Origin of the sequence: Acinetobacter nematophilus (assembly GCF_026344175.1) — a bacterium.
Classification (GTDB): Bacteria; Pseudomonadota; Gammaproteobacteria; order Pseudomonadales; family Moraxellaceae; genus Acinetobacter; species Acinetobacter nematophilus.
In genome coordinates, this window is sequence record NZ_JAPKMY010000013.1 from 1 (window position 1) to 57671 (window position 57671).

Annotated in this window: 58 protein-coding genes (1 of these 58 running past the window's edge); 24 read left to right on the forward strand and 34 right to left on the reverse strand. The window is 38.7% G+C overall.

Going from position 1 to position 57671, the window contains the following annotated elements; genetic code table 11:
* Positions 1–305 precede the first annotated feature (305 nt).
* Positions 306–932, reverse strand: a complete 627-nt coding sequence (locus OSH00_RS18285) for a TetR/AcrR family transcriptional regulator (protein WP_266131614.1) — start codon at positions 930–932, stop codon at positions 306–308.
* Between the two features lie 86 nt (positions 933–1018).
* On the opposite strand from OSH00_RS18285, the gene OSH00_RS18290 reads away from it, so the two are divergent.
* A complete protein-coding gene (locus OSH00_RS18290) occupies positions 1019–2227 on the forward strand; it encodes an oxygenase MpaB family protein (protein ID WP_266131615.1) in 1209 nt (402 codons plus the stop codon).
* 20 nt (positions 2228–2247) lie between these two features.
* Here OSH00_RS18290 and OSH00_RS18295 read toward each other — a convergent pair whose 3' ends face one another.
* From OSH00_RS18295 to def, 5 genes are all read right to left on the reverse strand, one after another.
* Positions 2248–3423 carry a hypothetical protein gene (locus tag OSH00_RS18295; protein ID WP_266131616.1) on the reverse strand — a complete coding sequence of 392 codons (1176 nt, stop codon included), beginning with the start codon at positions 3421–3423 and terminating at the stop codon, positions 2248–2250.
* Positions 3424–3519: 96 nt separating this feature from the next.
* Entirely contained in the window at positions 3520–3762 is a 243-nt protein-coding gene (locus tag OSH00_RS18300; protein WP_196074670.1) for a DUF4199 domain-containing protein, read from the reverse strand.
* Positions 3763–3787: 25 nt separating this feature from the next.
* Positions 3788–5878, reverse strand: a complete 2091-nt coding sequence (locus tag OSH00_RS18305) for a TonB-dependent copper receptor (RefSeq protein ID WP_266131617.1) — start codon at positions 5876–5878, stop codon at positions 3788–3790.
* Positions 5879–5962: 84 nt separating this feature from the next.
* Positions 5963–6463: a DUF2946 family protein gene (locus tag OSH00_RS18310; RefSeq protein ID WP_420909549.1), complete on the reverse strand. Its 501-nt coding sequence runs from the start codon at positions 6461–6463 to the stop codon at positions 5963–5965.
* 68 nt (positions 6464–6531) lie between these two features.
* Entirely contained in the window at positions 6532–7062 is a 531-nt protein-coding gene (def, locus tag OSH00_RS18315; protein WP_266131619.1) for a peptide deformylase, read from the reverse strand.
* A 123-nt stretch (positions 7063–7185) separates the two neighbouring features.
* Here def and OSH00_RS18320 point away from each other — a divergent pair, with 123 nt between their 5' ends.
* From OSH00_RS18320 to tsaC, 3 genes are read left to right on the forward strand one after another with little or no spacing between them, the layout of a single operon-like run.
* Positions 7186–8337, forward strand: coding sequence for a LysM peptidoglycan-binding domain-containing protein (locus OSH00_RS18320; RefSeq protein ID WP_266131620.1), 1152 nt, complete (start codon positions 7186–7188; stop codon positions 8335–8337).
* A gap of 23 nt (positions 8338–8360) precedes the next feature.
* Positions 8361–9488 (forward strand): DNA-processing protein DprA, encoded by a 1128-nt coding sequence (gene dprA / locus OSH00_RS18325; RefSeq protein WP_266131621.1) that lies wholly within the window; start codon positions 8361–8363, stop codon positions 9486–9488.
* A 46-nt stretch (positions 9489–9534) separates the two neighbouring features.
* The gene (tsaC, locus tag OSH00_RS18330; RefSeq protein WP_266131622.1) at positions 9535–10104 is read left to right on the forward strand and encodes an L-threonylcarbamoyladenylate synthase type 1 TsaC; all 570 of its coding nucleotides are present in this window, start codon (positions 9535–9537) and stop codon (positions 10102–10104) included.
* Positions 10105–10536: 432 nt separating this feature from the next.
* Here tsaC and OSH00_RS18335 read toward each other — a convergent pair whose 3' ends face one another.
* Both OSH00_RS18335 and OSH00_RS18340 read right to left on the reverse strand, forming a co-directional pair.
* Complete coding sequence (locus tag OSH00_RS18335; protein WP_266131665.1) at positions 10537–11436, reverse strand: DMT family transporter; 900 nt, start codon at positions 11434–11436, stop codon at positions 10537–10539.
* A 156-nt stretch (positions 11437–11592) separates the two neighbouring features.
* On the reverse strand, positions 11593–12237 hold the full coding sequence (locus tag OSH00_RS18340; RefSeq protein WP_266131623.1) for a TetR/AcrR family transcriptional regulator: 645 nt from the start codon (positions 12235–12237) through the stop codon (positions 11593–11595).
* Between the two features lie 146 nt (positions 12238–12383).
* Here OSH00_RS18340 and OSH00_RS18345 point away from each other — a divergent pair, with 146 nt between their 5' ends.
* The 5 genes from OSH00_RS18345 (at position 12384) to OSH00_RS18365 (ending at position 16631) form a co-directional block, all read left to right on the forward strand.
* Complete coding sequence (locus tag OSH00_RS18345) at positions 12384–13631, forward strand: MFS transporter (RefSeq protein ID WP_420909551.1); 1248 nt, start codon at positions 12384–12386, stop codon at positions 13629–13631.
* A 2-nt stretch (positions 13632–13633) separates the two neighbouring features.
* Positions 13634–14380, forward strand: coding sequence for a helix-turn-helix domain-containing protein (locus OSH00_RS18350; RefSeq protein WP_266131625.1), 747 nt, complete (start codon positions 13634–13636; stop codon positions 14378–14380).
* A gap of 182 nt (positions 14381–14562) precedes the next feature.
* Positions 14563–15087 (forward strand): hypothetical protein, encoded by a 525-nt coding sequence (locus OSH00_RS18355; RefSeq protein ID WP_266131626.1) that lies wholly within the window; start codon positions 14563–14565, stop codon positions 15085–15087.
* A gap of 153 nt (positions 15088–15240) precedes the next feature.
* Entirely contained in the window at positions 15241–15786 is a 546-nt protein-coding gene (locus OSH00_RS18360; protein WP_266131627.1) for a glutathione peroxidase, read from the forward strand.
* Between the two features lie 245 nt (positions 15787–16031).
* On the forward strand, positions 16032–16631 hold the full coding sequence (locus tag OSH00_RS18365; protein ID WP_266131628.1) for a hypothetical protein: 600 nt from the start codon (positions 16032–16034) through the stop codon (positions 16629–16631).
* Between the two features lie 21 nt (positions 16632–16652).
* Here OSH00_RS18365 and OSH00_RS18370 read toward each other — a convergent pair whose 3' ends face one another.
* Complete coding sequence (locus OSH00_RS18370) at positions 16653–17117, reverse strand: hypothetical protein (RefSeq protein ID WP_266131629.1); 465 nt, start codon at positions 17115–17117, stop codon at positions 16653–16655.
* A gap of 93 nt (positions 17118–17210) precedes the next feature.
* On the opposite strand from OSH00_RS18370, the gene OSH00_RS18375 reads away from it, so the two are divergent.
* Positions 17211–17654: an ATP-binding protein gene (locus OSH00_RS18375; RefSeq protein WP_196074685.1), complete on the forward strand. Its 444-nt coding sequence runs from the start codon at positions 17211–17213 to the stop codon at positions 17652–17654.
* A 4-nt stretch (positions 17655–17658) separates the two neighbouring features.
* Here OSH00_RS18375 and OSH00_RS18380 read toward each other — a convergent pair whose 3' ends face one another.
* Entirely contained in the window at positions 17659–17958 is a 300-nt protein-coding gene (locus tag OSH00_RS18380) for a hypothetical protein (protein ID WP_266131666.1), read from the reverse strand.
* Between the two features lie 96 nt (positions 17959–18054).
* On the opposite strand from OSH00_RS18380, the gene OSH00_RS18385 reads away from it, so the two are divergent.
* Positions 18055–18831, forward strand: coding sequence for a tRNA(His) guanylyltransferase Thg1 family protein (locus OSH00_RS18385; RefSeq protein WP_266131630.1), 777 nt, complete (start codon positions 18055–18057; stop codon positions 18829–18831).
* A 186-nt stretch (positions 18832–19017) separates the two neighbouring features.
* Here OSH00_RS18385 and OSH00_RS18390 read toward each other — a convergent pair whose 3' ends face one another.
* From OSH00_RS18390 to OSH00_RS18435, 10 genes are all read right to left on the reverse strand, one after another.
* Complete coding sequence (locus tag OSH00_RS18390; protein WP_266131631.1) at positions 19018–19437, reverse strand: F0F1 ATP synthase subunit epsilon; 420 nt, start codon at positions 19435–19437, stop codon at positions 19018–19020.
* A 27-nt stretch (positions 19438–19464) separates the two neighbouring features.
* A complete protein-coding gene (gene atpD / locus OSH00_RS18395; protein ID WP_004831984.1) occupies positions 19465–20859 on the reverse strand; it encodes a F0F1 ATP synthase subunit beta in 1395 nt (464 codons plus the stop codon).
* Between the two features lie 26 nt (positions 20860–20885).
* Complete coding sequence (gene atpG, locus OSH00_RS18400) at positions 20886–21755, reverse strand: F0F1 ATP synthase subunit gamma (RefSeq protein ID WP_196074688.1); 870 nt, start codon at positions 21753–21755, stop codon at positions 20886–20888.
* 88 nt (positions 21756–21843) lie between these two features.
* Positions 21844–23388, reverse strand: a complete 1545-nt coding sequence (atpA, locus tag OSH00_RS18405) for a F0F1 ATP synthase subunit alpha (RefSeq protein ID WP_004831988.1) — start codon at positions 23386–23388, stop codon at positions 21844–21846.
* Positions 23389–23446: 58 nt separating this feature from the next.
* Positions 23447–23983: a F0F1 ATP synthase subunit delta gene (locus OSH00_RS18410; RefSeq protein ID WP_266131632.1), complete on the reverse strand. Its 537-nt coding sequence runs from the start codon at positions 23981–23983 to the stop codon at positions 23447–23449.
* 11 nt (positions 23984–23994) lie between these two features.
* Positions 23995–24465, reverse strand: coding sequence for a F0F1 ATP synthase subunit B (locus OSH00_RS18415; protein ID WP_004831990.1), 471 nt, complete (start codon positions 24463–24465; stop codon positions 23995–23997).
* A 39-nt stretch (positions 24466–24504) separates the two neighbouring features.
* Entirely contained in the window at positions 24505–24750 is a 246-nt protein-coding gene (atpE, locus tag OSH00_RS18420; RefSeq protein ID WP_000424060.1) for a F0F1 ATP synthase subunit C, read from the reverse strand.
* An 83-nt stretch (positions 24751–24833) separates the two neighbouring features.
* Complete coding sequence (gene atpB / locus OSH00_RS18425; RefSeq protein ID WP_004831991.1) at positions 24834–25709, reverse strand: F0F1 ATP synthase subunit A; 876 nt, start codon at positions 25707–25709, stop codon at positions 24834–24836.
* A 103-nt stretch (positions 25710–25812) separates the two neighbouring features.
* The gene (locus OSH00_RS18430; RefSeq protein WP_005034576.1) at positions 25813–26211 is read right to left on the reverse strand and encodes an ATP synthase subunit I; all 399 of its coding nucleotides are present in this window, start codon (positions 26209–26211) and stop codon (positions 25813–25815) included.
* A 171-nt stretch (positions 26212–26382) separates the two neighbouring features.
* A complete protein-coding gene (locus tag OSH00_RS18435; RefSeq protein WP_266131633.1) occupies positions 26383–27225 on the reverse strand; it encodes a metal ABC transporter substrate-binding protein in 843 nt (280 codons plus the stop codon).
* 137 nt (positions 27226–27362) lie between these two features.
* Between OSH00_RS18435 and OSH00_RS18440 the strand changes: the two genes are divergently transcribed.
* Genes OSH00_RS18440 through znuB form a run of 3 tightly spaced genes read left to right on the forward strand, consistent with a single transcriptional unit; the run spans position 27363 to position 29443 of the window.
* Positions 27363–27860, forward strand: coding sequence for a transcriptional repressor (locus tag OSH00_RS18440; protein WP_004831994.1), 498 nt, complete (start codon positions 27363–27365; stop codon positions 27858–27860).
* Complete coding sequence (gene znuC, locus OSH00_RS18445) at positions 27833–28633, forward strand: zinc ABC transporter ATP-binding protein ZnuC (RefSeq protein WP_266131634.1); 801 nt, start codon at positions 27833–27835, stop codon at positions 28631–28633. Before OSH00_RS18440 ends, znuC begins: the two co-directional genes overlap by 28 nt.
* A 3-nt stretch (positions 28634–28636) precedes the next feature.
* Entirely contained in the window at positions 28637–29443 is an 807-nt protein-coding gene (gene znuB / locus OSH00_RS18450; RefSeq protein WP_196074692.1) for a zinc ABC transporter permease subunit ZnuB, read from the forward strand.
* Between the two features lie 37 nt (positions 29444–29480).
* Here znuB and OSH00_RS18455 read toward each other — a convergent pair whose 3' ends face one another.
* Positions 29481–30101 carry a LysE family translocator gene (locus OSH00_RS18455; protein ID WP_266131635.1) on the reverse strand — a complete coding sequence of 207 codons (621 nt, stop codon included), beginning with the start codon at positions 30099–30101 and terminating at the stop codon, positions 29481–29483.
* Positions 30102–30169: 68 nt separating this feature from the next.
* On the reverse strand, positions 30170–30790 hold the full coding sequence (locus OSH00_RS18460) for a LysE family transporter (protein ID WP_266131636.1): 621 nt from the start codon (positions 30788–30790) through the stop codon (positions 30170–30172).
* A gap of 161 nt (positions 30791–30951) precedes the next feature.
* Between OSH00_RS18460 and OSH00_RS18465 the strand changes: the two genes are divergently transcribed.
* Entirely contained in the window at positions 30952–31872 is a 921-nt protein-coding gene (locus OSH00_RS18465) for a Dyp-type peroxidase (RefSeq protein WP_266131637.1), read from the forward strand.
* Between the two features lie 279 nt (positions 31873–32151).
* On the opposite strand, the gene OSH00_RS18470 is transcribed toward OSH00_RS18465, so the two are convergent.
* The 5 genes from OSH00_RS18470 to OSH00_RS18490 all read right to left on the reverse strand — a co-directional run bounded on the left by OSH00_RS18470 (position 32152) and on the right by OSH00_RS18490 (position 40988).
* A complete protein-coding gene (locus tag OSH00_RS18470) occupies positions 32152–32790 on the reverse strand; it encodes a hypothetical protein (protein ID WP_266131638.1) in 639 nt (212 codons plus the stop codon).
* Positions 32791–32799: 9 nt separating this feature from the next.
* Entirely contained in the window at positions 32800–35184 is a 2385-nt protein-coding gene (locus OSH00_RS18475; RefSeq protein ID WP_266131639.1) for a hypothetical protein, read from the reverse strand.
* Complete coding sequence (locus OSH00_RS18480) at positions 35181–35666, reverse strand: hypothetical protein (RefSeq protein WP_266131640.1); 486 nt, start codon at positions 35664–35666, stop codon at positions 35181–35183. Before OSH00_RS18480 ends, OSH00_RS18475 begins: the two co-directional genes overlap by 4 nt.
* Positions 35667–35675: 9 nt before the next feature.
* Positions 35676–39065: a type VI secretion system Vgr family protein gene (locus OSH00_RS18485; RefSeq protein ID WP_266131641.1), complete on the reverse strand. Its 3390-nt coding sequence runs from the start codon at positions 39063–39065 to the stop codon at positions 35676–35678.
* A gap of 225 nt (positions 39066–39290) precedes the next feature.
* Positions 39291–40988 carry an NAD-dependent malic enzyme gene (locus tag OSH00_RS18490; protein ID WP_266131642.1) on the reverse strand — a complete coding sequence of 566 codons (1698 nt, stop codon included), beginning with the start codon at positions 40986–40988 and terminating at the stop codon, positions 39291–39293.
* 325 nt (positions 40989–41313) lie between these two features.
* Here OSH00_RS18490 and OSH00_RS18495 point away from each other — a divergent pair, with 325 nt between their 5' ends.
* Positions 41314–41907, forward strand: a complete 594-nt coding sequence (locus OSH00_RS18495; protein ID WP_196075086.1) for a hypothetical protein — start codon at positions 41314–41316, stop codon at positions 41905–41907.
* Between the two features lie 12 nt (positions 41908–41919).
* Here the strand turns inward: OSH00_RS18495 and OSH00_RS18500 are convergent, their stop codons facing one another.
* A complete protein-coding gene (locus tag OSH00_RS18500) occupies positions 41920–42189 on the reverse strand; it encodes a DUF2798 domain-containing protein (RefSeq protein WP_266131643.1) in 270 nt (89 codons plus the stop codon).
* Positions 42190–42246: 57 nt separating this feature from the next.
* Complete coding sequence (locus OSH00_RS18505) at positions 42247–42666, reverse strand: hypothetical protein (RefSeq protein ID WP_266131644.1); 420 nt, start codon at positions 42664–42666, stop codon at positions 42247–42249.
* A gap of 195 nt (positions 42667–42861) precedes the next feature.
* On the opposite strand from OSH00_RS18505, the gene argS reads away from it, so the two are divergent.
* The 7 genes from argS to OSH00_RS18540 all read left to right on the forward strand — a co-directional run bounded on the left by argS (position 42862) and on the right by OSH00_RS18540 (position 50204).
* A complete protein-coding gene (gene argS / locus OSH00_RS18510; RefSeq protein ID WP_266131645.1) occupies positions 42862–44652 on the forward strand; it encodes an arginine--tRNA ligase in 1791 nt (596 codons plus the stop codon).
* A gap of 88 nt (positions 44653–44740) precedes the next feature.
* Positions 44741–45340, forward strand: coding sequence for an SPOR domain-containing protein (locus tag OSH00_RS18515; protein WP_004832014.1), 600 nt, complete (start codon positions 44741–44743; stop codon positions 45338–45340).
* Positions 45341–45789: 449 nt separating this feature from the next.
* Positions 45790–46503, forward strand: coding sequence for a two-component system response regulator CreB (gene creB / locus OSH00_RS18520; protein ID WP_266131646.1), 714 nt, complete (start codon positions 45790–45792; stop codon positions 46501–46503).
* Between the two features lie 9 nt (positions 46504–46512).
* Positions 46513–47973, forward strand: coding sequence for a two-component system sensor histidine kinase CreC (creC, locus tag OSH00_RS18525; protein WP_266131647.1), 1461 nt, complete (start codon positions 46513–46515; stop codon positions 47971–47973).
* 118 nt (positions 47974–48091) lie between these two features.
* Positions 48092–49504, forward strand: a complete 1413-nt coding sequence (gene creD / locus OSH00_RS18530; RefSeq protein WP_266131648.1) for a cell envelope integrity protein CreD — start codon at positions 48092–48094, stop codon at positions 49502–49504.
* Between the two features lie 65 nt (positions 49505–49569).
* Entirely contained in the window at positions 49570–49779 is a 210-nt protein-coding gene (locus OSH00_RS18535) for a hypothetical protein (RefSeq protein ID WP_266131649.1), read from the forward strand.
* A 68-nt stretch (positions 49780–49847) separates the two neighbouring features.
* Positions 49848–50204: a RidA family protein gene (locus OSH00_RS18540; protein ID WP_266131650.1), complete on the forward strand. Its 357-nt coding sequence runs from the start codon at positions 49848–49850 to the stop codon at positions 50202–50204.
* 54 nt (positions 50205–50258) lie between these two features.
* Here OSH00_RS18540 and OSH00_RS18545 read toward each other — a convergent pair whose 3' ends face one another.
* The 5 genes from OSH00_RS18545 to OSH00_RS18565 all read right to left on the reverse strand — a co-directional run bounded on the left by OSH00_RS18545 (position 50259) and on the right by OSH00_RS18565 (position 57283).
* On the reverse strand, positions 50259–50783 hold the full coding sequence (locus OSH00_RS18545) for a DUF2726 domain-containing protein (protein WP_266131651.1): 525 nt from the start codon (positions 50781–50783) through the stop codon (positions 50259–50261).
* 410 nt (positions 50784–51193) lie between these two features.
* Positions 51194–52423 carry a hypothetical protein gene (locus OSH00_RS18550; protein WP_266131652.1) on the reverse strand — a complete coding sequence of 410 codons (1230 nt, stop codon included), beginning with the start codon at positions 52421–52423 and terminating at the stop codon, positions 51194–51196.
* 118 nt (positions 52424–52541) lie between these two features.
* Positions 52542–54941 carry a YgiQ family radical SAM protein gene (locus OSH00_RS18555; protein WP_266131667.1) on the reverse strand — a complete coding sequence of 800 codons (2400 nt, stop codon included), beginning with the start codon at positions 54939–54941 and terminating at the stop codon, positions 52542–52544.
* Positions 54942–55160: 219 nt separating this feature from the next.
* Positions 55161–56399: an MFS transporter gene (locus OSH00_RS18560; RefSeq protein ID WP_266131653.1), complete on the reverse strand. Its 1239-nt coding sequence runs from the start codon at positions 56397–56399 to the stop codon at positions 55161–55163.
* 230 nt (positions 56400–56629) lie between these two features.
* A complete protein-coding gene (locus tag OSH00_RS18565) occupies positions 56630–57283 on the reverse strand; it encodes a response regulator (RefSeq protein WP_004832028.1) in 654 nt (217 codons plus the stop codon).
* A gap of 378 nt (positions 57284–57661) precedes the next feature.
* On the opposite strand from OSH00_RS18565, the gene msuE reads away from it, so the two are divergent.
* A protein-coding gene (msuE, locus tag OSH00_RS18570; protein WP_266131654.1) for an FMN reductase crosses the window boundary here: on the forward strand, positions 57662–57671 show its start. The gene runs 728 nt beyond the window's last position; only the first 10 of its 738 coding nucleotides appear in the window; its start codon is at positions 57662–57664; its stop codon lies beyond the right edge, outside the window.

The following is a 57671-nucleotide window of genomic DNA, read 5'->3' on the forward strand; positions in this document are numbered from 1 at the left end:
CTTGAATTCATCTTGTTTGCTCATTTAATCCACTAAATATGGCTTTTTTTATGGGAAAAAAGCTTTTTTGGCTTAAAATACACACAGTGAATAGGGTTTTAATGCATTATTCTCTTTACATACTCGTCTTAAACATTATACCTCATACTCAAATTTTGATCGTGATATTCAGTTATCCCTGTTCTGTAGCAGCCAAAAAGCAAGATTAAAAGAATGTGCTGAGTGCTTATCCTTACTTATACATCAGGGATAGCAATAACCAAACCATCAGTTCCTCCAGATATACAGATGCTTTGACATTGATTTTAGTTTTGGCTTTGATACTGCACGATGCCCGTATCTTGCTCCAAATACGCCAAAATCATTAAGGTCAGTTCTTTTTTAAGCTGTTGCTCTGAAATTAGAAAGTTGTTATGACTCACATAGCGCATCATGGTAAAAAGTGTGCTGTTGATAATCACAAAAGATTTATTCTTGAGTACTTCAAAACTCCAATCTTTAAAAAAACGACTAAATACATATAAGCCCACTTCGTAGAAATGTTTTTCTAAAACTTTTGCAGCTTCTGAATTGTTATAGCCATGCCAATGTTTTAAGACTTCTATAAAGAAACCTCCATCCGCTTTCATCGTGTCAAAACCGAATTGAATACTAAGCGGTATGATTTCATTTAAGCTTAAACCTTCTTGACTGATGGCAATTTGCTTAAGTGAAAGTCCGAGCTGTTCGCTTTTACGGCGTAGTAACTCCTGAATGATGTCTTCTTTATTGCCAAAATACTGATATATCGACCCAACGCTGACACCTGATTTTTCAGAGATCTTAGGTGTAGTAACATTCACTAAACCCTGCTCCGCAATACACAATTGTGTTGCTTCTAAGATGCTGTCGACAATATTTCGAGCACGCTGTTGTTGGGGTTGTTTTCTCATTGGCATATTCATCCCGAAATGCGAATTGAATACGAATAATTATTCATATTAGAGTTTGACTAAACAATAACCAGGTCAAATATAAAATGCAAACCTCAGTTAAACCACAAAGGCTCGCACCGTATGAAAAAATGTCACAAACAAATTTCAAGACCAGAATTTTTCATTATTTTACAGACCAATCGCTACAGCCCAGTTATGCCGAGTATTTATCTTTAAACAATGCGCTACAAACGGGTGATGTTGCAATGGATCAAGTCATGGATTGGGTCATGACCAACCCCAGACAAAATCGTAAGCTTTTTGAAACGGCGTTGTACCAAGGTTTAGATAAACTCCCCCATGATATTCCAGTGCTCACTGATTTTTTTAAAATAATCGAGCATGCGCCGAGTTGGCTGGATTCAGCCAAAATTGAAACAGCAATCAAATTTACACATCGTTTAGGTACCAATGGAACATTCATCCTACGCGACCTGGCTTTAATGACGGGTTATCAATACCCGGGCTTTAATCAACCACTCATTCAGACAGGGGCTTTGCATAAGTACGCAGGGAAACGTTTAGCAGAAACACACAAGTGGTGGTTAGATGTGAATCAACTGAATAGCTTCTCACGTTTTAACGATGGTTTTACCTCTACAATTTATGTTCGATTCATTCACTCTCTTGTACGTTATCAGTTAAACAAGTCAAAAGATTGGGATCACGAGATGTGGGGTGTACCCATTAATCAATATGATCAAGCCATGACCAATATTGCCTTTAGTGCGGTGCTTCTGATTGGTGTTAGAGCCATTGGCATTTTTCCAAGCAAAGCTGAATCCGATGCCCTGATGCATTTTTGGAAGTATGCAGGTTGGTTAATGGGGATAGATGAAAAGTGGTTGGTCAATAAGGAGTCTGAAGCGTGGAAACTATTACAGTGGATGAATTATGCACACCCAAAAGTAGATGAAAGCAGTAAAGCTTTAGCCATCAGTTTATCTAAAGAACCTTTTGAACGGCATTATAAATACTTCAATAGATTCTTACAGAAAAAAGCGTATCAAAACCATTTAGACATCACCCAGTTTTTTATCGGGTCACGTAAAATGAAAAATCTGGGACTCAAACCGCGTACTCTGGCATGGTATCCGTTTTATTTAATTGCAAAAAACACTTTGGTTTACCGTGGAGCAAAACATATCCCTAAACTAGAGCAATATTTGCAACAAAGTGGTCGTGCAGAACAAGAGTATGCCCTAAGCCTGTATCAAAATGCAGGAAAACAACTCGCGACTATGCATCGGTAGTAAATTGAAAAGTTAAGGTATTAAACCTTAACTTTGTTCTCCAACCGGTGTTTATAGATATTGAGTACAACATCACTAAACTCATTCAGCACATAACGTGTCCACAAATCCGCATACCAATTTACTTCTGTTGATAAACGATAATCGATCGTTAATACCATTTTCGTTTGCTGTGGACCAATGGCTTCCAGCTGATAGTCTGTTGTCAACAAATTGAAATATGCTCCGCCAATTTTCAAATGATCATCCAAAGACCCTTTGGGAAAGGATTCCTGATCAAAAACATAGGTCCAAGCCAACTTCGTTGGTGAATGAGACTGAGTGATTTTTTCTTGGAAATGAATACCGCGTTGCCAATAAATTTGACGGATCAAACCATTCTCTGTTTGCTCAGTCATTCCAGAAATTGGTTTTGGAAAACCCATTAAAAAAATTGGACTAAATATTATTTCGCTAGACTGAATCTGCTGGATATTATTAATCGATGCAAAAACATCTTGAATAGGTGCATTCACAATAATTTCTTGGCGTGTTACACCATTATGATACTGAGAGAAATCAGGTAATAGTAACAAGCCCAGCAAAGGTAAAAGTACAATAGAGTAAACTTTATTATATGGCTTCCATAAACGTCGACATAAAAAATGCATGCAGGTCGCACCTAAAGTCGAACAGAGGAAAAATATCGGCGCTGCCATGATCAGACAAATGCCACCCTCTCTTAAAATAACTACACCAACAACAATGATCCCGAATAAAATATAAATTTGTTGAAGAAATGTTTGTTTTAAAGAATTTGGAGATTTTAAAGATTTCACATACTCCATGATCGCACCCAGACTAAAAGGTAAGAATAGTAGAAATGCCACTGTCAACATTTTTTCTGAACTTAAAGCAATCAGTGAGATGATTAAAAAATAACAAAGCACAATACAAAGCAAAGGTAACCAACGAATAAATGCTGTTCTTTCAGGATACTCCTGAAGAATTTTCATACTGGGTTGATGAAATACTCTACAAATTAATTTTCGATCAGGTTGTACAATGGTCTGATAAACACGAATTTCCTCAATTCCTTCAGCTTTTAGTCGTTCTCTGAATATTTGTTCAAACGCTGTTGTCCACGCTTCATCTGCAATGGAAACTTCCCCATATTGTTTAAAAATATTAAGATAAGCTTCTATTTTTTCATTCATTTTTAATTATCTTTACTGTTTGACCCTATTTTAAATATCTGTAATCAAAAAGGAAGTCCTCAGACCTCCTTTTTATTTTAAGATTTTTTTAAATCATCAATGACTATGCATGGGCTCAGAAGCTGAATGCTCCATATTTTGCATATCTTCGTGACTCATCTTCGACATATCATGCTGTTCAGTAGCCTTCTGTTTTTGGCTCGGCATATAGTCAGGTTCATTGGTAATCGCCAAATAGAAGATTCCCATGAAGATACAGCTTAAAATAATTGCGATAACTAGCAATTTCCATCCCCAAAATGATTTTTCTGGAGATAACTTATTACTGTCATTACTCATATGACATCCTCATATTTCGGTAAAATTAAAATTTCATGCTCACGCGCGCCCAATAGTTACGCCCAGTATTGTTAAATTGCTGTGTACCAACTTGACCATCAGCACCCACACCCAACTTATTCAAATGTTCTGTATAGGTTTTATCGAATACATTATCGACACCAACAGACAAATTCAGATTTTTTTGAATGTTGTAAGATGCATTGAGTGCCAAAGTCGTAAAACCTTTGCTTTCACCTGTATCATAGCCCACGATATTACCTTGGTTTAGACTAATGCGATCCTGTTTTGCCACGGCACGCCATAACAGCCCAAAAGAATATTGATCTTGCACATAACGCAAGTTTAAACGCCCTTCCAATGGTGCAATCTGTGGTAATGCTTGATGTGTGTCAGTGTTTTCACCCCATGCATACATTGCACTAAGATCAGCTTGAATGGCATCAGTAAATTGGTAACCTACCCCAGCTTCTGCACCTGCAATAGTTGCATCGACATTTTTTGCACCCGCACTAAATGAAGAGCCGTGATCATGCCCACCCATTCCAGCTTTTGGATGGTTATGGTAGCTCAATAAAATAAAGTCATTAATCAACCCAGCATATGCAGATGTCCAGAAACTTAATGGTCCCTGTTGATATTGATAACCAAGATCCAACTGTAAAGTTTTTTCAGTATCTAAGCCATTAAAAGCATTAGGTGTACCAGGATTACCATGAACTGAACTAAAAAGCTCCCAATAATCTGGAACACGTTCCACATAACCCAATCCAATATAAGACTTGGCATTATGTTCAGGATGCTGACCTTCTAAACGTATAAAGGCACTTGGTAATGTTTTATCTAACTCAAGATTAAACCCTTTTACTTTTGATTCTGCTCTTAAGTCCTTTACATTCACTTGATCTAAACGAGCACCTGTCACCAGTTTGTAGGCATCATTAAATTGATAGCCTAACTCGCCAAATGCACCGTAAGATTGAAACCGCATATCTTCTCTAAAAGCAACATTCATTGATGGCATCGTTGGCGATGACATACTGCCACCATGCTTGTTTAATTGAGAGTCTATTCCTGTAATTAAGCTCAGCTTATCCCATTCGCTGGTCATGGCTAGACGGCTATTTAGGGTACGGCGTGTGACTTGCATTGCCATTGGATTCGACACCATTTGATGTGTATCCATATCATGTGTCATTGGTGGTGTACGCAAACTAAAATTATCCATAATATGGTCGTTATAACTATAATTGACCTGCCCTTCGATTTTTTTAATCACAGGGCTCAGATTTTTTTTCTCAAAACGTAGACCAAGGCTTTCACGGGCAAACTGCGAGCCATCCATGGTTCGACCTGCATATTCAGCCTCACCATCCGCCTTACCACCTGTTAACTCAATCCAAGTATCCTCATTGGGTGTCCACCCCAAAGCCAAGTCCGTATTCCAGCGCTCCCAAGAAGATGGAACTTTATTGCCATCACCATCTTCATAACTATTGGATTCAGAACGATTGGCATTGACACGTAAATATTTTTTGCTGTCGCCAACAGCTGCTTCAATATTGTGGTCCAAACGCCCAAAAGAGCCGACCAAAACACTCGCCTGACCTACATAGTTTTTCTCATCAGTCAGTGTTGGTTTTTGACGTTCAAAAATGACGGTTGCTGCCGAACCAGTGTTGGCATATTGAACGGTTTGCGGTCCTTTCACGACTGAAATTCGGTCATAGCTTTCAGGTTGAATATAAGATGTGGGTGCATCCATTCGTGCAGGGCATGCACCTAAGTTCTCAGTACCATCTGTTAATATTTTGATGCGTGTACCAAACATGCCACGGAATGTAACATCACCATTGGTTCCACCACTTTTAATGGAGTTAAAACCCGCGATACTTTGTAGATAGTCCGCACCATCTGTTGCAGGTACAGGCTGAATTGGCTGTTTAGGATCAGCATGAACAATCAATCCGTTGGCGTCATTATTAAGCTGAGCTGTCACCACAATCGGTGTGAGTTGAGCAGTTTCCTGCTGATCTTGAGCAAAAGTTGTCGCTGAATAGCAAGCGATACAAATCGCAGCCGCTAAAGGCTGTAAAAAAAATTGAGGTTGAGCCATTTTCTTTCTCTTAAATCATAAATATGAGCTGCGACAAAGCAGCATCAGGATCCCGACAAAAAGATCCACAATGAAAGTTTTGATTTAAGCGAAAATGGGCGGAGCGCGTCCCTGAGGAAGTAAAAATAAACGCTGCAGGACAAAATAAACATGTCGAAATGCTTTTTGAAATGCAACCAGACGTACTTGTATACGATCTAATATTTCTTTGACTTCAAGTTCTGGGGGTAAAACCAGATTGCCATAGACTGTGCAGTATTGGCATTGGTGACCCGCATCATGATGGTGACTTATGTGCTCTTGTGCAACAGGCTCATCTGCCATCAAATGCTGATGTCCCGAAGCCTCGTGCTTCAAAGAAGCTGAATGATGCTGATGATGAGTGCTTTGTTGATGTTTCTCGTAAAAGTGACTTTGCACCAAAGCTTGAGTAATAGTTTCACAGACCGGCGCAATTTGATATTGCTTCGGTAGCAAAGGCTGTAAAAATACAGCAATCTGTAAAAAAACTGCGGTAAATCCCAGCAGTAAACCTATTCTCAACAAAACGTTCGTCTCAACATTTTTCGAGCCAAAGTATAGCAAAGCCCAAACAAAATTGGGCTTTATATTGAAGAAAAATTCAAGAAACTTTTAACTTTCAATTCTCTATATCAACGTTTTGCTGGAACTTTCTGCTTTTCACGTTGACGCACGACTTTTTCAACTTTTTCACGCGCTCGTTGACGCTTCAACGGAGATAAGTAGTCAACAAATAACTTACCGTTTAAGTGATCCATTTCATGTTGAATACACACTGCCAATAATTCATCCGCTTCAAGCTCAAAAGCTTTACCATCAAGGTCAATTGCTTCAATTTTAACTCGTGACGGACGCTCAACTTTATCGTATATTTGAGGAACAGAAAGACAGCCCTCTTCATAAGAGAATGTTTCCGCTGTAAGTGGTGTTATTTTGGGGTTAATGAACACCATAGGTTGGTCTTTATTTTCAGACAAATCCATGACGATAAGTTGAATATGTTGATCGACCTGTGTAGCCGCCAGACCAATACCTGGCGCTTCATACATGGTTTCAAACATGTCAGCTGCTAATTGACGAATTTCATCGGTTACAGCATCGACAGGTTTTGCAATGGTACGTAAACGGGGATCAGGAAAACTTAAAATTGGTAATAAGGCCATACTGTATCCTCTGTTGCTATGCCATTGATCTTAAAACTAAATGAAGAATATGCTTCATTAAAAAAATGTGTGTAATATGCGTATTATAACGCATATAGAGACATAATTTTAGGAATTATGATAATGAAAAAGGTTTTAACTGGCATAACACGTTTTCATGCCAAGGGGTTCAAGAAACAGTTGCTTGCCGTGACACTGTGTTTAAGTGCAGGATTCACTTACATGGAAATGACACATGCAAGCCCGAATGTTAATCCACCTGCACTCAAAGCCAGTGCTCCCAATGTTTATGTGGTAAAACGTGGTGATACCTTATGGGATATTGCAGGGAAATTTTTAAGTAAGCCTTGGCGTTGGCCTGAAATCTGGGCAAGCAATAAACATGTTAAAAATCCGCACTGGATTTATCCTGGTGATAAATTACTGCTCTGCACTCTAGATGGTCGTCCATTAATCGGCGTAGATGAGGGTGACGGTTGTGATGGTATTATTCGTCGTCATCAAGGTGGAACATCTTTACGCCCACAAGTACGTGTTGAGTCATTAGGCAGCGCAATTTCAGTAATCCCCTTATCTGATATTCAACCGTGGTTAGAACACAGCATTGTCATCAGTCCTGAGTCTTTACAGAATATCCCTTATACCATTGGTGCTGCTGACAATCGTGTGATTACAGGCGCAGGTCAAACCGTATATGCACGTGGAAATGGCTTAGTCGTTGGTCAGCGTTATGGCATTTACCGTGAAGGTAAACCTTATATATTCCTCAATGCGGAAGGTAAAAAGTTTAATGCAGGATTGGAACTATCTGAAGTTGCTTCAGCAATCGCAACGGCGGGTGAAAATGATGTCACCACACTTGAGTTGACCAAGAGCTACAATGCCGAAGTTCGTAAAGGTGATTATGTTCTTCCAAGTTATGATGCAGAACTGCCAAGCTTGTTCTACCCAACCACCAACAATGAAGTGAGTAGTGGTGGTAAAGTCGTTCGTGTTCAAGGTTCGATTGGTACAGCAGCGCAACATAGTGTGGTCACCATTGATCGTGGTAGCTTACACGGTGCAAAACCTGGACAAATATTGAGTATTTACCAACAAGGTGAAGTGGTTCGTGATCCGAAAACCAAGGAATCGGTAAAATTACCAAGTCAGCACATTGGTACACTGATGATCTTTAAGAGCTTTGATCATCTGAGCTATGCTTATATTCTAGAAAGCAATTTACCAATTAAAATGGGTGCGGAGATCAAACCACCTGCGATCACAGACCACTGATTCTTCAGTTGTGTGATATAAATATGTTGAATCAAATACCCGATCATCAATTGAATGCCATTCAACTATGGTATTTGGTTCAACACTCAACCAGCGCATTCCGTAAACTGGAAAGTTATTTTGGCTCTATTGCAAAAGCGGTAGCCCCTGAAAGTTTAATCCGTTGGTCTGAACTTAAAATTCATAAAAATCATATCGAAAGAGCCAAAGTCTTTGTAACGCTACAAGGACAATCTCAATTTAAAATGTGCTTGGATAAAATCCAGCTACATAGTGATTTTATTCTACTAGATACTGATTCAAATTATCCGCAACAACTGCTTCCTTATCAAAATCATCCTCCAATTTTATTTGGTAAAGGGTCTTCACAAAACTTGAGCCAACCTCAAATTGCGATTGTCGGCAGTCGAAAAGCCAGTCCGCATGGCAAACAAGTAGCTTACGATTTTGCCTATTATTTAAGTGAAAAAGGTTTTTTTATTACCAGCGGTTTAGCACAAGGAATAGATGAAGCTGCACATATGGGCGGTCTCAAAAATCAGCGAACCATTGCGGTGATTGGAACGGGTTTAGATCTGGTTTATCCCAATCAAAATCGAAATTTACAGACACAGATTCTACAAAGTTCTGGAAGCATCATCAGTGAGTATCTCCCTGAAACTCAGCCTATTCCTCGTAATTTTCCTTATCGGAATCGTATTGTAAGCGGTCTCAGTCTAGGTGTTCTTGTTGCTGAAGCACAATTACGGAGTGGTTCATTGATTACCGCACAAACAGCTGCTGAACAAGGTAAAATTATTTTTGCCATTCCTGGGCATATTTATGGAGAACATCACCAAGGTTGCCATCAACTCATTCGTGAGGGTGCAATCCTCGTGGACCATCCTGAACAAATTGTGGAAGACTTAGCCCTACCCACACAATGGCAATGTACACAGCAAGCTGAAATCAGCGCACAATTACCCGAGATGCCTGAACATTTGTTCCAACTCTACCAATTACTGGATTGGATTGGGCAAGACCTAGATACATTGGCCCAAAAGTCCGAACTCAACACTGCGGAATTAACCAGCTATTTAATGGAACTAGAGCTGTTAGGACGGTGCATTCAACAATCTGGACTATACTTACGTTGCCGAGTCAGCTATTAAGGTTCACAATAGCCTTCTATTTTTCAAACTGACAAGGTGAACATCAATGATTACAACCTCAGTTGCTGAAGCTGCACAAATTCTTCAACAAGGTAAAGTATTGGCTTATCCAACAGAGGCGGTATGGGGTCTAGGTTGTGACCCATTCAATGAACACGCATTTTTAGAAATTCTTAGGTTAAAACAACGCCCTATCGAAAAAGGGGTAATTTTACTGGCAGGTCAACTTTCACAAGTTGAGCACCTACTGACAAAAATAGACCCAAGTATCCGTGAACAAATCATACAGTCATGGACACAACGCTCTCACACAGAACGGGCGACGACATGGTTGCTTCCCGCAGATGAGCAGATTCCAAAATGGATCAAAGGTCAACATACGCAAGTCGCTGTTCGAGTCACCAATCACCCATTATGTACCGCTTTATGCAATGCATTTAATGGCTTTATTGTTTCAACCAGTGCCAATCCTGCAAGTTTAACACCCGCTCGCTCATTACAAGAAGCCAGTCATTACTTTGGCTCGGAATTGAATTATTTAAATGGTGACTTGGGTTTAAGCCGAGAGCCAAGTAAAATTATTGATGCATTATCAGGACAGATCATTCGTGATTAATCATAGATGTCTGCATTAACAAACCATCTTTGTAAAAATTCACATTAAAAAAAAAGCAAAAAAAAACTCAGCCATATATAGGGTTGGCTGAGTATAAAAAAGGATGCGGTTAATCACATCCAGAGGGTATGATGAATTTGATAAATGCAGTGTAAGCCACTTTCATTAAGAAATTCTTAATTGGCTCCGATGAAAAATATTATCCTATAAATATTTTTCGAATACAAACACATTATTCAGCTTATTTTTTAATCATACTTTATAATCATCAGTCGGCCACAAACACTCAATATATTTAAGTAGTTAAATTTATTTTATTATTTGAGATTTTAAACGGTAAATTCTTAATTAAAAATAATTTTTGAGTGAAATTAATACTTAATCAGAACAAAAAACAGTTAATTAATCGTATAAATTTCACTCAGTATAAATTTAAGAGGCAGAAACAGATTTACTTTTTTTGACACTATGTGACTTTTTTTGTGCCAAAGCAATGCCGACTAAAATGATGATACCACCAATGGTATGATAAATCGTCCAATCTTCATGTAACCAGAAATAAGCTATAATGGCGGTAAATACTGGCATTAAGTTCATGAAGATACTGGTTCGATTTGGACCTAGATATTGAACAGCCATCATCCAGAGTAACGGTGCGATCAGAGAAGGAAATGCACCGGCATACAGCACACTGGCAGCATTACTCGCATTTATGACATCAATTCCCAAATAAAATACAAAAGGTAAGTGATAAATCAAAGTAAATGCGATTTGTACATATAGACTCAAGAGTAATGGCACTTTTAATTGCCATTTCTTTAAAAAGACTCCATAAAAGGCATAAAAGAACACGGCTAGGACCATGATCAAATCACCTGAATGACCCGCCAATTGGGTCAAATGAGTAAAATCTCCACGTCCGATCACATACACCAAACCCGCAAAAGACAATATACTTCCAACCACCGCATAGCGATTTGGAATTTCACGCAACAACATCATTGACACGAGAATGGTAAATACAGGTATAAAGGCATTGATAATGCCCATATTCGTTGCAGTGGTATAATGCGCCGCACTATATGCCAAACCTTGATACAAGAACATCCCAAAAGCACTCAGTACAGCTAATTGCATAAAGTGCTGACGGATTAAATCCCATTGCTGCCAAACCTTGGGCAACATCAAAGGCGTCAAAAGAATAAATGCCACCAACCAACGATAAAAACTAATACTGACAGGTGAAATATAATCAGTTACATAACGTGTCACCGCAATATTCAGTGACCAAATCAAAACAGCGATAATGGGTAAACTGACTGCCCACCACATGGGTTTAGTGTTGCTGTACATAACTTCGACTATTCATGAGAACTTGCAATGATTATCAATGAAGTCTGAATCAATTTAAATAAGGCATTCCAGACATCTATAGGGCTTTTCAGACAAATCATTTTGAGATATTGATCTTACTGAAAATTCTCAAGCCTAAAATAAGTCCCAAGTCTTTATTGCCAGTGCTACCACATTTTGCAGCTGTTTTAGGCCTACCCCATCGCGAGCCTGCATGGTTAAACCTTGAATCACTGTAGAATAATAATCTGCCATCGCTTGTAAATCAGCTTTTGAATTTAGATCACCATCTCTTATACCCTGCGCTAAACGTTGATAAATTTTTTCTTTAACTTGTTGTCTTTTGAGTAACAAATCATATTGAATTGGAGCATTTTCTTGAGAACAATTGATGGTCGCTGTGACCAACATACAACCCGTTGGTTTATTTTGTTGAACGAGCTTTTTAAGATTTTCATGCAGATAAAGCTCAATGGCAATTTTTGCAGTCTTGGCTTCTTGAAAAATAATATCTAGTGAACAAGCCTCGTGTTTTAAGTAATAGGCTAGACATGCATGAAAAAACTGTGATTTATCGCCAAAACTACTATAAATACTCGGTGCAGTCAGGTTCAGTGCTTTGGTTAAATCACTCATGGATGTTGCTTCATAACCAAACTCCCAAAACAACAGCATCGCTTTGTGTAATGCCTGTTGCTCATCAAAACATTTGGGGCGACCACGTCCGCGTTTAATCACCTGTTTTTCTGAGACTAAATCATGTTCTTCAGAATTCGCCATAACCTTCACACATATTTTTATAACAAACATTATTAAATTAATTGACAGCTAAGAATTAATCAAATATTTTATTTTTATAACGATCGCTAATGAATTAAAACTCTCCCTCACTTTCTCACGCTTTCATCAGGACTATATCCATGAACATGATGCAATCAGAAATCTCGCAACAACCTCCAACAGAGGTTGCCCCCAGTAATCAAGGCAGTTGGCTAGCATTGCTGACGGTTGCTGTCACTGCTTTTGCTTTGGTCACCAGCGAATTTCTTCCCATTGGTGTTCTGAATAGTATTTCTGCAGATTTGCATGTTTCTGTCGGTACAGCAGGATTGATGATTACATTACCAGGGATCATGGCAGCCTTAGCGGCTCCACTGTTACCTGTCCTGGTAAAAAACTTGGATCGTCGTTATTTGCTACTCGCTCTTGCCGCAACCATGGTCATTGCCAATGCCATTACTGCAATTGCACCGAATTTTGAAATTTTATTAATCAGTCGTTTTATTCTTGGTTTTGCGATTGGTGGCTTCTGGGCAACAGCAATTGCTTTAAGTGGTCGTTTAGCACCGAGTCAACTGCCTATTGCCAAAGCAACCGCGACAGTTATGGCTGGTGTAACGTTAGCGACTGTGCTTGGTGTGCCGATTGGCACATGGCTCAGTGATGCTTATGGTTGGCGCACATCATTTGCCATTACTGCAGTCATCGGATTTATAGTCTTGTTGCTGGGTGTCAAATTTATCCCGAGTCTAAAGCCAGAATCAGCCATCCATTTTAAAGACTTACCTGCTCTATTAAGAATCAATAAAGCCAGACAAGGTTTAATTATTATTTTATTAATTGGTTTAGCTCACTTTTCTTCATTTAGTTATCTCACACCATTTTTCAAAAATTCAGCAGGTTTTGATAATGCAACCATCAGTTCACTCTTGTTACTATTTGGTGTAGCTGGCGTATTTGGGAATGCGTTTGCTGGTTACAGTGGTAACTTAAATGTTCGCTATACTTTTGCCTTTGTCGCAATTTGTTTTGGGATTGTGTTCTTCGGCTTCCCACTCTTGGCAATTCAACCGATTGGTGCATTTATTCTGACTGCGCTGTGGGGTTTTGCATTTGGTGCGTTTCCAACAACAGCCAATATATGGATGTTTTTACATGCGCCCCATGCAGTTGAAAAAGGCATGCCTTTATTTGTTGGTTTTTTCCAAGTCATGATTGCAACAGGTGCTTTGATCGGCGGCTATGTTGTTGATCATTTTAATGCCAACATTTTGTTGTATAGTGTACTGAGTTTTATTGTTTTAGCCTTTATTTCAATTTTCACCTTGAGTCGAGGCTTAAATAATCCAAAAGCTGAAACCAATGCTATGCAATGTGAGAGTTCAAACTTTTAACCATGTATTCAAATATGATCTCTGTAGAAGAATTTTTCTATCAGAAACATGATGTCGTCACCCCCCATTGTAATCTATGGGGTGACTTCAATTTAAGCCTCAATGGTACTTTAGAACTGACGGTTGCAGATCAAATCTATTTATCCCCGCCCAGTTATGGTTTATGGATTCCCCCGCAAACTGAACACTGTTGTACAGCGATAGATGATTTACTCACACGTTATATCTGTATCCGTCTTCATCCCCTGCTTTGCCAACAGCTGTCAAGCAACACAAAAACTTTAAGTATTCGACCATTTTTACGGCATACCATTGAAGAGATTTTAGACCAGCAAAAGCAAGGAATTCCATCCCCTTCATATCATCAACACCTATTACAATTGTTGGTTGATCAAATTCAAAGTAGCCCCTGTTATGAACACTATTTACCGCAAACGGATCATCCGATTTTAAAACCTATTCTTGAACAGCTTTCAGACACCCGGCAATTTAACCGCGGTTTACAAGAAATCTTAGACAGCTTTCAGATTACTGAACGACACGCACTCCGGTTAAGCCAAGACTCCCTAAAACTGTCTCTGTCCGAATGGCGAAACCGTGCCAAGATCATTCATGCAATTTCACTGATTCAACAGGGATTTTCAGTTAAAAAAATCAGCCTAGAATTGGGATACCAACATACCTCTAGCTTTATTGAGTTTTTTAAACGCTATACCCATCAAACACCTGCTCAGATGCGTAATATTTAGATCAAGACCTTTTTTAAGTGATAATTTTCACTTTATTGCTAAGCTTATGTACAAAAATACTATAGAAAATTGCCTTAAAATTGTGCATTTTGCATCTTATGCTCAAAATTAAGCATATAACTTTATGAATATGTAGACTTAGGTCAGATTCTTAAGAATTTTAAATAATGAAGGGTTTTATAATGAAAAAATTACTACTTGCTACGCTATGTGCTTCAGCATTCGCTTTAACTGCGTGTGATAAAAAACCAGCAGATGCTGCGTCTGGTTCGGATAGCAAACCAGCTGCTGCAGCTGCTTCTCTCAGTACCAACAATACTGCGGATATCAAAAGCGATTTAACTGCACTGCAATCTATGTCTACAGCAAAAGCAAAAGAAGCATTAAACTTCCAAACTGAAGTGATGCAAGCTGCTCAAAAAGGGGATAAAGATGCACTGAAAGGTGTTGTTGATAAAATGAAAAACTATGTTGATGGCTTCAACAAAGACTTGGATGGTTTGGCTCTGAAGAGTACTGAGGTTGCGTCGGTACGCGACAAAATGAAGGAATCAAACAACCTTGGCGTTGAAATGGCTGAAGCTGGTTTAGCAAGTTCACCAGATCCACAAAAAATTATGGAGCTTCAAAAGAAAGGCACTGAGTTACAGCAAAGCCTGTTAACTGAAATGCAAGCACTTCAAACCAAAGCCAATGCTGCACCATAATTCATTCAATTTGATGTATGTTAAAAGCAGATCTCTTGATCTGCTTTTTTTATTTGCACTTAGATACAAATGCAACTTGCCGAAATCATTCAATATCGTTAAAACATTAAACATATTTTTCTACTCGAAGACTTAATGTTTAAGGATAAAACCATGCACAATTCTGTATACGATATTCCCGTCAACACCATAAAAGGTGATCCCGTTACCTTAAATCAATATCAAGGTAAAGTCCTGTTAATTGTCAATGTTGCTTCTAAATGCGGGCTGACACCACAATATGAAGGGCTTGAAAAACTATATACCGAAAAGAAAGATCAAGGATTTGAAGTATTAGGCTTTCCAGCAAACAACTTTCTTGCTCAAGAACCCGGTAGCAATGATGAGATCGAGCAATTTTGTTCATTGACCTACAATGTAGATTTCCCGCTATTTGCAAAAATTTCAGTGGCTGGAGATGACAAACACCCGCTCTATGACACTTTAATTCATGCAATCCCAGAGCGTATTGGTGAAGGTCCATGGTGGAAAGATTTAGTCGATTACGGTTTAACGCCAAATCCAAAACCAGAAGTGCTTTGGAACTTCGAGAAATTCTTAATTGGGAAAAATGGCGAAATTGTGGCACGTTTTGCGCCGGATATTACTGCTGATGACCCACGCATTACTTCAGCAATCGAAGCTGAATTAGCTAAATGACGATGCTGTTTGATGCTGAACATCGTGAATGGATGATCTAAAATAGTCTAGCGCGATTTTATAGATCATTGGATACCCAGGATTAAAGAGTATGGGTGCAACGATTGCACTCGTGCTCTCTCATTTTCAAAGAATTGAATGCTTCAGGTTACAGTCTGTATACCCTTTGCAACAATCCTCAATCTCTACATTTTTGCATCCTATATTATTTATTGCATAGCCAATCAGATGAATTGTGGATCTAAATGAAAAAGTTGCTACAAGGTGCTGTTTTACCTTTTATTATTTTTACTTCAGGCATTTTACTTTTGGGCTGTAATCAAGCAATTGAACAATCACGTCAACAGCAAGAGTTTGAATCGAATGAGACATCCGATCAAGTATTGAACTCAAAATCAGAAGTAACCCATAAAACTTCTGAGGATTTAAAATCGGGTAACCTGTTTTATATTGCTCGTGACGTTGCCGATGTACAATTAAAAACTGGCGATTATATTGAAAAACTGCAACAAACCCAATCGGATTTACAACAAGCTCTCCAATCTAAAGACAGTATCGTACTACAACAAACCGTAAAAGATCTGAGCCGTGAGCTACAGGGCTTTAACACTGCTTTAATTTCTCTAGACCTGAAGAGTCAGGAAATCGATGGCTTACGCCAGCAAGTTTTACAAAGTAATCAGCAACTTCTTAACGCTGCGTTGCTAAATGGTGAAGTAGATATTTCAAAAGTCGATTTTAAGAAAATTGAGCAGCAGATGAATAATATTCAAATGGATATGCTTAAGCTTGCAAGTATGATGATTCCCAACTCAAAAGACATGGCATCCTCCGAACAAAGTTGATCTGGTATCCCATTGATTCTTTTAGATAGGCTTGGCAGCATTACATGAGGGATCTTGTCCCAATGCTCGTTTTGCATCAAGTTTAAAACGAGCTTGAGCAGATTTATAACCTGTGGGTAAGAATAGGGTTAATCGGGTTTTATTTTTACCGATAGATTCCACCAAAGTTTTTGACAAATAGGCTCCGCCTTCTGTACGCGCAAATAAAGTGCCCATTTCCAAATCTTGTTCTAATTTATTGTCAGTAAACACAAAGTCATGTTCGCCAGTAAAAGCAACACATCGGCCATAAGCCATTTTTAGATTTTTAAAAGCAACAAGATAATCAATATTCAACTCCGTTTCCAAGCCATTATTGACTGAATTTGCCACTAAATTGGCTTCAGTGGGTAGATTCGGTGTCGTGACAAACTGACTTTGACATGCACTCAGACTGCCGACAATAAATACGCAAAATATAGAGCGAAATTGAATATATTTTTTCATTTTAGATTTATTAACGTTCTCCACATTGAATCGATTGTAGCAGAATTCATAAACATGCTTTAATACTGAATTCATCGTATTTTGTAGTGTTTCATGCAGCTGATTCTATTCACAGGTGTACAAGCTTCTGGTAAATCAACATTTTATCAACACTATTTTTACCATACTCATTTACGTATCAACTTAGATATGCTGAAGACAAGGCATCGTGAGAATATCATCTTTGAAGCAGCTTTGGCTTCAAAAACCAAAATTGTGATCGACAATACCAATATGCGCCAGGTCGATCGTACCCGTTATATACAACGTGCCAAAGCCGTAGGTTTTCAAATCATTTCTTATTATTTTGAAACAGACCTCGACAGCACTCTACAACGGAATGCGCAACGCTCAGGTAAAGCCAATATTCCAGAAAAGGGCGTAAAAGCCACATTTTATAAACTCGAAATTCCCAAAATTTCTGAGGGCTTTGATGCATTATTTAAAGTAAAACTCATTCCAAACGATGGCTTTGCAATTCAGTCTGTTGATCAATAAAAATTTAGTCTTGCGCTGTTTTCCATAGTTGAAATGCCATTTGCATCTGTTGTTGAATCTGTACCGACACTTTATTGCGTTCTAAATTTGAAAAGTCACCACGATAGGTTTCCGCCACAATCGAGTTTGCCAAATCTTCGATTGCAATTCGTCCTTTGTGCTGATACTGCACAATATCTGTTTCAGTGAGTGCAATATCCCAACAAGATACAACTGAGCTCATATCCACAGCAATGCTGAGATAATATTGGTCTTGAGCTTGGTAGAGTTCCCAAAAGTGCGCTTGCTGCTCAATAAGTTGCATCATTGAATAAAATTCCATTTTTATTGTTCAGATTATGCTAAAACTAGTTCATCTTGAAATATAACTTTAGCATGATGAATAATTCGTAGTATCGCCATGAGATTTGATGATTTAGATCGTACATTACGTGTTTTTGAAACAGCTTATGACTTTTGTGTTCCTCCTGAGCAATATATTGTGGTTCGACTGGATGGACGGGGCTTCACCAAGTTGACCAAAGAGATTTGGAAATTTGAAGCCCCCTTTGATCTGCGTTTTCGCGATTTGATGGTCGAAACAACGGCCCATCTCATGCAGTGTGGTTTCAATATCATTTATGGTTATACACAAAGTGATGAGATTTCCTTATTGTTTCATTTAGAAGATGACAGCTTTAATCGTAAAACACGAAAAATTATTTCTATCCTCGCTGCCGAAGCCAGCGCAAAATTCAGCATCTTACACGGTGAGATGGCAACTTTTGATGCTCGAATTTGCATACTGCCCAATGCAAAAATGACTGAAGATTATTTTCGTTGGCGCCATGAAGATGCTCATCGCAATGCACTCAATGCTCATTGCTATTGGATGTTGCGCAAAGAAGGTCAAACTGTAAACAATGCAACCTCACAAGTAAAAGGATTATCTCGCCAAGATAAACATAATTTACTTTTTAGCCGTGAAATTAACTTCAATACATTGCCATCATGGCAAAAGCGTGGCACAGGTTTATATTGGACAGAAATTGAAAAAAGTGGTTTTAATCCCAAAACCAAACAGCCGACAACCTCAATCCGTCGACAGATTTTTAAAGATTATGAATTACCTTTAGGGGATGAGTATAGTCAATTCATACAACAGCAATTTTTATTGAATCAAAAACAAGCCTTTTAAAATATATCTATTCGAGTAAACCCATATCGATCTTTGCTTATACCACTCACATGTAAATAAATTAGATATTATTAAACTCAATGCGTATTCATCTCTAAAGCCCAAGTTTTCGTGATAACCCAATTGTTTAGCAAGAGCATAAAAAAAACCACCCTCTCGGGTGGTTTTTCAATCGCCAACTGCGTTTTATTGAGCGCGGTTTTTGATTTTGCGGATGGTTTCCAACTGAGCAGCAGTTTCTGCAAGCGCAGCCAAAGCAGCAGCAGCATCCAAGTCGCTTTTTTGATTTGCGAGCAATTGTTCAGCATTTTTACGTGCTTCGATAATTGCAGCTTCATCTAAGTTGTCAGCACGAACTGCAGTATCTGCAAGAACGGTAACAACATGCGGTTGAACTTCTAGAACACCACCAGATACATAGATTAACTCTTCTGTACCGTTTTCAAGCAGAACACGAATCGCGCCCGGCTTGAGCAAAGTGACTAACGGCGCGTGACCAGGCATAATACCCAATTCACCGCCAGCACCTTTTGCGATAAGCATTGTCACAGTGCCTGAGTACAAAGACTCTTTAACACTTACAACATCACATTGCATAGTCGACATGTGAATCTCCTAAATGAGAGTTGCTAATTAAAGCTTCTCGGCTTTAGCGATCACTTCGTCAATACCACCAACCATATAGAACGCTTGTTCCGGGATGTGATCGTATTCACCAGCTAGAAGACCTTTAAAGCCACGAATTGTTTCTTTAAGTGGTACAAGTTTACCAGGAGCACCAGTAAACACTTCAGCTACGTGGAACGGTTGAGAGAAGAAACGTTGGATCTTACGTGCACGATACACAGTAAGTTTGTCTTCTTCAGCTAACTCGTCCATACCCAAGATCGCAATGATGTCTTTAAGCTCTTTATAACGTTGCAATACGTTCTGTACAGAACGTGCAATTTCATAATGCTCAGCACCAACAACCAATGGATCTAACTGGCGTGAAGTAGAGTCAAGTGGATCGATTGCTGGATAAATACCAGAAGATGCGATGTCACGGCTCAATACTACAGTTGCATCTAAGTGAGCAAATGTAGTTGCAGGCGATGGATCTGTTAAGTCATCGGCAGGTACATATACCGCTTGGATAGATGTAATCGAACCAGACTTAGTCGATGTAATACGTTCTTGAAGAACACCCATCTCTTCTGCAAGCGTCGGTTGGTAACCTACTGCAGATGGCATACGACCTAAAAGAGCAGATACTTCAGTACCAGCCAATGTGTAACGGTAAATGTTGTCAACGAACAACAATACGTCACGGCCTTTACCGTTTTCATCTTTCTCATCACGGAAGTATTCCGCCATCGTCAAACCAGTTAACGCTACGCGTAAACGGTTACCTGGTGGCTCGTTCATCTGACCGTAGACCATTGCTACTTTGTCAAGAACGTTAGAATCTTTCATTTCGTGATAGAAGTCATTACCTTCACGAGTACGCTCACCAACACCAGCAAACACAGATAAACCTGAGTGTGCTTTCGCGATGTTGTTGATCAATTCCATCATGTTTACAGTTTTACCAACACCGGCACCACCGAATAAACCAACTTTACCACCTTTTGCAAACGGGCAAAGTAAGTCAATGACTTTAATACCCGTTTCTAAAAGGTCAGTAGAAGCTGCTTGTTCAGCATAAGAAGGTGCTTGACGGTGAATCGGTAAACGCTCTTCAGTCGCTACAGGACCAGCTTCGTCGATTGGGCGACCAAGAACGTCCATGATACGACCTAAACATGCAGTACCTACTGGTACAGAAATTGGCGCACCAGTATTAGACACGTTTAGACCACGTTTAAGACCTTCAGTAGATCCCATTGCGATGGTACGAACTACACCATCACCAAGTTGTTGCTGAACTTCTAAAGTAGTTTCAGTACCGTCAACTTGGAGAGCGTCATAGATCTTAGGAACGCTGTTGCGTTCAAACTCGACGTCGATAACCGCGCCGATGATCTGAATGATACGACCGCTACTCATTGCTGTCTCCTCAATTCAAAATAATGTTAAACGGCAGCGGCACCACCAACGATCTCAGAAATTTCCTGAGTAATCGCGGCTTGACGCAGCTTGTTATAAATGAGTTGTAGGCTCTTGATAAGCTCACCTGCGTTATCAGTTGCAGCTTTCATTGCAACCATACGTGCAGATTGCTCACATGCGATGTTTTCAATCACGCCTTGATAAACCATAGACTCAATGTAACGAACCAATAAACCATTTAAAAGCTCTTCAGCTTCTGGTTCATATAGGTAATCCCAACCATATTGACGGTTAAGATTCTCTTCCGTATCAGCCGCAGCTAAAGGAACGAGTTGTTCGATTTTTTGGTTTTGAGTCATGGCATTGACAAAGCCGTTTGACACAAGATAAATACGATCTAATTCGCCTTTATCAAATGCGTCTAACATCACCTGTACAGAACCAGTTAACTGTTCAAGACTTGGTGCGTCACCTACGTTTGTAGTTGCTCCAAGTACTTTACCGCCGTAGTTTTTAAAAAACGAAACCGCTTTTTGACCAATCAAAGCAAATTGAACTTCAATTGACTGCTCTTGTTGCTGTTGAACGTGTTTAACCACTTTTTTGAACAAGTTAATGTTCAAACCACCAGCAAGGCCACGATCTGAAGAAACAATGATATAGCCAACGCGTTTTACTGGGCGTTCAACCATATAACGATGTTTATATTCAGGATTCGCTTGTACCAAATGAGCAATTACACGGTGCATATTTTCGGCATACGGACGGCCCTGAGCCATGCGCTCTTGCGCACGACGCATCTTAGAAGCTGCTACCATCTGCATCGCGCGAGTAATTTTCTGCGTGCTTTTGATACTAGCTACTTTGGCGCGAATTTCTTTTAAATTTGCCATACGCTTAACCTAGTATTCGAAAGCCCTTTCGAGCTTCCGAAGGTTGATCCGTGAACCAAACCATAACTAGATTCAACATCGTTGAATCTTAGTAAGTTTGAGTCGCTTTAAAGCTTTCAATACCTGCTTTAATTGCAGCTTCGATGTCTTTGTCGTAGTTACCAGTTGCATCGATATTTTGCATTAACGCAGCATGCTCTGAACGGAAGTAAGAGATCAACGCAGTATCAAAGTCTACGATTTTCTTCACTTCAACGTCAGCCATATAGCCTTCGTTAGATGCATAAATTGAAACTGCTTGGTCAGCAATTGAATATGGAGCATATTGTTTTTGCTTCATTAATTCAGTTACACGTTGACCATGTTCAAGTTGCTTACGTGTTGCTTCATCAAGGTCAGAAGCGAACTGAGCAAACGCAGCCAATTCACGGTATTGTGCAAGAGCGGTACGGATACCCCCTGACAATTTTTTGATGATCTTAGTTTGAGCAGAACCACCAACACGTGATACAGAGATACCCGCGTTCACAGCAGGACGGATACCTGCGTTGAATAATGATGTTTCTAAGAAGATCTGACCGTCAGTAATCGAAATTACGTTTGTTGGTACGAATGCAGATACGTCACCCGCTTGAGTTTCAATAATTGGCAATGCAGTTAATGAACCAGTTTGGCCTTTAACTTCACCATTCGTGAATTTCTCAACATAGTCAGCAGATACGCGAGAAGCACGCTCAAGTAGACGTGAATGAAGATAGAACACGTCACCTGGATATGCTTCACGACCTGGTGGACGACGAAGAAGCAATGAAATTTGACGGTAAGCAACAGCTTGTTTAGACAAATCATCATAAATGATAAGCGCGTCTTCACCGCGGTCACGGAAGTACTCACCCATTGTACAACCAGCATAAGGTGCTAGATACTGCATTGCTGCAGGATCAGCAGCAGCTGCTGCTACAACAGTGGTATACGCCATAGCGCCAGTTTCTTCAAGCTTACGTACAACGTTTGCAATTGTTGATTGTTTTTGACCAATCGCAACGTATACACATTTAATGCCTGACTGTTTTTGAGCAATGATCGCATCGATCGCCATTGCTGTTTTACCAGTTTGACGGTCACCGATGATCAACTCACGCTGACCACGACCAACAGGGATCATTGTATCTACTGATTTATAACCAGTTTGTACAGGTTGATCCACTGATTGACGCCAAATTACGCCTGGTGCTACTTTTTCAACAGCATCAGTAAGTTTTGCATCAATAGGGCCTTTACCATCAATTGGGTTACCCAAAGCATCTACTACACGGCCTAAAAGTTCTGGACCAACCGGAACTTCTAATACACGACCTGTACAACGAGCTTTTTGACCTTCTTGAAGGCTTAAGTAGTTACCTAAGACAACGGCACCCACTGAATCCTGTTCTAGGTTCAGTGCCATACCAAATAAGCCGCCGTCGAATTCGATCATTTCACCGTACATTGCATCAGCAAGGCCGTGAATACGCACAATACCGTCGGAAACCATAACAATGGTCCCTTCGTTCTTAGCGGTCGCGCTGGTGTCCAGATCGCCGATACGCTGTTTAATGAGCGCACTGATCTCGGATGGATTCAGTTGTTGCATTGCGCTATACCTCAATCTTTTTAAAGTTCAGTCTTCTGTTCGCAGTTATTTTTAACAATTACGCTAGAAGACGAGTCCGCATTTTTTCAAGCTTGCTAAGCGCAGAATCATCTATCACTTGGTCGCCTGCACGAATAACAACACCAGCAATCAATGCTGGGTTTACTTCAACTGTGATTTTCACAGCGCTGTTCAAGCGTTTTTCCAACGCATGAGCCAACTTCTGTTCTTGTACTGAGTCCAGCGGGAAAGCTGACTCAATCACAACATCTACAGTGTTGTTATTTTGCGATTTGAGTTGTTCAAATTCTGTGTCGATTTCAGGTAACAATGCTAAACGGCCATTGTCTGCAAGAAGTGTCAAAAAGTTTGACACAGCTTCAGTTTGTTCATTACCTAAAACTTTCGCAAAAAGACCAACCTGCTCAGCAGGTGTCAACTCAGGGCGATTTAAATAAGCGGAAAATGCTTCATCTTGCACCGCAGCACTGAGCAGTTGTAATGCATTTGACCAAGCGTCAGTTTCATTTTGCTCAGATGCATAAGCAAATGCTGCTTTAGCGTATGGGCGTGCCAACGTCAAGAGTTCAGCCATATTCGCCTCTCTTAAAGTTTAGCAGCCAGCTGATTCAGCATGGCATTATGAGCTTCTGCGTCAACTTGTTGGTTCAGAATTTTCTCTGCACCAGCAACTGCAAGAGCAGCAACTTGTTGACGTAATTCTTCACGAGCAGAATTGATGTCTTGGTCAACAGCATCTTTCGCTTGTTGACGAATACGCTCACCTTCAGCAGATGCTTGAGTACGCGCTTCTTCGATCAATTGTGCCGCACGACGGTTCGCTTGTTCGATCAATTGAGCCGCTTGTGCTTTCGCCGCATCAATTTCTTGCTTAACTTGTGCTTGTGCATCAGCAAGATCAGCTTTCGCTTTCTCCGCAGCGTTTAAGCCATCAGCGATTTTACGCTGACGCTCACTAATCGCATTGATTAGTGGTGGCCATACAAACTTCATGCAGAATGCGACAAATATCGCAAATGCAATCGCTTGGCCAAACAATGTGAGGTTGATATTCATTGCAAATTCCTCAAATAGTGAATTTCGGAATTAAGCTGATTAACCTACAAATGGATTAGCGAAGATGAAGAACAAGCCAATACCAACACCGATCATAGGCACAGCATCAAGAAGACCCGCGATTAAGAACATACGAGTTTGAAGTTGTGGAGCCAATTCTGGTTGACGAGCTACAGCTTCAAGGAAGCGACCGCCTAAAAGACCAAAACCAATCGCAGTACCTAAAGCACCAAAAGCGATCAAGATAGCAGATGCAATTGCAACTAGACCTAAAGTGAGTTCCATGATAATTCCTCAGAGGTTAGGTTTATACCAAATTAAATTAAAAAAATTATACCTAACCACCTGATGACAGTTAGGCAATACCATTAATGTTTTTCGCTTGCCATGCTCAAGTATACGATTGTTAGCATCATGAAAATGAAGGCTTGCAACGTAATAACAAGAATGTGGAAGATAGCCCAAGGCACAGACAACGCCCATTGGATCCAGAAAGGTAACAATGCGATCAAGATGAAGATCAACTCACCCGCATACATGTTACCGAATAATCGGAGTGCCAATGAAATTGGACGTGCAAGGAATGTTACCAATTCTAGAATCAAGTTCACTGGAATCAATAACGCTTTTGCAACTGGGTTACTTGGATTAAATGGGTTAAGTGCTAATTCACCAACGAAACCGCCGATGCCTTTTTCACGAATACTATAGAACAAGATCAAAGCAAATACAGACAATGACATACCAAGGGTAATGTTAGGATCTGTAGATGGAACAACCTTGAAGTAAACGTGGTGAGGATCCATACCAAATACGCTTGCACCAATTTGTTGCGCTAGATAAGGAATCCAGTCAACAGGAATTAAGTCCATCGCATTCATGAGGAAAATCCACACAAAAATGGTCAAGGCTAAAGGTGCAATTAAACGTGATTTACCATGAAAAGTATCACGAACACTTGAGTCAACAAACTCGATAATCATTTCGATTGCAGACTGGAACTTGGTAGGAACACCAGAGTTTGCAGCTTTCGCCACACACCAGAATATCAAACAGAAAATCAAACCAAGGCCAATTGACCAACCCATTGAATCCAAGTGAATAGCAGTGAACCCCATCTGTTGAGCTTCTGCACCATTCTCAGCCAATTTCCAAGTACCATCTGGCATTTTGCCATAGGTCATATTGGTCAAGTGATGCTTGATATACTCGGTCGAAGTCAGGGCATGTTCTTCAGCAGCCATAAATCACACCTGGTCAATGTCAAATAATAAATAGAGTTAACGAATATCGCGTGCTGCATGATATCTCGTTAATCCCCAAAAAAATTTTCAATTTCTGCTGCGCTTATACTCGTTTTTGTTGTCGTGCTACCCAAAATGGAGCAACCCACGACATCGCCTGAACGAGAATAAAACCACAAAACAATGCTACCGGGGATAACGGTTTGACATTGCTTAAAATTAAAATGAAACCAACGATCACAATTGCAAATTTGCCCATCAAGCCTCGATACATGTTCGAAAGAACCTGTTTTGAAGCACGTGCACCTGCGGCTCGAAACGACTGCCAAGAAAAATAACAACTGGCAAGCCAACATAACAGTGCACCTAATGCTGCACTTAAAGCCGCAGTCGAGTCTTTCAAGACCCACGCTACCAAGGCTGAAACAGGTATCATTAATGCTTGTAAATAGACCAAAGCTTTTGCTAATCGTCGGTCAATCAAGCGACTAGTTTGGCTCATTTTTTATCCATTCACAGCATAAATGCTTGACAAGTTTAGCTGATGATCGTTTTTAATCGCAGGCATTATAGAGTTACACCCCTGAACATGCAATCTTTTCCCGACCTTAGTCGTGTTTTTTTCGATATACAGGTTGCTTTTCATATGAGCAATTGTTGATTAATTTTTACATTATTTTCGTGCATTAAGTACGCAGGCTTGTGTCTGTTGTGCCAAAGCTTGCCATGCAACCACAAAATCTTGTTGTTTTGCTAAAGTCTCATCTACGGATTGAAAAGAAATTTCTCCCAATTTTCGATATTGACTCGGACTTGCACTGGCTTCTGCCAGTAAACACATTTTTTTGTAAGGACGCGTATCATTTAAAAACTTGATCTGTGTAACCGTCGGGGCCACATGAGGATCATCTGTCATTGCACCTGCAAATTTTAAATTGAGTGAACGTTCAAGATATTGGTATGCATCATGATATGCCCAATAGGGACGTGCAGCACCTGCCGTAGTAATTTTTTGTGAAGCAGACAACATTTCACTGGCAAACTTTTTCGCATTGTTCCAATAAACAGTTTTATTTTCAGGATGCTGTTGTGATCTCAATGCTGCAATAAAGAAGCCTATACGCACGGCATTGTTCGGGTCTAACCAAACGTGGGTATCTATAGTGTCTTTCAGTGCAACACCTTTGGGGTTTCTGAGTGGAAGTGCCTGAATGATGCCTGAGTCAAGAATGGAGATGGCTTTGGTATTGTCTCCAAGAACTTTTTCCAAAGGTGCTTCGTGTGCTTTCCCCAACCAAACCACCAATGAAGCCTCCATAATCGTCTTTCGGTTATCTGGTGTTAGCTGTACATCATGTCCTGTCTGATTTCCCAACAGTAAAATAGGTTCTTCTACCCCTTGGGTGATTTCTTTTGCGATCAGATAAATAGGATGAGTTGAGACCACCAAAGGCGCTTGAGCCCAAGTGACACTAGCAAATAATGCACATAAGCAAAAGGCGATAATGCGATTCATGGGAGTGTATTACCAAAAAAAATTTATGTTATAGTATAACAAAAGTTAAAAAATACCTACGCCATTCGTAAGTTGATAGAGCTTCATGTTAATATTTACGATTGTCTTCATTCAAATAAGAAGTTTTGAGGTCTGATATGAGCTTATGTTCACACGAACACCATGATACTTTGCATGGTGTACACGATCATCTCAATGTACAAGAGCGTTTATCAGAAGCAGAAAACCTTTGTGCCACCTCAGGCGCGCGTCTTACTCCCCTACGCAAAGAAGTACTGGAGTTGATTTTGAATGCATCAGGACCAGTGGGTGCATATGACCTTCTAGCCAAGATGAAAGGAGCCGCGGAACGTCCAGCAGCTCCTCCAACCGTATATAGAACACTCGACTTCCTCTTGGAAAAAGGCTTTATTCATCGCTTAACCTCTATTAATGCCTATATCCCTTGCTGTCATCCACGTGAAGGGCATCAAGCCGCTTTTCTGATCTGTACTGAATGTCATACAGTGAAAGAAGCTTCAGCAATAGGTTTGATTCAACAATTGAATCATTTAGCAGAGTCCGACCAGTTCAAAGCACATCATAGTATTATTGAGATTTCAGGAATATGTCAGCAGTGCTCAAGCAAAGCGTGAACACTCCCCTTGTTCAGCTAAAGCAGATCAATGTCCAGATTGATGATCGTGATATTTTAAAAAATGTAGATTTTTCACTGCAAGAAAAAGAAATTGTCACGCTCATTGGTCCCAATGGTGCAGGCAAATCCACATTGATCAAAGTTCTGTTGGGTATTTTAAAACCCAATTCAGGGAGTATTGTCAGCTCATCAAAACTGAAACTCGCCTATGTACCTCAGAAATTTAACCCCTCTCATAGTCTTCCATTAAGGGTTAAGGACCTGCTTGATCTGGAAAAATGCGATAAAGCCATTAAAGCCGAAATTATCCGCGATACGGGCATTGCAAAACTCGAAAACGCTAAAGTACAACAACTTTCTGGTGGTGAGCGTCAACGCGTTTTATTAGCACGGGCATTATTACGCCAACCTGATATTTTGGTCTTGGATGAGCCTATGCAAGGTTTAGACATCCAGTCTGAGGCAGAATTATATAGTTATGTTCGAAGCTTGCCTGAACGCTATGGCTGTGCCATCTTGATCGTCTCTCACGATTTACAATGGGTGATGCAAGGCACACAGCGTGTCATATGTTTAAACAAGCATATCTGTTGTAGTGGTTTACCAGACAGCATTCAGCAACATCCTGAGTATCGGGCTTTATTTGGTGATACCTTTGGTAAGCAACATGCCTTTTATCAACATCATCATGATCATTGTGCCCACGGTGATTCTGCCAAGACCTGTGAGCATGGTTCTCATCCTCACATTCACCCTGAACCGGAAGCTTAAACCATGATGGAATGGTTAGAATTACTCTTACCTGCATGGATCATGGGAACACTGTTGGTGTTTCTAACTGCGCCTTTAGGTTGTTTGATGCTTTGGCGGAGAATGTCCTTCTTTGCAGATACCATGGCGCATGGCACTTTGCTTGGCGTTGCCTTAGCTGCCGTTCTAAGTTTACCGCTCTGGGTTGGCGTTACCTTCACTGCGATTCTTTTAGTTGCTGTACTTTGGGTTTTACATGACCCTCGTCTGCCTAATGATGCCTTGCTTGCGTTATGTGCAGCTACCCTGCTCTGTTCTGGTCTATTACTGATTCAACACTTACCTGCTTTGCGTCCAGAGCTATTGAGCTACTTATTCGGTGATTTACTTACCATTGAATGGTCTGACTTGGCTGTTTTCGCTGCTGTGATTATAGGTGCTTTAGCAATTCTTTATTATCACTGGCAAGCACAAATACAAATTGCAATTGATCCTGACATTGCAGTGAGTGAAGGTGTCAATGCCAAATGGCAACGTTTGATTTTTATGTTGTTATTGGCATTATTTACAGTTCTTGCCTTACGTGCAGTTGGTTCATTGTTGATGGGTGCTCTTCTCGTCATCCCCGCCTTAGCCTCACGTTTGATTTCACATTCTCCTAAACAAATGGTGGTCGGTGCTTTTGTGATTGCACAAATTGGGGTGACTGTAGGCTTATGGTCGAGTGCTGCATTGAATATCTCAACAGGTTTAAGTATCGTTTTAACCATGTCCTTATTGTTTGCACTGATCTTCTGTACCATGAAAGTCAAAAAAGGGCGTTTCAACTGAATCAAGGTCATTTTACGATTCAGTTGAAATCTTATTTTTAAAGCAAGTTTTGGATAGAAACGTATAAGCCGTAAAATGCAATTGTGATTAAAATCAGCCCACAAAGTCCCAATATTTTGGGATAAATTCTACTTTTGGAGAGCTGATTAAAAGACAAGTAGACTACAGATAAAGTGAGAAAATCCAAGATAATCCATGTGATCACAAGAATAACCAAGCTCATATTCAGATCAGAGTGAACATGAATAAATTGCGGAAAGAATGATGAGAAAAAAATAATATCTTTTGGATTTGAAATACCGACCAAAAAGCCTCTCGCCAGCCCTCCGTCTACTGGTGAAAGTACAGCATTTAACGGTTGACCATGCTGAAACCAAACCTCTTTGAGTATGCCATAACCGAGATAAGCGATATAAAGGCATCCCAGAATTTTAATGATCAGGAAAAGTGTTTCATTTACACTCAGCATGCCTTTTAGAATTAAAATGGAAATTGCAATCAATACCAATGATGCAAGATTTGTTCCCACGATGGTTTGTAATGATTTGCGATAACCTCCTTTTAAACCTGCACTTGCCACCAAAATCATGACTGGTCCAGGTGTTGCAATCATAATAATTACGCTGATGGCATACAGATAAAATTCTAGATAATTCAAACGACCCTCGGCATATTAAATGTTTTATTGATTGTTATTGATTGGTAAACAGCTTAATTCATGAAATTTTATTGATGTACTAAACTTAATAAACCTGCGGCACAACTAAATAATACGGCAAAGGTGCGATTCATATACTTCTGCTGCTCGGGAGATTTAAGCAATCTCAAAACTTTTGCAGCCAATCCTGTATAGCCAGCCATCACCATTAAATCAATCGTAATCATCGTGATCGTCATAATCACATATTGAATCCATTGAGGTTTAGACAGATCTAAAAATTGAGGCAAGACAGCAAGTAAGAATACGATTGCTTTTGGATTACTGATATTGACCACAAAGCCGTAGAGAACCAACTTAGGAATGGATTTTGTCGGTTGTTCAGTTGGGATGTCTATAGATTGTGTTTTAGCTGTCCATTGCATATAGGCCAAGTAGAGTAAATAGAACACTCCAAACCATTTCACCGCAAGAAAAGCCATCGGTGTGGTGGCAAATAATACACCGACTCCAGCAGCAACAATTACAATTTGCACCAGCAATGCCAGCTGTAAGCCAATTGCATTCCAATAACCACGGCGAAAACCATAATTTAGACCACTCGACATTGACGCAATAGCGCCAGCACCAGGTGATATACTAATCACCCAACACGCCAACATATATGCAAACCAAACTTGATAGGACATAACAAAAAATAAAATATTTTGAACAAGGCATTATAGCGGTTTTAAAACGACACATTTCGATTAATTTAATTGGTAAAAAATATAAGACTTTACTATTCAGCTCTTGCCAGTTCATGCACAATAAGTAAATTGATAAATAAAAATTGAGGAGCCATCACGATATGACAGCCCAATCTGTAATTTTACCTTTACCTTCTGACCACGCGCGTTTTATCGTTTTAAATTTAAAAAATCTGTCTATTGATGGCTTAAAAAAGCGTCTCAATGCGCTATTAAGTACACGTGATCGCCTGATCACGCAACACCCCGAAGCTGAGATTAAAACCGCAATCGCTTTTGGTCCAAAACTTTGGTCAAGGCTTTATCATACTGCTCCTCTGGGATTTAAACAGTTAGAACCGATTCAAGGCGCATTTCAAATGCCCGTTGTTCCTGCTGATGTTCTGATTCACATTGCTTCTGCACGTACTGACATTTGTTTTGCACTGAGCCAATCCTTTTTTGATGGTATCCAAGATCAAGTTGAAGTTTTAGACGAACGTGTATGTTTCCGTTATCTCGATGGTCGTGACCTGACGGGATTTATTGATGGTACCGAAAACCCTCAATTTCCTGATGATCGTGCGGAGACGGCTTTATTGGGTGAAGATTCAGGTATTTTCCAAGATGGATCGTTTATTTTTGCACAGCGTTATGTCCATGAACTTGAAAAATGGAAACGTTTAAAAGTAGATGCGCAGGAAAATGTGATTGGTCGTTCTAAATTAGAAAGTATTGAGATGGACGATGAGCACAAACCTGAAAATGCCCATATTGCGCGTGTTGTTATCGAAGATGATGAAGGTGATGAATTGGAAATTCTGCGTCACTCTCTGCCTTATGGCGATGGTCAAGGTGAACAAGGCTTATTTTTTATTGCTTATACCAAAGATTTAACCCGTATTGATCGGATGTTAGTCAATATGTTTGGTACCCAAGGGGATGGAATTCATGACCGTTTATTGCACTTTGTAACCCCTGTCGATGGTGCGTACTTCTTTGCACCGAATGAAGAAGTGTTGGAAGAGATTTTGGAAGATTAAAATAGATAAGGAATAGTTCGTTATAACTATTCCTTAAACAAATTCAATGTTTTAAATCAAAAGAAAGATCTATTAATTTATGCAATTTAAATATCTTGTAAAGCTTAATTATTGAGCTGAATAAACTTGATCTAATCGTTTAAGTGCGCCTAGTCTAGCTTTATCAATATCGAGCAAACAAGACTTAAAAGTTGATTAAACAGAGTAATTTTGTCAATAATATTACTCCCTATCAACCCACAGATACCATGAAATATCTACAGCCAATGAAACACAATTTTAAAACTCATCATACCCAGGTCGATTAACATTTAATCTAAAATTCTTTTTTTCAATACTTGGTTCATTTCCCACACATTTCATTTCCTCATTTTTACTAAAATCATTATTAATAACAAAAGATTGGATACAATAGTTTTTCAATTTATTTTCATTTATATCATTAAATCTTTTGACTTGATGATCCAAGATTGGAAACTTACCTCCCATCGTAATAAATAATGTATTTTTATATTTATGCTGATTATTTTCACCACCAGATAAAAATAAAACTTGAGCGGGTCCTGAACCCTCATAATTATTAAAATTCACGGCAATTAAGCCTAGTAAATATTCTTTATTTCCTAGTTTCTTGACAGTTGTCATCAAAATTCGAGCTGGATCTTCTCCAGAATAAAATAGCTTTAAATCCTTCTGATTAACTGGGTATTTATCTAATTGAATGAATTTATCATTGATCAATAAAGTTTTGGAATCAAATGGCAATTTAATTTGCTTATATTCATTAATTAAAGGACTGGTATTCACCTGTGATTCACTCAAGTTTTGAGAATCACTGTTTAACATCTTATTTTCAGCCTTTTGACAGGCTGCAAGTGAAAATAAAATCAATAACGGGATAAACTTTTTGATGTACATAAGATGCCTTTATATATCCTGAATATTCGGTTGATAACCCTGTAAATGTAAATGGTTATCGTGATCACCATTTGTAAAAGTGACATGGGGCAAAGTTCTGTTTGGTTGACCTTTTCTCTTCATCACTTGCGATCCAAATGATTTATAACCGAAAAGATACAGTGCATTTACAAATCTTACATTCGCATCCCAGTCAAATCTATCAACGTGGCTGACAAGAACTGGACCATCTTTATGGCAACCATTAATTCCTAAATAGCGAAAATCCCCATTAATCCCGTTGAAGTGTGAATCACTACCTACCGATCGACCATCTCGAGCACTAAATCCAGAACCGTGATAATAACCATATCCTAAAGAACACATCGCACCAATAACTGCTGCAAACGCATCTCCCTTCAGATAATATCTTGATCGACCAGGTAAATAAATATCCCACAAATATCCGACTTTACCATCCGGACTCTTGTAGGATTTGAGCGTCCGTTGGTCTACCAAATAAACATTTCCACCTACGACCCCATTACCTTTTTTACGTTTAGGTGCGACTATAAATTCAGTTTTGCCAATATGATGTGATTGCCCATTTTTATCATAATAAATATATTCAGCAAAACCTGTTGCAGCTGCATTCTCTCTTTTGATTTTACCATCAGAGTAAATATGATAACGCGTCGTATCACTTGTTGCGGGTGTTTGATTAGAAACAGTTGTTAAAGGTTTACCCCCATTCTCTGTATGAGTATTTTGTTGAGACACTTTAGGTGGCTCTTGTTTAACTTCTGGTACTTTAGCAGGGGCTGGTGGATTAGGCTTACTTTGGGATGGCGCATTAGTAACAGGGTTTTGTTGTGGAACTTTTTGCCCTGATTCTAATCGTCTCGATTCCTTAATAAAACCTTCATTTATTCTAAATATCCTATATGGACTTCCATTAATTACCCGAGCTTTTACCAATGAATTTGAACCGACACCAAAACCATATACAAAACCAACTAACATTTTTAAGTTAATTACACCTGCAACATTGGTTTTTTTTGAAATTTGCCGACCTCGATAAAAGATAGTTACAGCGGTATTTGGAACAATTTGATCATCTTTTTTGACAATCATCTGAAAACTATGAACTGGTAGTCTCACTTTGATTGTCTGATTAGAGAGTGATTCTTCAACCTTGAAGTGATGAATCTTTTGGTATTTCCCATCCCCTGAAACAGAAACCTCTATATCTTGACCAACTTCTGCTGAAATATTATGTTTTATACCGCTCCCATCTGCAGAATGCTTTTTAATATTATTTTTATACGTAAGAAAAAAGCCCATATTTGAGATTGGTTTTCCAGTATCAGCTTCAACAATCTGTATATTGAAGTTCACATCTTTCGTTTCAACTGCTTTAGATTCTTCTGTAATACTTGGAGCTTGCTCATTTCTAACTTCTTGAGGCGTTTTATTCGCCTGTGGTTTTGGTTGAGGAGCACTATTCTGTTCTAAAACAACGGGTACTGATATTTGTTTGGTTAATTTGATTGTATAACTTTCCTTCTTATCTTTTTGCTGCGTAATCTCAAGTGCTTTTCCATCAACAATTATTTTTATTTTAGTACCAGGATGCCTAACAATTACAGGAATTTTTCCTTCTTCACTTGTTTTATAATCATTAGAAATCTTTCCAATTTTGCTATAATATTTTCCTTCTTTGTACTCAGACTCTACTATAATTTTTTTACCTGAAACAGCATTCCCTTGTTCGTCCACAACATTTATATAAATCTTACGATTACAACAGCTTTCTAAATCATAATGAGCAAATAATGATATATATTCACCCACTTTTGTTCCAAAAGCATCAGCTTGGTTGCCTAGACCCTGTACAAACTCTAAAACATATTTAGGACCTTTTAAGTGTGCTCCTGCAATGCATCCTGACTCTGTAATTTCAACCCCATTAATACGAACGCCATAAAATTCATTTACATTTCGATTATTCAGCCTAGTACAGAGTGTATTGATCCATTTATTAAATGCTTTTATTTGAACCGTTCGATCTTTGAGAAAAACACTTTTCGAAGTGACATCATCTAAACCCGTCCAACTTCCACTCCAGTCATTAACCGAAAATGATTTCTGAAAAAGGCTATTAGAATCATTACTAAAAGTATATGGTGGCTTAAAATACCCCAAATCATAAAGTGCACTTTCGCCAAATTGAAAATAACCAATAAATCCATAACCTGCAGTTTTACCATTATGTACTTTTCTAGCAGTCAAATTAGGATCGACAAGATCAGATAAACTCAAATCTGATGAAGACTCTCGACGAGATACTGCATATATATATGCTTGCCTATCCTCACCAAATGACTTTCCATTTACTGGAGAAACAAAACTCATAGTGCCCCCTTAGATTCTTGATCAATTTGTTTAAATAAAATTAGAACTTTATTTTTTGTTTTATCACTCATATTTGTAGAAAATTTCATTTTATTGTTATCAAAATTGAAACTCAGGTCTTCATTAAGATTGAGCATTACATCACCTAAACTCTTACCGTCATCAATAATATAAAATTTCTGAGGCTTATTTTTATTCGTTAATGAGATGAGTAAAATATTTTGATCTGAACTTTTGATATTCCAACATTCATCAGGAATATGTAACCAATGACCTGTATTGAGATCTATCTTATTTTGCTTTAAAAGCTTAGAGACAGGCTCTTTAATATCTTTACGCTGAAAGCTACATTTATCAGATTCTATATAATTAAAGCTTACGACTTCATTATCTATGTTCCGTTTTGGAAATTCCTTGATAACTTCTGCATTACACCAAGTCACAAATAATAAAATGAATAAGAAAGAAAATATTGTTTTCATGATCAAGCCTTACTTTCCAAAATTACAAAAATCTGCTTCTAAATCTTCATTACAAGATTCATTTTGATCTTCTATTGCATCATGATCATCTGCAGCGCCACAACAGCCCTCACCCTCACAACTACTATGATCTGTAGTGTCATCAATATCGTTCTTTATAACTATTAATTCTTTTAAATCTTCACTATCATGCCCAAGAATAATTGCTTCCACATTGTCAGCACTATCACTGAAAAACCGTTGTGTGCGTCCAAGGTCATCCAAAACACCAACAAATTCAGTTTTTCGTGAATGATTTACGAACTTAAATCTGACCTGCTGTTTTAATTCATCTTTACTAAAAATATTACCAAAATCAAAACGTCGGCTAAAAATTCCACTCTCAGGCATTTTCGGCAACTGCGCATTAACTGTTGCCCCACTGGTAAACAAATGTTGTCCTGACTTCACTTCAAACTTTCCACCAGTTTTAATAAAGACACCACTCCCATTCACCACCAACTGAGAACCACCCGCTTTTAGATCGATCTCTTTAGAACTGGTCAGCTCAATCTTGTCTTCAGTTGCAATCAGCTTAATCACTTTCTTTGCAATGATTTCAATCAAGTCATCCTGTGCCTGTACTTTTATCGGTCCTTTTGCAGCAAACGCACTTAACCCTTTCTGTGCAGCAAACAAACTAATTTTATCCTGTGCATGACCCACAATATTCTTCTGAGCGCTCAGGTTAATCGAACCATGTGCACTTTCAGCAATATCTTGAGAAGCTTGAAGAATAATGTCTTCTGGTGTGGTTAATGCAATCCCATTTGGCGAAGCCAATAACATCAATGCTTGACGGAAAATCTTACCTTGTTCTTGTTTGGCGTTGTCACTGCTATTTTCCAGACCTTGTGTATAGCCCTCCATAAAGCCCTGCAAACTACTCAAAGCCTCCAGCGGCTTAATTTCAAGCTTATTACCCTTGTTAAATGTTCCACAGGTGCTCATGATGTCAAAATCTTTGATTTCGACATTGGATAAGACTTTACCCACATTACTGATGGATTCAAAAGGATTAGATTTAATATTATCTTTTAGGCTCGCAAGCTTGCCTTTAATGATATCTGTACCGTGTTCTTCCACATTTTCAATAAATGCTTTTAAGTTTTCAACGGCTTCTTTCGCATCAGAAAAATATTCATTAAATTCATCCACAATACCTTTTGCATTACCACCTAAGGCACCAATATCTTTAATGAATCCACCACAATCTTTTAAAGCATTCAAGGGATCATGACTCACCCCTTCTTTAAATAGATTTAGAGTTGTATTTAATGCCTGTCCTGCACTTTTTAATTCAAGGGATTGAATGAATTTAGGCAAACGATTGATAACATTCAATGCATCGGTTTGTTGCTTAACAGCAATCTCACTTAGCACCTTCATGCTTTCAGCTCCTTGATTCAACAAAGACTGTGCTTGGGCTGCTTCTAAATGATCTGCAATCGCATTTTCTTGGGCATAGGTCGTGATAAGCATGCCTTTTCCTGCACGTACCGCACCATAAGCATCTGTTCTTAATTCAAAACCCTCGCCACGCCCATTGCTGGTTTCTTTATCTTTGGGATGACTTAAATTTCCCAAATTAAGTTGTGTGGCTGCGTGACTGCTTTGCAGTTGGGCACTGATTTGCCCAGTCGTGTCATCAAATCGGAGTTGGTTAAAGCCTGAACCACCGACTTCAGATGAGCGGATACCACTGAGTTTCTTGGTATCTGGAAGCTGACCTTTGACATCAAACATGGTTTGATGGCGTTCTGCTTCATGTAAACGCCCCATCACAAATGGACGATCTACATTGCCATCAAAGAAATCAATCACCACGATTTCACCAATCCGCGGATGAAAACGTGTCCCGTAACCTTCTCCTGCCCATGAGGTTAATACATCCACCCATGCTGAGTCGGTATCGTTATCATTGGAACCTGCACCACCGTCATGGCTATTATCGTCGCTACGGGTAAACAAGAAACGAACTTTAATACGTCCCCATTGGTCCACATAAATTGTTTCACCTTGTGGACCCACCACTTTAGCGCGTTGCGGGAATGCAGACGGTCTGTGTGTTAATGGATTGTATTCTGGAACGACTGGAATTCTGCGTCGTACCAATGATAGTTCATTGGCTTGACGCTGATCTTTAATCAAATGATTCCAATAGTTTAAATTAAGCAGTTTAGAAAGTTGATCTTGCAGTTCTTTCGGTAAATTATTCTGATTATAGAAGGTTTTACCGAGAATCAAGAACTCGCGATCTGAACCTTCATGCTGATCAATTTCCGGATGCTCTCTCAACTCAAACCAATAACCAACTTGTGCATCACGTACTGAACTGATTGCGGTAAAATATTTGGCTTGTAGTTCTTGGTATTGTGAAAGTTGAGTACTGAGTTTATCGACTTGAGTCGAACTTGAAGCAGTGGTTTGGTCTTCACCTTTGAGGTCACTGGTCCATGCTGGGCTAATGGTCCACGCCTGCTCTAAACTCAACGTTTCATTGTCTTGTTGTTCACTATGCTGATGATTGCTGAGTTGACTATCACCCTGATCTTGTGCGAGATTGTCAGCTTGCCAACGCTGCACTTGTACGGCTGTGGATTGGATTGATCGTTGTGCAATTAAGCTGGTAATGGTATCAAATCGTTCTGTTGCATGACTGCGATGGAAGCGTATACTGCGTCTAGGCATTGCTTCATATTGACTATTGTCATCAATCAATCTTAATTTCTGGGTTTGAATCTGTGCAGCGGAAACGGGAACTATACGTTCAGATTCATCAACTAACCAGTTAATGCCCTCACTACGCCACAATCTTGTTAAAAATTCGTAATCTGTTTCGTTTGATTGCATCACAAAAGGACGCACATCATATTGTTTTTTTAAACCACGGCTATCCAAACTCAAACTAGATGCAAATAATGCACTTTTGGTTTGCCATTCCTTGAATAAAACTTCAGATATTTCCAAAATACTTTTATTCATGAAAACGCGGCTATTGCGACGTTTATGCCAAAGGCTGGTCGCATCTTCAAGCGTGAGCTTGTAAATACTTAATGCACCGTCACTTTGTCCTTGACTTGCGCCAGTAATGATTCCTGTGGTTCGATAGAGTTCCCCAAAGTCAGTGACTTGGTCAACAGAAACCTGACAACCTATAAATTGTTTTAAAGCAATATGTGCATTGGTTGAAAGGCAAAGTAATTCTGCTTTCAATCCTTGATTAATATATTGTTGTCCCTGAATGCACTGTAGAAATACACTGCCATTTAAGGTTTGATTTGAGAATTGGACATGGACAGCCCTTGTCTGTAACCCTAACCCAAAACTTTCAAGTAAAGTATTAATATTTCTCAACATTTTAGTTATTGATATTCAATGACATGTTGGCTTATTGTAAATAAAAACTCAGAGAAAGACATACAGAAATTGTTAAAATTTTTATTTTTGTAACTGACAAACTCAAAATCCATCTCATTTTTATGAGAAAAATATAGATATTTAAATCAATACCAACCTTCAATTTTATCCGTTTATCCTATTACAAAAGGGGCAATTTGCCCCTTCTATAAAAATTGGAAATGCTTAGAAAGGAACACGCTTATAATCACGGTAAGCAGGTTTCCAAAAGTTTTGCTCAATGCTTTCGAGTAATTGTTCATCACTCATTACAGTGGCAACACCATCTTGCATTGCTGCTTTGGCCACTTTAAATGCAATAATTTTAGAAACTTTCTGCAACTCGTTTAAATCCGGTAGCAAGTCCGCATGAATATCTTGTAACTTTGGTGAACAATCTGCCAAAGCCGAACTTGATGCCATTAACATGTTATCTGTAACACGCGTAGCCTGAACTGCCACAACACCTAAACCGATACCTGGGAAAATATAAGAGTTATTACATTGGGAAATATTAAATGTTTCACCATGATAATTCACTGGTGCAAAAGGACTACCTGTTGCGATCAATGCTTTGCCTTCAGTCCATTGAATAATATCGGCAGGAACCGCTTCGACACGTGAAGTCGGATTGGATAGCGGCAATACAATTGGGTATTCACAATTTTCAGCCATGGTTTTAATGATTTCTTCTGTAAATAAGCCCGGTTGACCCGATACACCGATCAATACCGTTGGTTTGGCATTTTTAACGACATCCAGTAGAGAAATAATTTCTTCTGCATTGCCCCAATGCGCAACATCATCAGGCTTCTGTGCAAGTTTACGTTGGAAATCAAGTAAGTTTGGCTGATTTTCAGTGATCAGACCAAAACGATCAACCATAAAGACTTGCGCGCGTGCTTCTGCATCGGTTAAACCTTCAGCCACCATTTGCGCAATGATCTGTTCTGCAATCCCACAACCCGCTGAGCCTGCACCCAAGAAAGTTACTTTTTGATCTTTCAGCTGTTTGCCTGCCGCACGACTTGCCGCAATCAGTGTTCCTACACACACAGCTGCTGTACCTTGAATATCATCGTTAAAGCAGCAAATCTTATCACGATATTTTTCCAACAACGGCATCGCATTCTTTTGTGCAAAATCTTCAAATTGAATCAACGCTTTTGGCCATCGACGTTTCACTGCGGCAATTACTTCGTCTACAAACTCATAGTATTCGTCACCACTGACACGTGGTTGTGACCATCCCATATAGATTGGATCATTGAGCAATTGTTGATTATTGGTTCCCACATCTATTGTAATTGGCAATGTATATGCGGGACTAATACCGCCGCACGCGGTATAAAGTGATAATTTTCCGATTGGAATACCCATACCACCGATACCTTGGTCACCTAAACCAAGAATACGTTCACCATCTGTAATCACAATCACTTTAACGTTCTTACGATTGACGTTATGGATGATCTCATCAATATATTTACGATCAGGGTAAGAAATAAATACACCACGATGACGTCGATAAATATCCGAAAAACGCTGACATGCCTCACCCACTGTTGGTGTATAAATAATCGGCATCATTTCACTTAAATGATTTTCAATCAGATGGTAAAAAAGTGTTTCGTTGGTGTCTTGAATATTTCGTAAATAAATATGCTTATTGATTGCTTCACTAAAAGAACAATACTGCTGATAAGAACGTTGACTCTGTTCCTCGATACTTTCAATCACATGAGGAATCAAACCGTGTAAGTTGAACTGAGTTCTTTCTTGCTCTGTGAAGGCAGAGCCTTTGTTGAGTAATGGCAGTTCTAGTAAGGCATTGCCTGCGTAATGAATATATAGAGGATATTTTTTCAAGGTTTCCGTTGGCATTTCCATTCTCATTGAAGCAGTCATTCTGCTTCTATCTTTTGCTAAGCTACGACTTTGGTCGCATACAAGCTTAAGCCTATTTTCGACTAAATGGGTATTTAGATACGTGATAGTGATATTCAAAGTATTTTACAGAATGATAAATTATTCTCATTTTTGAAAAATCCGTTATACATTTGATACAAATTATAATTTTTTATATAAATAACAAGGCATTAAATAAATTATTCAAGTGACTTGCTTTCTAATCCGCTTGCATGATGATTGATTTTTTGCATATTTCAATTTATTTTGTTCTCAATCAAATGAAGCACATCCAATAACAATGAACACAAATATTTTTATCCTTCTGATTAGCACTGTGGTGCTCTGTACTGGTTGTCAAACAGCAAAAAAAGTATCTTCTGGTGTTTCCAAAACCACTGAAAAGGTCAAAAGCTTGGTCGGCCTCGGTGAAGCAAAAGTTCCTGAAGTTGATAAACAAGGTGTCGTTGATGTCAGTAAAGCGACCTTGGAAAAGCTTGAACAAATGAAACTCAATATGCCCACTGGGCAATGGGTCTATATTGAAAATGATTTACAGGGAATTTATACCCTACAAAACAAAGCTGCTGACGGCAATATTTTATATTTACGTTTAAACTGTAAAATTCCTTCGCAGAAATCTGGTTTCAGTATCGAAGACAAAGACGGCAAAGAATTACTGAAAGCGCATGATCCACAAGCAGGTCAAGTGCAGTTCCTGGTGGATAATAAGAACTATGGCAATCCTTTTGATTTGGTCAATGCGAAAAAAATGCCGACTTTCCAAGCTACTCTGAGTAAGGCAAAAGTCATTAAGATTTTTAACAATTCTAAGCTTTATACTTTTAACAATGGACATGCTGAATTACTCAGCAAACCCGTCAGTTGTATGTAAAATAGCACAACTTTATTTAGGCATATCTACAAACACAGCAGTCAGTCGACGAACGAGAGGTAAAACAACCAATACAACTGGATATGCCACTGCCCAAGAAACCATCCATGCTGAAAGCCATTTCGTCCAAAAACCCTCAACTAAGCCAACATTAATCCACATATTAATCAATGAGACCATTCCACTCATTAAACAAGATAAAAACAGAGGCATGATCCATGCAGCGAATTTTGCAGGGAGTTTCGGAATATTTCCAATAATCGTGGGAGGCATATTTGACATGAGGACTCAAAATTGAATAGGCAAGACAATTTTATGCTTTTCAAGTGAGTGAAACAATCAATCATTCCACATCACATCCGACACATTTTGCCACTTTGTTTCATTAGGTAAGCTCATTGGTTCATCGTAGAACATTGCTATGCAATTTAAAGCAATCTCCAATGAAATGATTGCATTTAAAGGCAGCCAAGTATCGTCTCCAATATCAAAAAGTTTCGAATTCATTTGTTCATTGCAAGTTAACCAAGATTCGCCTTGTTGTACGGTAGGGATATTTTTGTCATAGCGCAAGATCAAGCGTTTACTGTCAACAAACCAAAATAACAGAATGATTTGTCCTTGATTTGGAATATTCAGTGCAAAATAGCCTGAGTTTGAAAATTCAAGATCTTGCGCTTTAACCTGATTAAACAGTCGAATAATTTGTTCTTTTTTTATTTCCTGATCATCAAATTGATCCAAAAAACTCACCAACATCACCAGTTATCCTTTTTTGAAACAAGACCAATTTGCGCTGTCAGTTGACCTTTTCAATAACGAAAATAGATAAAAAGTCGAAGACTGCGATTTTTCCAATTGAATAAGTTTTATTCTATACAAATGCATTCCCCTAAAAGGCTTAAAATTTGCTATATTTAGCGTTTTTCTGCGACATTTATTTCTCTATAGATTATGAATACGGCCATACAAGCAGCTCTTGATCATGCAGTGCAATCCCTACAAGCTGAAGGGACTCTTCCATCTGACTGGAAAAACACAAGTGTTTTAACGCGAACCAAAGACCGAAGCCACGGTGATTTCGCATCAAACATTGCCATGATGGGTGCAAAAGTTGCGGGTATGAAACCACGTGATCTTGCTGAGAAAATTTTAGCAAATCTCCCAGAAGTGGTTGATATTGCAAAAGCTGAAATTGCCGGACCTGGTTTTATCAATTTCTTCCTCAATGCAGATCAACGCTTTGCTGTACTTGATCAAATTCAAGCACAAAAAGATGTGTTTGGTAAAACCCAAGCCAACGCTGCCAAAAAAATCCAAGTTGAATTCGTTTCTGCCAATCCAACATCCAGCCTACATGTAGGGCATGGTCGTGGTGCGGCGTATGGAATGACTGTTGCAACATTATTAGAAGCAACAGGTGCTAAAGTTGATCGTGAATATTATGTCAACGATGCAGGACGTCAAATGGACATCCTTGCGACCTCTACTTATTTACGTTATTTAGAATTGACTGGGCAAACTTTAGTTTTCCCAAAAAATGCCTATCAAGGTGACTATGTTAAAGAAATTGCTCAAAGCATTATCGATAAAGATGGTGATGCGTATGTGCGTCCTGTCGCTGAGATTTATAAAGATGTTCCTGAAGACGTTCAATATGCTGAAGAACTCGATGCTGATGGCAACAAAGTCGTGCTTTCAGGCGATAAAGAAAAGCATATTGATGGCTTGATTCATAACTCACAAACACTGATTGGTAAAGGCTATCGTGTATTCCATCAAGCGGCTCTACATGCCATTTTAGATGATATTAAAGATGACCTTGGGGAATTCGGCGTTACTTTTAACCAATGGTTCAGTGAAGCATCTTTGACTGATAAAATTGACGAAGCACTTCAAACTTTAGATCAACGTGGTTATCTGTATGAAAAAGATGGCAACATTTGGTTTAAATCGACTGAATTCGGCGATGAAAAAGACCGTGTTGTAAAACGTCGTAATGGACAAACCACATATTTCGCCTCTGATATTGCCTACCATTTGAATAAACTACAACGTGGCTATACGGACCTGATTGATATCTGGGGTTCAGACCACCACGGTTATATTTCACGCGTAAAGGCAGCCATTGATGCGATGGGGTATGACTCATCTAAACTTACCGTGTTACTGGTGCAGTTTGTAAGCTTATGGCGCGGTGGAGAGATGGTACAAATGTCATCTCGCTCTGGTCAATTTGTGACTTTACGTGATCTTCGTAAAGAAGTTGGCAATGATGCGGCACGTTTTTATTATGTCATGCGCAAATCTGAACAACATATCGACTTTGACCTAGATCTAGCGGTATCACAAAGCAAAGACAATGCAGTGTATTATATTCAATATGCCCACGCACGTATTTGCCGTATGTTAGAAAAAGCAGCAGCAACAAATATTCAATTTGATCCTGAAAATGCACGTCAATTTGCTGCAAAATTAGAACTTGAAGCAGAAGCTGAGATTTTGGCGAAACTTGCTGCTTATCCTGAAGTGATTATTCGGGCGGCAAACAATTATGAACCGCATCAAGTGGGTAACTATTTGAAAGAACTCGCGGCTTTATTCCATGGTTGGTACAACGAGAATAAGGTTTTAGGTGAAGATGCTGAATTGACACAAGCACGTTTACTGCTGTCTGCCAATGTTCAGCAAGTTCTTCGTAATGGTTTAGAACTGCTTGGTGTTTCTGCACCTGAAAGCATGTAAGTCAGTAATAAATCATTACTTTACATCGCGCTCAAGCGAAACTATGCTTGAATGCGATGTTAAACAATAAATAATAAGAGGATTTCTCGTGTTTGGAAAAACGCAACGCGGTGTGTCTGAAAGACCAACCAAACCTAAACAACCATTGATTCCTAAATGGTTAGGGATGCTTGTGGTCATTTTAATCGTGTTAAGTTTTGGTGTCGCACTGATGCTATGGAAACCATGGGCACCTGTTCAACCTCGAAATGAAATTACATCTGAACATTATCAAGAAGATACCAACAAAGACTACCGCTTTTATGATCTGTTGCCACAACAACAAGTCACACCGATTCCTGAACAAGCGGTTCCAGAAAATAGAAATCAGCAGCAACCTGTGATTGTTGAAGCACCTTCTCAAACTCAAACAGACAATGTAGATGTCGGTGTAAATGCTGAGCGAACAGCACCAGCCCAACCTGAATACATCCTGCAAGTTCGTAGTTATGATGATCCCGATGCCGCAGATGCTCGTCGTGCCGAAATTATTTTAAATGGTTTATCTGCTGATGTTGTACAAAGTACTGAAGGTGGCAAGACTTGGTATCGCGTGATTTCTGGTCCATACGAGTCACAAAATGCTGCGGTCATCGCACAGCAAACCCTACAGCATAGCGGAATAGATTCGATTGTGGTTAAACGTTAATTTCTCTTCCCCATTGAATTAAGCTATTTATTAAAAACAGAATGTCTTAGCATCCTGTTTTTAATTCAAATTTTAACTGTTCCATCTGTTCAAATTATCCGCCTATTTTTTACTCAAAAAAATATAATTCGACTAAATATTTACCCAAGCCGATCAAAATTAGAGTAATCTACGTCCCGCAATACATTACCCATGTATCCGCAGAGAGATCAAAAGTCACCAATACTCTTGATTTGCTGTCCTGTAGTTGGCGTGACGATCAAATCCGAACATTACAGGGCGCTCCGAACTTGGCATGGGTAAATCCGTATTTGCATCATCCGCTACTCTTCCTAAAATAATCCTTTCCTTTTCCTAGAAAATCTTCATTTAAACTTCACTTAAAATTCATTCGCCTAAAGATTTCAATTTCAGTACACTCAACACAAGATGATCAATATTTAATTGCAATGAGTCATAAAAAGCAGATTTTATGCGTTGAAGATGATGCAGCTATACTTATGCCATTACGCTACGCACTTGAGCGTGAAGAGTGGCAAGTCACATGGGCAAATTCAGGTCTCCAAGCCCTTAATTATATTCAACAACAGACTTTCGACTTTATCATTTTAGATATTGGTTTACCGGACTTAAATGGCTTTGATGTATGTAAAAAAATTCGCCATTTCAATCACACCCCACTACTCTTTCTGACTGCACGTGATGATGAAATTGATCGCATTGTTGGCTTAGAGATTGGTGCAGATGACTATTGCACTAAACCGTTTAGCTCAAGAGAAATTGTCTCTAGAATCAAAGCCATTTGGCGAAGAATGGAGATTCAAAATCAGCTTCAACAAAATACGCAAATCACGTCCCCTTCGATATCCAAACATTCTCAAACATGGCAATGCAATGATGAGTCTTTGCAGATTCAATACTTGGGTACTGTACTGCAATTAACACGTTATGAATATCGTTTACTTAAACTGCTGATTCAACATCCTGAGCAAGTATTTAGCCGTCAACAATTGATGGATCAGGTTTGGGAACATCCTGAACACAGTCTAGATCGAACGGTTGACACCCATATCAAGAGTATAAGGAATAAACTTAAACAAATTTCTGCTGAACAAGATCCCATTGAAACTCACCGTGGCTTTGGTTATAGCCTAAAAAGGTAAGGATAAAGCATGTCGATATTTATCCGTATTTGGTTCTTCTTCGGGTTAATTATCTTGCTCGGTTTATGGTTTATGTCCTATACCTTTAACCAGCAAGTAAAACCTAATGTACGACAGGTTGTTGAAGATACTCTTGCTGAAAATGCCAATATTATCGCCATGTTGGTGGCGGAAGATGTCTACGAAAATAAGGTTGGTACCCCCCAGTTTGATGAAAAAATCCAAAAAGCGCTCAATCGAAAAATCAATGCCAATATTTGGCAACACAATAAGAATGAAATCAATCAACAAATTTATATCACTGATCAAAAAGGCATAGTGATTTATGATTCACAAGGCATTGCAACAGGACAAGACTATTCAAAATGGAATGATGTCTATCTCACATTAAGAGGCAAATATGGTGTTCGTTCAACCCGAAGTTATGAAGAAGATAGTAATAGCAGCACCATGTTTATTGCCGCCCCCATCTACCATCAACTGGGTCAGCAACAAAAATTAATTGGAGTGGTCAGCATTGGGAAGCCTAATATATCCGTACAACCCTACATCCAACGTGCTGAAAATCAACTGATTCGCCAAGCTATATGGATCACTTTGTTGAGTTTATTTTTAGCCAGTCTTGTTGCCTATTGGCTTAAACACAGTATCGATCGCGTACGTAAATATGCTCAAGCACTGGCCCCTGTCAATCAGACACCACATTTTCGTTCCGCCAAAGAACTCAATCAAGTTGCTCAAGCCGTCGAAGATATGCGTGAAAAACTCGAAGACCGTGCTTATGTTGAACATTATGTCAACACGCTCACCCATGAACTTAAAAGCCCTTTAACCGCGATTCAAGCCAGTGCTGAGTTACTCAAAGAAGATTTGCCTTTAAGGGATCAACAAAACTTTGCCACGCATATCCATGAACAAAGTCAGCGTTTACAGAACCTGATTGACCGTATGTTGTTGCTGACGCGCTTAGAAAAATCAAGGCATCAAATTGAGATTCAAAATTTTAATTTATCCACTTTAATTCAGCAGACTTTAGATCAGCATGCCAGCCAAATGCAGACTAAAAGAATTCAGTGCCTGCTCGATATTGAAGCCGATTGTATGATCCATGCAGATCGTTTCTGGATTCAACAAACGCTCGCCAATATTTTAGACAATGCTTTGGATTTTTCTCAGGATTCAGCAAAAATTCTGATTCAACTGCATCGGCAATCCCCTCAACATATTGAGTTAAATATCTTTAACGAAGGCGTATGGATTCCTGATTATGCCCTTACACAAGTCTTCGATACATATTTTTCCCTTCCTCGTCCAATAAGCCAACAACGCAGCTCTGGTATTGGACTCAGTATTGTTCAGCAAGTCATTGAGCAACATCATGGTCAGATTAATATTCTAAATATTGAAGAAAATCAGATGCCAATTCTACAATCTCATCAACAAGGCGTATTGGTCAAGATTTTGCTTTAATTAAAACAGTTTGAATTGTTCACCTAAACTTCACATAAAACACAAAGTCAGCTCAAACAAAACACATTTCGGCTTTGCACACTGAGAGCAACAAAAATAACGGCTCAGGAACACCGTGATGCGATCCAATTTTCTTACCTTTAAAATTATTGCAATTGCTATTTTGATTGCACTGTTTTGGATAGGTTTACTATTCATTACTACACTTGTCTCAGAACGACAGGGATATCAGCAAGCTTTTCTTAGGGAAATTTCACAAAACAACATCAGCCCACAAACCATTATTTCACCGTATATTCGTATACCCTATAATGAAATTAAAACCTGTTTGGATGACAAAAAAGTCGCATATTCATGCACTGAAGAACATTGGGTATATATCAGCGCAGACAGTACCCAGTGGACATCTGATTTTCAGGTTTCCGACGATACTTATAAACGTACGATCTACAGAGCGATTAGCTATACTGCAAATTTAACTGCCAAAGGCGTCTTTCAAAAGCCGATACTGGAAGATAAAGACTATCAATGGAATCGAGCAGAAATCATGTTTCCTGTACATGACCCTCGAGGTTTAGATACTCAGCCAACATTAAAAATACTCAATAAAAATTACCTATTTGAAATGAGTCCCCAAGGCAGTGATGCTTCTGGTTTTGACTTTATGCGTGTTGCTATAAAAAATCATCCTGAATTGATCAATACCATTCAAAATGGTTTTGGTTTTGATTTAACCGCCAATCTTACTGGCCTTGGTAAATTTACATTGGTTCCAACCAGTCGAAGTGTCACATATCAAGCAAAAGGTAATTGGGCGGATACCAAGTATTCAGGACAAAATTTACCTTTTGCCAAAACCAGTAGTCATCAACAATTCAGCGCAGACTGGAAAAATATCGCGTTGGGACAGCAGAACATCAACAAACTGATTGAATGTGATAGCAGTGATTGCATTCGCCAGTTCAATCAGGGGTACTACACTCAAGAAAATACCTATGAGGCTGAACAAAATCCACGTATTGGCTTATCAACCGAATTCTTAGAATCTGTCAATGTTTACACTCAAACGGACCGTGCAATCAAATATGGAATTGTGATTATCATCATTACTTTCGGTTGTTTCTTTTTATTTGAAATCCTAAAAAGCTTGCGTATTCATCCAATCCAATATTCTTTGGTGGCGATGGCTCAAGGCATTTTCTTTGTTCTGCTTCTTTCCATCAGTGAATATTATGCCTTTGCATGGGCATATCTTGTTGCAGGTATTGCCTGTGTTGGGCTGATGACATGGTATTTATTCTATGTAATGAAAGGATTTAAGGCTGCTGCTCTATTTAGTGTGATTTTAAGTTCACTTTATGCCGTGATGTATATGTTATTACAGTCATCCGGCAAAACTTTCTTAATCGGTTCCGTTATTTCATTTGTATTACTTGCAGTCGTTATGTTCATTACACGTCATATTGACTGGTACCAAATCAACCATAAGCCAGAACGGATACTCAAATCCTACACCCCTCCTCAACCTTAATTGCTATGCAGTGAATGTTCCACCATTCACTGCTTTATCATATTTTTAAGTTCATTGAGATAGTCATGAATATTTTCATCAAACAAAAAGCGCCAGCACAACTGCAGCAACTTTGCCCTTTACAATCTTCATTTGCATATTGCTTAAATCAATTACGCATTGCAAAAATTCAGTTTTTGAATTTAGGTAGTCTGATCATTTGCCCTGAATACGATTGTTTGATTATTTTTAAACACAAAACTTTAATTCGCATCGATACTTTTACTCACGCATAACAAAGTTGGTTTGCAGATGCATCTTGATCACGTAAAATTTAAACCATAAACAAGATTTGAGAGTAATCATGACTGTACAACGTTTGCATGTAGAAAAGCGTTTTTCTGAAATTGCGATTTCAGGCAATTTAGTCCATTTGGCAGGTCAATTGGCAACGGATTTAAATTTGGATATCAAAGGGCAAACCCAGCAAACTCTAGATATGATTGATCGTTTTCTTGCAGATGCAGGAACAGACAAAAGCCACATCATGTCTGTGATGATCTTTTTAAAAGATATTGAAAATGATTATGCGGCAATGAATGAAGTTTGGGACGCCTGGTGTTCAGATATTGAAGCGCTTCCAAGAACTTGCGTTGAAGCTAAACTTTATCGACCCGATGTTTTGGTTGAAATGACAGTAGTTGCAGTAAAACCAGAATAATTGTAAAAATTAATTCAAACAGTTAAAAATGCATGTCTCAACATGCATTTTTCATCAGCCATATACACGATTAGAATAAAGATCAAACTTCCCCAACAGTTGTTCCTCTAATACATGAGATTGGCTCATTTCAGCGAATTCTGTTAAAAAATCTTCACGCAAATCCTGATATTCAGGAATACCCAAATAACGAATGACGCGATAGCCGGCAGATTGTAACAAGGCATCTTTATAAGTATTTTGGTTGTTACGTTTAATTGCATTGATATCTTCCAAAGCAATCACAGCCAAAACTTTACAGTCTTTATCCAGTACAACAAAATCTGCAAACATTTGCTGGTATTTACGACGCGTATGTAGATATTTAGTTGTGAGTAATGCATCAAAAGAGACATGTGCCAAAATATTGGCTTCAGGTAAAATTTCTTTTAATCGAGTAAAAGTAATCTGTTCATGTGAATTGAATACTGCTCGTCTACGCAGAGCACTGTCAACTTGCTGCTTATTTTTCAATCCTTTATAAGCAATTACGATCAAGACGGCAAATAGTATCAAACTCGCAACAATCAATATGTCCATGTTTCATCTTCCTAATTCTTTATTATAATTTGGTCAAACAAGACCAGTTGTTGTGTATCTTAAGATACTTTTTTACTATCAGCTCAACGTCACATATGAGATATAAATTTGATTATTTAAAAAAATAACAACTCATATCACGGTTTTTAAATATTTGTTGAACTATTATTTATTTTCCTCATTTATTCTTACAAATAAATGAATTGATTTATGGCTTTTATACCTTGTATCTATTACGAATACAACTAAATCCGATAAAACTTTAGTTTGATTGTAGGACAATTAAAAGAATGAATTGTGTACTTTTAGTACACATTTTTTTTCAACAGTTTAAGCATGGTTATCCACAGATTTGTATTTTAAATGGTCAAATCGAATTTATATAGAGCACTCTCTAATCTTTGCTTCTATTAAGCAACTTTTTCAGTAAATATTTCATGACCTGATAGTTGTTTTAATTTTGATTTTAAGTCATCAATGATAAATTCTTGAAATTCATTTGAGGTAGAACTCTGAAAAGCAATTTCAATTCGATTATAACCTTCAAAACAATGATAGACTTGGCCATTCAAGATACAAGCATAGGAAGGATATAGATCGTTATAACCTGTAGCTTCAGAAACATACATTTGTTTTTCTGGCCGATATAAATTTGGATATATTCCATAATCAGGCAGATACCCATAATTTTTGAAAATATGTTGCTTATATTCTTCAATAAATTCAAATGGATAAAAATTTTCGTTTTCCATTTTTAAAATTTCTCTAGAAATATCTAAAAATAATTGATTATTATCAGATGATGTAATTAACCAATGTTGGTATGTTTCATGTTTTTGTTTTAACCATGTCTTTGTTTTTAGATTGAAATACCAAACATATAAGTTTTTAATCGCTCTACCATTTTTGAGAATATTTCCACCTCTCATTTCAATTAAATCATAATTCCACATTTTTGCATGATGTTTATGCAAGCAGAGTGGAGATTCGCCCAAAGCGTCTACATGTTCAATATCTTTAGTTTCTAAGTTTAGCTGATAAATTTCAGTGATATTTTTTTTCTGTCGCTCTCCTGAACCAAGACCACCAGTGATGTATACCAAATTCGTGTTTTTATCATAGACTGTATCGTGATCATATACAGGTGGGAATTGCTCTTCCGGATAGTTCCAAAGTTCTATCTTTTTTAAACCATCAGCATTAATACAAACATCATTATAAATTTTAAAATTAGGATTGTAATAATCATTATAATCATACCACTTCCAATCAGGAGCAGCTGTATTTCCACCTATATCAATGCTATCTATATATTTATTAAAAATAGAAACATGGGAGCTGCCCAATCTATTGTGTGTCGCAACCCAAAATGGTTCCTTAAGATCAAATTCTTGATTCTGTAAATACTCTTGTAACTCATCTACCCATATTATTTTACTTTTTGTTAGCCAATGAAAAACTTCATGTGAATTCAATTCTTTCACTATAAGTTTTTTATGATTTACTGAATTTAAAGCATCTATATCTGTTTGACAAAATTTCCATTCAATAATCCTTTGTTGAATTTTTGCCTTATATGCTTTAAGTTGAATTACGTATTCATCACATGTAAATCTTTTATCTACTTTACTTTGAATCATTTTTAAGTGTAAAGGTATATACAACCTTGAAATCAATCTTCAATATATATTTTGTCTAAATTAAAATCAATAAAGAGGATACTCATGCATCCTCTCTTATGATTATCTAAAACAGAATCTAAACTCTATTTTTCGGCTTAGATTTTCCTTTGCTGTTTCCACCCAAAGGCTTTTTACGATCCCCTGTTTCCCGCGGTGGTAAGCCTGTATGCTGGGTCAAGACTTGTCCTTTTTGAGGACGCTTTGACTGAGTGGCATGACGTGACTGAGATCGTACAGTATTTTCACCCGTGCGTTTTTGTGAGTCACCTGCAAATGTCGAATTTTTCTTGCGTGCAGATTGATACTGACCTTCAGTACCTTGTGGTTGATAGGTCGGTATTAAATGCTGTTTAGAGTTACCAATCAAATCAGCACGTCCCATTTCTCGTAAGGCATCGCGTAATAAAGGCCAGTTATTTGGATCATGGTAACGTAAGAATGCTTTGTGTAAACGACGACGCTTTTCACCTTTAACAATATCGACATTTTCAGTATAACGCGCCACTTTCGCCAACGGATTCTTGTTGGTGTGGTACATCGTTGTCGCAGTTGCCATCGGTGATGGATAGAAAGTTTGAACCTGATCGGCACGGAAACCATTTTTCTTGAGCCAGATCGCCAGATTCATCATATCATAATCTGTAGTTCCTGGATGCGCAGCGATAAAGTAAGGTATCAGATACTGTTCTTTACCTGCTTCCTTACTAAAACGGTCAAACATCTGTTTAAAACGATCATAGGTCCCGATTCCAGGTTTCATCATCTTTGACAATGGACCTTTTTCGGTATGTTCAGGGGCAATTTTCAAATAGCCACCCACATGATGCTGAACCAGCTCTTTGACATACTCAGGGTTCAGTACCGCAAGATCATAACGTAAGCCAGAACCGATCAGAATTTTTTTAATACCTTTGATTGCACGGGCTTTACGGTATAACTGGGTGAGAGGTGCATGATCCGTATGCAAGTTTTGACAAACGCCTGGATAAACACATGAAGGTTTACGGCAATTTTTTTCAATTTCTGGGTCTTTACAGTGTAAACGGTACATATTTGCCGTTGGACCACCAAGATCAGAAATAATGCCTGTGAAGCCCGGTGCTGTATCACGAATCTTTTCTACTTCACGCAAAATGGATTCTTCTGAACGGTTTTGAATAATTCGTCCTTCATGCTCTGTAATCGAGCAGAACGTACACCCGCCAAAACAGCCACGCATGATATTCACTGAGAATTTAATCATGTCGAAGGCAGGGAAACGTGCATTACCGTAAGCAGGATGTGGTAGACGTGCATAAGGCAGATCAAACACATAGTCCATTTCTTCGGTAGTCAATGGAATTGGCGGAGCATTGAGCCACACATCACGCTCACCATGTTTCTGCACCAAGGCACGCGCATTTCCCGGATTGGTTTCCAAATGTAGAATGCGATTTGCATGTGCATACAACACTGGATCTTCAGCCACTTCTTCAAAAGCAGGTAAACGAATTACAGCCAACTCACGAGGTGGTAACTTATGTTTAATCGCCTTAGATGCAGGTTGTAAACGTACAATCTGGGTATTTTCATCCAGATGATCGCCTTCACGTACCACAGGATTGGCCACCAATTCTTTTTGGAAGTTTTGATATTGGCTTAAAGAATTTCCTTTATTTTGCTCAATTTCACAGCCATCCAAATCTTCAGTCATCACATACGGGTTGATGATCGGATCAACTCGACCGATTGAATCCACATCATTGGATGCAATTTCAACAAATTTGGCTTTTGAAGCACGATTGCTCTTATTAACGATAAATGCTGTACCGCGGACATCAGTAATTTCGTGAATTTTTTGACCTTTGGCAAGGCGATGCATCACTTCAACTATCGACCGCTCACCATTGCCATACATCAATAAATCCGCTTTCGAATCCATCAAAACTGAACGGCGAACTTTATCTGACCAATAATCGTAATGAGCAATACGACGTAAAGAAGCTTCAATGCCACCCAATAACACGGGTACGTCTGGAAATGCTTCACGGCAACGTTGGCAATAAACCGTTGCAGCACGATCTGGACGTTTATTCGGTACATTGTCTGGAGAATAAGCGTCATCTGAACGAATCTTGCGATCTGCAGTATAGCGGTTAATCATCGAGTCCATATTACCCGCTGTAACACCCCAAGCAATGTTTGGTTTACCTAAAACCTTAAAGGCTTCAGCAGATGTCCAGTCTGGTTGAGCGATTATGCCGACACGGAAGCCTTGCGCTTCAAGTGTTCGACCAATAATCCCTGAACAGAATGAAGGATGGTCAATATATGCATCCCCACACACCAAAATAAAGTCACAACTGTCCCAACCGAGTTGATCCATTTCTTCGCGAGACATAGGCAAAAACGGTGCTGGTTCAAAGCACGATGCCCAATATTTGTCATAATCAAACAACGCAACAGGCGCTGTCTGAGCAGTATAAGCGGTCGACATGGTGAGTTTTCTCGATTGGCAGTTGGCGATCGGGAGAGATCTAAGATGAAAGCCAATCATTTTACCATGAATTTTGCTCATGTTGCTTGATTAAAAAGTAAACATTTTATTTTTTTAGCTGCAACTTATCCATTTTCAGTTCATTCAAATGGCTAAACCAGACCAATAAGCTGTTTTTACATGAGGTGAGTGAATCAATCCATAAAACCTGGAGACGGATTAATTCGATTCAAGCTTTGTTGAATCTGACTCGGAATGCTTCTGCATTTGATTCAGTTTTAAAGCGACCACCATCCCCATCCCCAACACAACAGTTATGCTCAGGGTTAAACCCGACCAACCATATTTTTCCCAAACCAAGCCACTACCACTTCCCAAAAGGCTTGAACCCAGATAGTAGCAGAACAAATACAGTGAAGAACCAACTGCAAGATATTGTAAAGACTGTATAGACACCCAACTGCTGGAAGTAGAATGTGCCGCAAAAAAAGAAAAAGTGAAAATAAATAGTCCGATAAGCACTGTCCACAAAGATGGAATGAACATCACCCACAACCCGATCGCCATACTAAAAAACATGGCGATTAAGACCTTGGCACGTCCAAAACGACGACTCCAGCCAGCTGCACGTGGTGAGCTGTAAATGCCGGATAAATAGGCAATCGAAATTAAACCAATCCAAGTCTGAGACAGCTCAAAAGGTTTTTCTAAAAGATGGTAGCTCATGTAGTTAAATACAGTGACAAAGCATCCCATCAAAATAAAACCTTCGATAAATAACAATCTTAATTTTGCATCAGAGAGATTTTTCTTGAACGATTCGATAAATCGAGAAAATTGGATGGGATAAGATTTAAAGTGCTTGGAGGCAGGTAGTGCAATATAGAATGTTATTGCGATCAATAAGTTAAGCAGACCAATAATCATGGTGGCTGTTTGCCATGAAATATAATCCAATAAAACACCCGCAATTAAGCGCCCGCCCATACCACCAATCGCAGTACCTGAAATATACAGCCCCATCGCAAAGCCAACATCTTTTTGTGCGATTTCCTCACCTATATAGGTCATCGCAACAGAAGCAACACCACTCACGGCTAAACCAATCATCATTCTTGTTGCTAGAAAGATTTCCCAATAGGGTAGCAATGCGCTTATTAACAACAAGGTTGCGGTCGAAAATAAAGACATTGCCATGATCTGTTTACGACCATAGCGATCAGAGATTAGACCGGCAAATAAAAGCCCTAAAGCCAATGCAATGGTGGAGAATGAAAGTGGGAAACTGCTATGTGTAGGGGTAACGTGAAAGAATTTTGCTAAAAAAGGCATCATCGGTTGTACACAATACAATGATGAAAATACCGCAAATCCTGCAAGAAATAATGATAGTAAAATCGCTTGAAAAGGGCGAGTACCATACTCAATATAGGGTGTAGATTCAGCTGCATCAGACATAGTTATTCCTCATGTCTGTCCAGTATACGCTTATTTTAAAGGATTGATAAAAATGAAAAGTATCGTAAAGAATAGGCTACTGTGGCAGGTTCGATACAATCCAGATAAGCATATATTTTTAATTAAATAAGTTTTTAATAGGATGTATGGATTAAAAAGAGCATATTTTTAATACACTCTTCTTGTAATTTTTAGGAATTTTTCCAGGGTTCATAAATCATCAGAAAAACTTAAACTTTCTTCTCTTCGATATTCAGAGCATTGATTGCCAAAACAGCTTGAGTACGGTTTTGTACGCCCAACTTACGGAAAATTGCGGTTACATGGGCTTTAATGGTCGCTTCAGAAACATCCAACTCATACGCAATCTGTTTATTTAACAAACCTTCGGCAACCATCATTAAGACACGGAATTGCTGCGGTGTTAACGATTGGATACGTTCTGCTAAAGCTGTCTCATCTGCAGCACGAGGATCAAAATTCATATTCGCAGTCGGTAAATTTGGCGGCAACCAAATTTCGCCTTCTAATACCTGACGAATCGCCTCCCCAATGTGACTTGGATGTGCAGACTTCGGAATATAACCCATTGCACCGTGTGCAATCGCACGTTGAATAATCGAGGCTTCTTCGTGGGCTGAAACCACAATAATTGGAATCGCAGGATATTGTGCACGAACATGAACCAATGCAGAGAAACCCGATGCTCCAGGTAAATTTAAATCCAATAAGACTAAATCTGGTTCTGGACCATTTTCCAAACGCTCATAAAACTCATTAACAGCCGCAGTTTCACTGATTTGAGCCTGTGGCAAACTATAACGAACCGCCTGAATTAACGCATGGCGAAACAGTGGATGATCATCAACGATTAAAATATTCATAAGCGAAGTGAGAGATCTCTAGCACAGTTCTTTTATTCTAACCGCACTATTGCTATTTAAGATACGTTAATATTAACGAATTTTTGAATTATTTGTGTGCTTTAATTAGAATTCCCTACTATTTTTCGGTTATTTATCGAAATACAGATTTAAATATCACTTTTAAATATAAAATAAACACATAAAAAAGAATTGCTTATTCTCATAGGTAATATCATTTAACTTCATATGCTTAATCATCAAATCCAAGAAATATCTGCGGTTTTTTGTGTTTATCTCAAAAATTGATAACCAATCTGTTTTTCATTATTTTACCAACTTCACTGAAATATAGATTAATGAATGGCATTCCGAGATCCAATTTATTAGGTTGCCAACATGTCTATTT

What these genes read in the sequence shown, in the direction of transcription:
- OSH00_RS18285 (WP_266131614.1), bottom strand. Translation starts at nt 932, where the DNA reads ATGAGAAAACAACCCCAACAACAGCGTGCTCGAAATATTGTCGACAGC.
- OSH00_RS18290 (WP_266131615.1), top strand. Translation starts at nt 1,019, where the DNA reads ATGCAAACCTCAGTTAAACCACAAAGGCTCGCACCGTATGAAAAAATG.
- OSH00_RS18295 (WP_266131616.1), bottom strand. Translation starts at nt 3,423, where the DNA reads ATGAATGAAAAAATAGAAGCTTATCTTAATATTTTTAAACAATATGGG.
- OSH00_RS18300 (WP_196074670.1), bottom strand. Translation starts at nt 3,762, where the DNA reads ATGAGTAATGACAGTAATAAGTTATCTCCAGAAAAATCATTTTGGGGA.
- OSH00_RS18305 (WP_266131617.1), bottom strand. Translation starts at nt 5,878, where the DNA reads ATGGCTCAACCTCAATTTTTTTTACAGCCTTTAGCGGCTGCGATTTGT.
- def (WP_266131619.1), bottom strand. Translation starts at nt 7,062, where the DNA reads ATGGCCTTATTACCAATTTTAAGTTTTCCTGATCCCCGTTTACGTACC.
- OSH00_RS18320 (WP_266131620.1), top strand. Translation starts at nt 7,186, where the DNA reads ATGAAAAAGGTTTTAACTGGCATAACACGTTTTCATGCCAAGGGGTTC.
- dprA (WP_266131621.1), top strand. Translation starts at nt 8,361, where the DNA reads ATGTTGAATCAAATACCCGATCATCAATTGAATGCCATTCAACTATGG.
- tsaC (WP_266131622.1), top strand. Translation starts at nt 9,535, where the DNA reads ATGATTACAACCTCAGTTGCTGAAGCTGCACAAATTCTTCAACAAGGT.
- OSH00_RS18335 (WP_266131665.1), bottom strand. Translation starts at nt 11,436, where the DNA reads ATGTGGTGGGCAGTCAGTTTACCCATTATCGCTGTTTTGATTTGGTCA.
- OSH00_RS18340 (WP_266131623.1), bottom strand. Translation starts at nt 12,237, where the DNA reads ATGGCGAATTCTGAAGAACATGATTTAGTCTCAGAAAAACAGGTGATT.
- OSH00_RS18345 (WP_420909551.1), top strand. Translation starts at nt 12,384, where the DNA reads ATGATGCAATCAGAAATCTCGCAACAACCTCCAACAGAGGTTGCCCCC.
- OSH00_RS18350 (WP_266131625.1), top strand. Translation starts at nt 13,634, where the DNA reads ATGTATTCAAATATGATCTCTGTAGAAGAATTTTTCTATCAGAAACAT.
- OSH00_RS18355 (WP_266131626.1), top strand. Translation starts at nt 14,563, where the DNA reads ATGAAAAAATTACTACTTGCTACGCTATGTGCTTCAGCATTCGCTTTA.
- OSH00_RS18360 (WP_266131627.1), top strand. Translation starts at nt 15,241, where the DNA reads ATGCACAATTCTGTATACGATATTCCCGTCAACACCATAAAAGGTGAT.
- OSH00_RS18365 (WP_266131628.1), top strand. Translation starts at nt 16,032, where the DNA reads ATGAAAAAGTTGCTACAAGGTGCTGTTTTACCTTTTATTATTTTTACT.
- OSH00_RS18370 (WP_266131629.1), bottom strand. Translation starts at nt 17,117, where the DNA reads ATGAAAAAATATATTCAATTTCGCTCTATATTTTGCGTATTTATTGTC.
- OSH00_RS18375 (WP_196074685.1), top strand. Translation starts at nt 17,211, where the DNA reads ATGCAGCTGATTCTATTCACAGGTGTACAAGCTTCTGGTAAATCAACA.
- OSH00_RS18380 (WP_266131666.1), bottom strand. Translation starts at nt 17,958, where the DNA reads ATGCAACTTATTGAGCAGCAAGCGCACTTTTGGGAACTCTACCAAGCT.
- OSH00_RS18385 (WP_266131630.1), top strand. Translation starts at nt 18,055, where the DNA reads ATGAGATTTGATGATTTAGATCGTACATTACGTGTTTTTGAAACAGCT.
- OSH00_RS18390 (WP_266131631.1), bottom strand. Translation starts at nt 19,437, where the DNA reads ATGTCGACTATGCAATGTGATGTTGTAAGTGTTAAAGAGTCTTTGTAC.
- atpD (WP_004831984.1), bottom strand. Translation starts at nt 20,859, where the DNA reads ATGAGTAGCGGTCGTATCATTCAGATCATCGGCGCGGTTATCGACGTC.
- atpG (WP_196074688.1), bottom strand. Translation starts at nt 21,755, where the DNA reads ATGGCAAATTTAAAAGAAATTCGCGCCAAAGTAGCTAGTATCAAAAGC.
- atpA (WP_004831988.1), bottom strand. Translation starts at nt 23,388, where the DNA reads ATGCAACAACTGAATCCATCCGAGATCAGTGCGCTCATTAAACAGCGT.
- OSH00_RS18410 (WP_266131632.1), bottom strand. Translation starts at nt 23,983, where the DNA reads ATGGCTGAACTCTTGACGTTGGCACGCCCATACGCTAAAGCAGCATTT.
- OSH00_RS18415 (WP_004831990.1), bottom strand. Translation starts at nt 24,465, where the DNA reads ATGAATATCAACCTCACATTGTTTGGCCAAGCGATTGCATTTGCGATA.
- atpE (WP_000424060.1), bottom strand. Translation starts at nt 24,750, where the DNA reads ATGGAACTCACTTTAGGTCTAGTTGCAATTGCATCTGCTATCTTGATC.
- atpB (WP_004831991.1), bottom strand. Translation starts at nt 25,709, where the DNA reads ATGGCTGCTGAAGAACATGCCCTGACTTCGACCGAGTATATCAAGCAT.
- OSH00_RS18430 (WP_005034576.1), bottom strand. Translation starts at nt 26,211, where the DNA reads ATGAGCCAAACTAGTCGCTTGATTGACCGACGATTAGCAAAAGCTTTG.
- OSH00_RS18435 (WP_266131633.1), bottom strand. Translation starts at nt 27,225, where the DNA reads ATGAATCGCATTATCGCCTTTTGCTTATGTGCATTATTTGCTAGTGTC.
- OSH00_RS18440 (WP_004831994.1), top strand. Translation starts at nt 27,363, where the DNA reads ATGAGCTTATGTTCACACGAACACCATGATACTTTGCATGGTGTACAC.
- znuC (WP_266131634.1), top strand. Translation starts at nt 27,833, where the DNA reads ATGTCAGCAGTGCTCAAGCAAAGCGTGAACACTCCCCTTGTTCAGCTA.
- znuB (WP_196074692.1), top strand. Translation starts at nt 28,637, where the DNA reads ATGATGGAATGGTTAGAATTACTCTTACCTGCATGGATCATGGGAACA.
- OSH00_RS18460 (WP_266131636.1), bottom strand. Translation starts at nt 30,790, where the DNA reads ATGTCCTATCAAGTTTGGTTTGCATATATGTTGGCGTGTTGGGTGATT.
- OSH00_RS18465 (WP_266131637.1), top strand. Translation starts at nt 30,952, where the DNA reads ATGACAGCCCAATCTGTAATTTTACCTTTACCTTCTGACCACGCGCGT.
- OSH00_RS18470 (WP_266131638.1), bottom strand. Translation starts at nt 32,790, where the DNA reads ATGTACATCAAAAAGTTTATCCCGTTATTGATTTTATTTTCACTTGCA.
- OSH00_RS18475 (WP_266131639.1), bottom strand. Translation starts at nt 35,184, where the DNA reads ATGAGTTTTGTTTCTCCAGTAAATGGAAAGTCATTTGGTGAGGATAGG.
- OSH00_RS18480 (WP_266131640.1), bottom strand. Translation starts at nt 35,666, where the DNA reads ATGAAAACAATATTTTCTTTCTTATTCATTTTATTATTTGTGACTTGG.
- OSH00_RS18485 (WP_266131641.1), bottom strand. Translation starts at nt 39,065, where the DNA reads ATGTTGAGAAATATTAATACTTTACTTGAAAGTTTTGGGTTAGGGTTA.
- OSH00_RS18490 (WP_266131642.1), bottom strand. Translation starts at nt 40,988, where the DNA reads ATGCCAACGGAAACCTTGAAAAAATATCCTCTATATATTCATTACGCA.
- OSH00_RS18495 (WP_196075086.1), top strand. Translation starts at nt 41,314, where the DNA reads ATGAACACAAATATTTTTATCCTTCTGATTAGCACTGTGGTGCTCTGT.
- OSH00_RS18500 (WP_266131643.1), bottom strand. Translation starts at nt 42,189, where the DNA reads ATGTCAAATATGCCTCCCACGATTATTGGAAATATTCCGAAACTCCCT.
- OSH00_RS18505 (WP_266131644.1), bottom strand. Translation starts at nt 42,666, where the DNA reads ATGTTGGTGAGTTTTTTGGATCAATTTGATGATCAGGAAATAAAAAAA.
- argS (WP_266131645.1), top strand. Translation starts at nt 42,862, where the DNA reads ATGAATACGGCCATACAAGCAGCTCTTGATCATGCAGTGCAATCCCTA.
- creB (WP_266131646.1), top strand. Translation starts at nt 45,790, where the DNA reads ATGAGTCATAAAAAGCAGATTTTATGCGTTGAAGATGATGCAGCTATA.
- creC (WP_266131647.1), top strand. Translation starts at nt 46,513, where the DNA reads ATGTCGATATTTATCCGTATTTGGTTCTTCTTCGGGTTAATTATCTTG.
- creD (WP_266131648.1), top strand. Translation starts at nt 48,092, where the DNA reads ATGCGATCCAATTTTCTTACCTTTAAAATTATTGCAATTGCTATTTTG.
- OSH00_RS18535 (WP_266131649.1), top strand. Translation starts at nt 49,570, where the DNA reads ATGAATATTTTCATCAAACAAAAAGCGCCAGCACAACTGCAGCAACTT.
- OSH00_RS18540 (WP_266131650.1), top strand. Translation starts at nt 49,848, where the DNA reads ATGACTGTACAACGTTTGCATGTAGAAAAGCGTTTTTCTGAAATTGCG.
- OSH00_RS18545 (WP_266131651.1), bottom strand. Translation starts at nt 50,783, where the DNA reads ATGGACATATTGATTGTTGCGAGTTTGATACTATTTGCCGTCTTGATC.
- OSH00_RS18550 (WP_266131652.1), bottom strand. Translation starts at nt 52,423, where the DNA reads ATGATTCAAAGTAAAGTAGATAAAAGATTTACATGTGATGAATACGTA.
- OSH00_RS18555 (WP_266131667.1), bottom strand. Translation starts at nt 54,941, where the DNA reads ATGTCGACCGCTTATACTGCTCAGACAGCGCCTGTTGCGTTGTTTGAT.
- OSH00_RS18560 (WP_266131653.1), bottom strand. Translation starts at nt 56,399, where the DNA reads ATGTCTGATGCAGCTGAATCTACACCCTATATTGAGTATGGTACTCGC.
- OSH00_RS18565 (WP_004832028.1), bottom strand. Translation starts at nt 57,283, where the DNA reads ATGAATATTTTAATCGTTGATGATCATCCACTGTTTCGCCATGCGTTA.